Annotated in this window: 57 protein-coding genes, 1 tRNA gene and 1 other RNA gene (2 of these 59 cut by a window edge); 25 read left to right on the plus strand and 34 right to left on the minus strand. The window is 62.3% G+C overall.

Annotated features, from left to right (window positions below):
• Positions 1 to 1,655 carry the 3' portion of a M16 family metallopeptidase gene (locus ACXYL9_RS12230; protein ID WP_459039767.1) on the plus strand. It extends 1,258 nt beyond the left edge of the window, so the window shows 1,655 of its 2,913 coding nt (coding positions 1,259-2,913); its start codon lies beyond the left edge, outside the window; it ends in the stop codon at positions 1,653 to 1,655.
• Between the two features lie 69 nt (positions 1,656 to 1,724).
• On the plus strand, positions 1,725 to 2,030 hold the full coding sequence (locus ACXYL9_RS12235; RefSeq protein ID WP_459039768.1) for a hypothetical protein: 306 nt from the start codon (positions 1,725 to 1,727) through the stop codon (positions 2,028 to 2,030).
• Between the two features lie 103 nt (positions 2,031 to 2,133).
• Here ACXYL9_RS12235 and ACXYL9_RS12240 read toward each other — a convergent pair whose 3' ends face one another.
• The 7 genes from ACXYL9_RS12240 to rpsU all read right to left on the minus strand — a co-directional run bounded on the left by ACXYL9_RS12240 (position 2,134) and on the right by rpsU (position 8,826).
• Positions 2,134 to 3,111, minus strand: coding sequence for an HWE histidine kinase domain-containing protein (locus ACXYL9_RS12240; RefSeq protein WP_459039769.1), 978 nt, complete (start codon positions 3,109 to 3,111; stop codon positions 2,134 to 2,136).
• A gap of 112 nt (positions 3,112 to 3,223) precedes the next feature.
• Positions 3,224 to 4,726 (minus strand): Asp-tRNA(Asn)/Glu-tRNA(Gln) amidotransferase subunit GatB, encoded by a 1,503-nt coding sequence (gene gatB / locus ACXYL9_RS12245; protein ID WP_459039902.1) that lies wholly within the window; start codon positions 4,724 to 4,726, stop codon positions 3,224 to 3,226.
• A complete protein-coding gene (locus tag ACXYL9_RS12250; protein WP_459039770.1) occupies positions 4,719 to 5,984 on the minus strand; it encodes a lipopolysaccharide biosynthesis protein in 1,266 nt (421 codons plus the stop codon). Before ACXYL9_RS12250 ends, gatB begins: the two co-directional genes overlap by 8 nt.
• A gap of 73 nt (positions 5,985 to 6,057) precedes the next feature.
• Complete coding sequence (gatA, locus tag ACXYL9_RS12255; RefSeq protein WP_459039771.1) at positions 6,058 to 7,542, minus strand: Asp-tRNA(Asn)/Glu-tRNA(Gln) amidotransferase subunit GatA; 1,485 nt, start codon at positions 7,540 to 7,542, stop codon at positions 6,058 to 6,060.
• On the minus strand, positions 7,542 to 7,844 hold the full coding sequence (gene gatC, locus ACXYL9_RS12260; protein WP_459039772.1) for an Asp-tRNA(Asn)/Glu-tRNA(Gln) amidotransferase subunit GatC: 303 nt from the start codon (positions 7,842 to 7,844) through the stop codon (positions 7,542 to 7,544). Before gatC ends, gatA begins: the two co-directional genes overlap by 1 nt.
• Positions 7,845 to 7,874: 30 nt before the next feature.
• On the minus strand, positions 7,875 to 8,492 hold the full coding sequence (locus tag ACXYL9_RS12265) for an FKBP-type peptidyl-prolyl cis-trans isomerase (RefSeq protein ID WP_459039773.1): 618 nt from the start codon (positions 8,490 to 8,492) through the stop codon (positions 7,875 to 7,877).
• A 127-nt stretch (positions 8,493 to 8,619) separates the two neighbouring features.
• Positions 8,620 to 8,826 carry a 30S ribosomal protein S21 gene (rpsU, locus tag ACXYL9_RS12270; RefSeq protein ID WP_011413239.1) on the minus strand — a complete coding sequence of 69 codons (207 nt, stop codon included), beginning with the start codon at positions 8,824 to 8,826 and terminating at the stop codon, positions 8,620 to 8,622.
• A 232-nt stretch (positions 8,827 to 9,058) separates the two neighbouring features.
• Here rpsU and crcB point away from each other — a divergent pair, with 232 nt between their 5' ends.
• Genes crcB through ACXYL9_RS12295 form a run of 5 tightly spaced genes read left to right on the plus strand, consistent with a single transcriptional unit; the run spans position 9,059 to position 12,239 of the window.
• The gene (gene crcB / locus ACXYL9_RS12275; RefSeq protein WP_459039774.1) at positions 9,059 to 9,469 is read left to right on the plus strand and encodes a fluoride efflux transporter CrcB; all 411 of its coding nucleotides are present in this window, start codon (positions 9,059 to 9,061) and stop codon (positions 9,467 to 9,469) included.
• Positions 9,466 to 10,683 (plus strand): RluA family pseudouridine synthase, encoded by a 1,218-nt coding sequence (locus ACXYL9_RS12280; protein ID WP_459039775.1) that lies wholly within the window; start codon positions 9,466 to 9,468, stop codon positions 10,681 to 10,683. Before crcB ends, ACXYL9_RS12280 begins: the two co-directional genes overlap by 4 nt.
• Complete coding sequence (locus ACXYL9_RS12285; RefSeq protein WP_459039776.1) at positions 10,683 to 11,339, plus strand: HAD-IA family hydrolase; 657 nt, start codon at positions 10,683 to 10,685, stop codon at positions 11,337 to 11,339. The genes ACXYL9_RS12280 and ACXYL9_RS12285 overlap by 1 nt, the downstream gene beginning before the upstream one ends.
• On the plus strand, positions 11,332 to 11,547 hold the full coding sequence (locus ACXYL9_RS12290; protein WP_459039777.1) for a hypothetical protein: 216 nt from the start codon (positions 11,332 to 11,334) through the stop codon (positions 11,545 to 11,547). The genes ACXYL9_RS12285 and ACXYL9_RS12290 overlap by 8 nt, the downstream gene beginning before the upstream one ends.
• Positions 11,544 to 12,239, plus strand: coding sequence for an ATP12 family chaperone protein (locus tag ACXYL9_RS12295; RefSeq protein WP_459039778.1), 696 nt, complete (start codon positions 11,544 to 11,546; stop codon positions 12,237 to 12,239). The genes ACXYL9_RS12290 and ACXYL9_RS12295 overlap by 4 nt, the downstream gene beginning before the upstream one ends.
• 27 nt (positions 12,240 to 12,266) lie before the next feature.
• Here ACXYL9_RS12295 and ACXYL9_RS12300 read toward each other — a convergent pair whose 3' ends face one another.
• From ACXYL9_RS12300 to ACXYL9_RS12315, 4 genes are read right to left on the minus strand one after another with little or no spacing between them, the layout of a single operon-like run.
• Complete coding sequence (locus ACXYL9_RS12300; protein ID WP_459039779.1) at positions 12,267 to 12,872, minus strand: ABC-type transport auxiliary lipoprotein family protein; 606 nt, start codon at positions 12,870 to 12,872, stop codon at positions 12,267 to 12,269.
• Complete coding sequence (locus ACXYL9_RS12305) at positions 12,869 to 13,816, minus strand: MlaD family protein (RefSeq protein ID WP_459039780.1); 948 nt, start codon at positions 13,814 to 13,816, stop codon at positions 12,869 to 12,871. Before ACXYL9_RS12305 ends, ACXYL9_RS12300 begins: the two co-directional genes overlap by 4 nt.
• A 9-nt stretch (positions 13,817 to 13,825) precedes the next feature.
• Positions 13,826 to 14,686: an ABC transporter ATP-binding protein gene (locus ACXYL9_RS12310; RefSeq protein WP_459039781.1), complete on the minus strand. Its 861-nt coding sequence runs from the start codon at positions 14,684 to 14,686 to the stop codon at positions 13,826 to 13,828.
• Positions 14,683 to 15,795 carry an MlaE family ABC transporter permease gene (locus tag ACXYL9_RS12315; RefSeq protein WP_459039782.1) on the minus strand — a complete coding sequence of 371 codons (1,113 nt, stop codon included), beginning with the start codon at positions 15,793 to 15,795 and terminating at the stop codon, positions 14,683 to 14,685. Before ACXYL9_RS12315 ends, ACXYL9_RS12310 begins: the two co-directional genes overlap by 4 nt.
• Before the next feature lie 92 nt (positions 15,796 to 15,887).
• On the opposite strand from ACXYL9_RS12315, the gene ACXYL9_RS12320 reads away from it, so the two are divergent.
• A complete protein-coding gene (locus ACXYL9_RS12320) occupies positions 15,888 to 18,614 on the plus strand; it encodes a valine--tRNA ligase (RefSeq protein WP_459039783.1) in 2,727 nt (908 codons plus the stop codon).
• Position 18,615: 1 nt separating this feature from the next.
• A complete protein-coding gene (locus ACXYL9_RS12325) occupies positions 18,616 to 19,350 on the plus strand; it encodes a 7-carboxy-7-deazaguanine synthase QueE (RefSeq protein WP_459039784.1) in 735 nt (244 codons plus the stop codon).
• An 8-nt stretch (positions 19,351 to 19,358) separates the two neighbouring features.
• Here the strand turns inward: ACXYL9_RS12325 and ACXYL9_RS12330 are convergent, their stop codons facing one another.
• The 5 genes from ACXYL9_RS12330 to ACXYL9_RS12350 all read right to left on the minus strand — a co-directional run bounded on the left by ACXYL9_RS12330 (position 19,359) and on the right by ACXYL9_RS12350 (position 25,351).
• Complete coding sequence (locus tag ACXYL9_RS12330) at positions 19,359 to 21,032, minus strand: ATP-binding protein (protein ID WP_459039785.1); 1,674 nt, start codon at positions 21,030 to 21,032, stop codon at positions 19,359 to 19,361.
• Between the two features lie 84 nt (positions 21,033 to 21,116).
• Positions 21,117 to 21,872, minus strand: a complete 756-nt coding sequence (locus ACXYL9_RS12335) for a TIGR02186 family protein (RefSeq protein WP_459039786.1) — start codon at positions 21,870 to 21,872, stop codon at positions 21,117 to 21,119.
• Positions 21,869 to 22,783 (minus strand): sulfite exporter TauE/SafE family protein, encoded by a 915-nt coding sequence (locus ACXYL9_RS12340; RefSeq protein ID WP_459039787.1) that lies wholly within the window; start codon positions 22,781 to 22,783, stop codon positions 21,869 to 21,871. Before ACXYL9_RS12340 ends, ACXYL9_RS12335 begins: the two co-directional genes overlap by 4 nt.
• 52 nt (positions 22,784 to 22,835) lie before the next feature.
• On the minus strand, positions 22,836 to 23,936 hold the full coding sequence (locus ACXYL9_RS12345) for a hypothetical protein (protein ID WP_459039788.1): 1,101 nt from the start codon (positions 23,934 to 23,936) through the stop codon (positions 22,836 to 22,838).
• Positions 23,936 to 25,351, minus strand: a complete 1,416-nt coding sequence (locus ACXYL9_RS12350) for a glycosyl transferase family protein (protein ID WP_459039789.1) — start codon at positions 25,349 to 25,351, stop codon at positions 23,936 to 23,938. The genes ACXYL9_RS12345 and ACXYL9_RS12350 overlap by 1 nt, the downstream gene beginning before the upstream one ends.
• A 90-nt stretch (positions 25,352 to 25,441) precedes the next feature.
• On the opposite strand from ACXYL9_RS12350, the gene nhaA reads away from it, so the two are divergent.
• The gene (gene nhaA / locus ACXYL9_RS12355; RefSeq protein WP_459039790.1) at positions 25,442 to 26,659 is read left to right on the plus strand and encodes a Na+/H+ antiporter NhaA; all 1,218 of its coding nucleotides are present in this window, start codon (positions 25,442 to 25,444) and stop codon (positions 26,657 to 26,659) included.
• A gap of 27 nt (positions 26,660 to 26,686) precedes the next feature.
• Here nhaA and ACXYL9_RS12360 read toward each other — a convergent pair whose 3' ends face one another.
• Both ACXYL9_RS12360 and ACXYL9_RS12365 read right to left on the minus strand, forming a co-directional pair.
• Entirely contained in the window at positions 26,687 to 27,124 is a 438-nt protein-coding gene (locus tag ACXYL9_RS12360) for a VOC family protein (protein ID WP_459039791.1), read from the minus strand.
• A gap of 177 nt (positions 27,125 to 27,301) precedes the next feature.
• Entirely contained in the window at positions 27,302 to 28,171 is an 870-nt protein-coding gene (locus ACXYL9_RS12365) for a TorF family putative porin (RefSeq protein ID WP_459039792.1), read from the minus strand.
• Positions 28,172 to 28,442: 271 nt separating this feature from the next.
• Between ACXYL9_RS12365 and ACXYL9_RS12370 the strand changes: the two genes are divergently transcribed.
• Entirely contained in the window at positions 28,443 to 29,240 is a 798-nt protein-coding gene (locus ACXYL9_RS12370) for a metallophosphoesterase family protein (RefSeq protein WP_459039793.1), read from the plus strand.
• Between the two features lie 4 nt (positions 29,241 to 29,244).
• Positions 29,245 to 30,555 (plus strand): UDP-glucose dehydrogenase family protein, encoded by a 1,311-nt coding sequence (locus ACXYL9_RS12375; protein WP_459039794.1) that lies wholly within the window; start codon positions 29,245 to 29,247, stop codon positions 30,553 to 30,555.
• Positions 30,556 to 30,561: 6 nt separating this feature from the next.
• Here the strand turns inward: ACXYL9_RS12375 and ACXYL9_RS12380 are convergent, their stop codons facing one another.
• The 5 genes from ACXYL9_RS12380 to ACXYL9_RS12400 all read right to left on the minus strand — a co-directional run bounded on the left by ACXYL9_RS12380 (position 30,562) and on the right by ACXYL9_RS12400 (position 33,706).
• Positions 30,562 to 31,344: a hypothetical protein gene (locus ACXYL9_RS12380; RefSeq protein WP_459039795.1), complete on the minus strand. Its 783-nt coding sequence runs from the start codon at positions 31,342 to 31,344 to the stop codon at positions 30,562 to 30,564.
• A gap of 45 nt (positions 31,345 to 31,389) precedes the next feature.
• Positions 31,390 to 31,764, minus strand: an RNA gene (gene rnpB, locus ACXYL9_RS12385) — RNase P RNA component class A.
• Positions 31,765 to 31,802: 38 nt separating this feature from the next.
• On the minus strand, positions 31,803 to 32,507 hold the full coding sequence (locus ACXYL9_RS12390; protein WP_459039796.1) for an N-acetylmuramoyl-L-alanine amidase: 705 nt from the start codon (positions 32,505 to 32,507) through the stop codon (positions 31,803 to 31,805).
• Positions 32,504 to 33,148, minus strand: coding sequence for a histidine phosphotransferase family protein (locus tag ACXYL9_RS12395; protein ID WP_459039797.1), 645 nt, complete (start codon positions 33,146 to 33,148; stop codon positions 32,504 to 32,506). Before ACXYL9_RS12395 ends, ACXYL9_RS12390 begins: the two co-directional genes overlap by 4 nt.
• 126 nt (positions 33,149 to 33,274) lie before the next feature.
• Positions 33,275 to 33,706, minus strand: coding sequence for a M67 family metallopeptidase (locus tag ACXYL9_RS12400; protein ID WP_459039798.1), 432 nt, complete (start codon positions 33,704 to 33,706; stop codon positions 33,275 to 33,277).
• Between ACXYL9_RS12400 and ACXYL9_RS12405 the strand changes: the two genes are divergently transcribed.
• The 4 genes from ACXYL9_RS12405 to ACXYL9_RS12420 all read left to right on the plus strand — a co-directional run bounded on the left by ACXYL9_RS12405 (position 33,687) and on the right by ACXYL9_RS12420 (position 37,350).
• On the plus strand, positions 33,687 to 34,631 hold the full coding sequence (locus tag ACXYL9_RS12405) for an RluA family pseudouridine synthase (RefSeq protein WP_459039799.1): 945 nt from the start codon (positions 33,687 to 33,689) through the stop codon (positions 34,629 to 34,631). The two genes, ACXYL9_RS12400 and ACXYL9_RS12405, sit on opposite strands and share 20 nt — an antisense overlap.
• Before the next feature lie 124 nt (positions 34,632 to 34,755).
• Complete coding sequence (gene rpoH / locus ACXYL9_RS12410) at positions 34,756 to 35,661, plus strand: RNA polymerase sigma factor RpoH (protein ID WP_459039800.1); 906 nt, start codon at positions 34,756 to 34,758, stop codon at positions 35,659 to 35,661.
• An 89-nt stretch (positions 35,662 to 35,750) separates the two neighbouring features.
• Positions 35,751 to 36,419, plus strand: a complete 669-nt coding sequence (gene mtgA, locus ACXYL9_RS12415) for a monofunctional biosynthetic peptidoglycan transglycosylase (protein WP_459039801.1) — start codon at positions 35,751 to 35,753, stop codon at positions 36,417 to 36,419.
• Positions 36,420 to 36,423: 4 nt separating this feature from the next.
• The gene (locus tag ACXYL9_RS12420) at positions 36,424 to 37,350 is read left to right on the plus strand and encodes a cation diffusion facilitator family transporter (RefSeq protein ID WP_459039802.1); all 927 of its coding nucleotides are present in this window, start codon (positions 36,424 to 36,426) and stop codon (positions 37,348 to 37,350) included.
• A 3-nt stretch (positions 37,351 to 37,353) separates the two neighbouring features.
• Here the strand turns inward: ACXYL9_RS12420 and ACXYL9_RS12425 are convergent, their stop codons facing one another.
• The 3 genes from ACXYL9_RS12425 to ACXYL9_RS12435 form a co-directional block, all read right to left on the minus strand.
• Entirely contained in the window at positions 37,354 to 37,704 is a 351-nt protein-coding gene (locus tag ACXYL9_RS12425; RefSeq protein ID WP_459039803.1) for a DUF1648 domain-containing protein, read from the minus strand.
• Positions 37,705 to 37,707: 3 nt separating this feature from the next.
• On the minus strand, positions 37,708 to 38,979 hold the full coding sequence (gene clpX, locus ACXYL9_RS12430) for an ATP-dependent Clp protease ATP-binding subunit ClpX (RefSeq protein WP_459039804.1): 1,272 nt from the start codon (positions 38,977 to 38,979) through the stop codon (positions 37,708 to 37,710).
• A 192-nt stretch (positions 38,980 to 39,171) separates the two neighbouring features.
• Positions 39,172 to 39,873 carry an ATP-dependent Clp protease proteolytic subunit gene (locus ACXYL9_RS12435; RefSeq protein WP_459039805.1) on the minus strand — a complete coding sequence of 234 codons (702 nt, stop codon included), beginning with the start codon at positions 39,871 to 39,873 and terminating at the stop codon, positions 39,172 to 39,174.
• Between the two features lie 252 nt (positions 39,874 to 40,125).
• On the opposite strand from ACXYL9_RS12435, the gene ACXYL9_RS12440 reads away from it, so the two are divergent.
• Positions 40,126 to 42,225: a TonB-dependent receptor plug domain-containing protein gene (locus tag ACXYL9_RS12440; protein WP_459039806.1), complete on the plus strand. Its 2,100-nt coding sequence runs from the start codon at positions 40,126 to 40,128 to the stop codon at positions 42,223 to 42,225.
• A gap of 75 nt (positions 42,226 to 42,300) precedes the next feature.
• Here ACXYL9_RS12440 and tig read toward each other — a convergent pair whose 3' ends face one another.
• Positions 42,301 to 43,875 (minus strand): trigger factor, encoded by a 1,575-nt coding sequence (tig, locus tag ACXYL9_RS12445; RefSeq protein WP_459039807.1) that lies wholly within the window; start codon positions 43,873 to 43,875, stop codon positions 42,301 to 42,303.
• Positions 43,876 to 43,935: 60 nt separating this feature from the next.
• Positions 43,936 to 44,020 (minus strand) — tRNA-Leu (locus tag ACXYL9_RS12450).
• Between the two features lie 185 nt (positions 44,021 to 44,205).
• On the opposite strand from ACXYL9_RS12450, the gene ACXYL9_RS12455 reads away from it, so the two are divergent.
• From ACXYL9_RS12455 to ACXYL9_RS12465, 3 genes are all read left to right on the plus strand, one after another.
• A complete protein-coding gene (locus ACXYL9_RS12455; protein ID WP_459039808.1) occupies positions 44,206 to 44,451 on the plus strand; it encodes a hypothetical protein in 246 nt (81 codons plus the stop codon).
• Between the two features lie 24 nt (positions 44,452 to 44,475).
• Positions 44,476 to 44,664, plus strand: a complete 189-nt coding sequence (locus ACXYL9_RS12460) for a hypothetical protein (protein WP_459039809.1) — start codon at positions 44,476 to 44,478, stop codon at positions 44,662 to 44,664.
• A gap of 73 nt (positions 44,665 to 44,737) precedes the next feature.
• A complete protein-coding gene (locus ACXYL9_RS12465) occupies positions 44,738 to 45,049 on the plus strand; it encodes a DUF3297 family protein (protein ID WP_459039810.1) in 312 nt (103 codons plus the stop codon).
• A 12-nt stretch (positions 45,050 to 45,061) separates the two neighbouring features.
• Here ACXYL9_RS12465 and ACXYL9_RS12470 read toward each other — a convergent pair whose 3' ends face one another.
• The gene (locus ACXYL9_RS12470) at positions 45,062 to 45,793 is read right to left on the minus strand and encodes a CHAP domain-containing protein (RefSeq protein ID WP_459039811.1); all 732 of its coding nucleotides are present in this window, start codon (positions 45,791 to 45,793) and stop codon (positions 45,062 to 45,064) included.
• A 137-nt stretch (positions 45,794 to 45,930) separates the two neighbouring features.
• On the opposite strand from ACXYL9_RS12470, the gene der reads away from it, so the two are divergent.
• Both der and ACXYL9_RS12480 read left to right on the plus strand, forming a co-directional pair.
• Positions 45,931 to 47,403 (plus strand): ribosome biogenesis GTPase Der, encoded by a 1,473-nt coding sequence (gene der / locus ACXYL9_RS12475; protein ID WP_459039812.1) that lies wholly within the window; start codon positions 45,931 to 45,933, stop codon positions 47,401 to 47,403.
• The gene (locus ACXYL9_RS12480; protein ID WP_459039813.1) at positions 47,403 to 47,897 is read left to right on the plus strand and encodes a DUF2721 domain-containing protein; all 495 of its coding nucleotides are present in this window, start codon (positions 47,403 to 47,405) and stop codon (positions 47,895 to 47,897) included. Before der ends, ACXYL9_RS12480 begins: the two co-directional genes overlap by 1 nt.
• A gap of 11 nt (positions 47,898 to 47,908) precedes the next feature.
• On the opposite strand, the gene bfr is transcribed toward ACXYL9_RS12480, so the two are convergent.
• The 4 genes from bfr to ACXYL9_RS12500 form a co-directional block, all read right to left on the minus strand.
• Positions 47,909 to 48,400, minus strand: coding sequence for a bacterioferritin (gene bfr, locus ACXYL9_RS12485; protein WP_459039814.1), 492 nt, complete (start codon positions 48,398 to 48,400; stop codon positions 47,909 to 47,911).
• Between the two features lie 131 nt (positions 48,401 to 48,531).
• The gene (locus ACXYL9_RS12490) at positions 48,532 to 48,720 is read right to left on the minus strand and encodes a (2Fe-2S)-binding protein (protein ID WP_459039815.1); all 189 of its coding nucleotides are present in this window, start codon (positions 48,718 to 48,720) and stop codon (positions 48,532 to 48,534) included.
• A gap of 67 nt (positions 48,721 to 48,787) precedes the next feature.
• Positions 48,788 to 50,098, minus strand: coding sequence for a DUF418 domain-containing protein (locus tag ACXYL9_RS12495; protein ID WP_459039816.1), 1,311 nt, complete (start codon positions 50,096 to 50,098; stop codon positions 48,788 to 48,790).
• Between the two features lie 72 nt (positions 50,099 to 50,170).
• Positions 50,171 to 51,364, minus strand: a complete 1,194-nt coding sequence (locus ACXYL9_RS12500; RefSeq protein WP_459039817.1) for an SPOR domain-containing protein — start codon at positions 51,362 to 51,364, stop codon at positions 50,171 to 50,173.
• Between the two features lie 246 nt (positions 51,365 to 51,610).
• Here ACXYL9_RS12500 and ACXYL9_RS12505 point away from each other — a divergent pair, with 246 nt between their 5' ends.
• The 3 genes from ACXYL9_RS12505 to ACXYL9_RS12515 are packed head-to-tail and all read left to right on the plus strand — an operon-like array spanning position 51,611 to position 54,316.
• Positions 51,611 to 52,327 (plus strand): AAA family ATPase, encoded by a 717-nt coding sequence (locus ACXYL9_RS12505; protein ID WP_459039818.1) that lies wholly within the window; start codon positions 51,611 to 51,613, stop codon positions 52,325 to 52,327.
• 22 nt (positions 52,328 to 52,349) lie between these two features.
• Entirely contained in the window at positions 52,350 to 52,913 is a 564-nt protein-coding gene (locus tag ACXYL9_RS12510; RefSeq protein ID WP_459039819.1) for a hypothetical protein, read from the plus strand.
• Positions 52,914 to 52,939: 26 nt separating this feature from the next.
• Positions 52,940 to 54,316 (plus strand): SPOR domain-containing protein, encoded by a 1,377-nt coding sequence (locus tag ACXYL9_RS12515; RefSeq protein ID WP_459039820.1) that lies wholly within the window; start codon positions 52,940 to 52,942, stop codon positions 54,314 to 54,316.
• 82 nt (positions 54,317 to 54,398) lie between these two features.
• On the opposite strand, the gene ACXYL9_RS12520 is transcribed toward ACXYL9_RS12515, so the two are convergent.
• A protein-coding gene (locus ACXYL9_RS12520) for a PilZ domain-containing protein (RefSeq protein WP_459039821.1) crosses the window boundary here: on the minus strand, positions 54,399 to 54,613 show its 3' portion. It continues 124 nt past the right edge of the window; 215 of the gene's 339 nt are visible here — the last part of the coding sequence; the start codon falls outside the window, past its right edge — the gene reads right to left on this strand; it ends in the stop codon at positions 54,399 to 54,401.

Consider the following 54,613-nt stretch of genomic DNA (forward strand, 5'->3'; position numbering starts at 1 on the left):
TTCGCGGGCTCGAACAGGCTGGCGGTTTCGGCGGCAAAGCGGTGACGCTCGCCAGCGGCGAGGTCTATGTCGGTGATCCCGATTTCTACGCCAAGCAGCTCGAAATCCTGGCCACGCTGACCCCGGGCGAAGTCCAGTCAGCGATGCAGAAATGGATGACCCGTCCGGCGATGACGCTGGTGCTCGAACCGGGTGAACGCGAGGAAGTATACGAAGAAGCGGCCTCGGTTGCGACCGATGGTGAGACCGAAGCGGCTAAGGCCGATGACACGATCAGGGTTTCGGTAGCACGGCCCAAGCCCGAGATTGCCGACCTGTCCGAGCTCGATTTCCCCGATGTCAGCGAAGTCACGTTGTCCAACGGAATGACGGTCTATTACGCACAGCGCGATGCCGTGCCGGTGACACGGGTGGCCATTTCCTTCAATGCCGGCTCGGCCGCCGATCCGGTCGCCAAGCGCGGCCTTGAAAGCCTCGCCATGAGCCTGTTTGACGAGGGAACGAAGTCGCGCAGTTCGAAAGAAATCGCCGAGGAACGCGAGCGGCTGGGCGCAGTCATTTCGACAGGTGGCGGGGCTGATCGATCGACCTTCACGTTGACGGCGCTGTCGGCCAATCTCGCACCTTCGCTCGACCTGCTGACCGATATCGTGCGCAACCCGGCCTTCGCCGAACCCGAGCTCGAACGGGTACGGACACAGGTCATTACCGGTATCAAGCAGCAGATGCGAACCCCGCAGGGTATCGCCGCGATGACGCTGACGCCGCTGATCTACGGTAGCGAAAGCCCCTACGGCGACAGTGGCCAGGGAACGGTGGAAACAGTGAGCGGGATAACTCGCGCCGATCTGGTGACATTCAAGGACAGCTGGATCCGGCCTGACAATGGCGCGCTGTTCGTTGTGTCGGACATGTCGCTGGCCGAACTGACCCCGTCGCTCGAGAAATCCTTCGGCAAATGGAAAGCACCTGCCAGACCAAAGGGCCGCAAGGACTTCTCGACCACCGTCGATGCTCCCGAAGGTGCGCGGATCGTGCTGGTCAACCGGCCCAACTCGCCGCAGAGCTTCATCTATGGCGGGCTGCTGACCGATGCGCGAGCGCAGGACGCCAATATCGTCGACCTGCTCAATGCCAACAATGCGCTAGGCGGTAACTTCCTCGCCCGGCTCAACATGAACCTGCGCGAGACCAAGGGCTGGAGCTACGGAGTACGCGGCGGCGTTGCCCAGCGCGAGGAATCGGTCGCTTATCTGGTGTCGGCCCCGGTCCAGGCCGACCGGACCGGCGATTCGCTGGCCGAGGTGATCCGCGAGATCGGCGAATTCACCAGCTCCAACGGCGTGTCCGAAGAAGAGCTGGTGCGGATCGTCAACAACGAGGTGTTCGAGCTGCCGGGCCAGTTCGAGACTTCGGGGGCGGTGTTGAATGCGATGCAGAACAACGTGCTTTATGGTCGCCCGATGGACTATTACGAGAGCTTGGCCGAGACCTATCGCGGCCAGACCCGCGAGAGCCTCGATGCCGCCGCCCGGGGGGCGATCGACATCGACCGCTTCACCTGGGTAGTGGTTGGCGATGCCTCGAAGGTCCGCCCGCAGCTGGAAAAGATCGGTCTGCCAATCGAGCAGGTGGAACTGCCGACCGCCAATTGACATTCGTGTAAGTAACAGCGAAGAGCGTCGCGTAAAATTCACGCGACCCGATACAAAGGAGAGAATATTATGTCCGTAGCAGGAACCTACGATACCGTCGTCAAGAGCCCGATGGGCGACCAGAAGGGCACCTTCACCGTCGTTCCGGGCGATGATGGCAACACATTCACCGGCAGCATGGCTGGCGGCATGGGCTCGATGGATGTCGAGAACGGCAAGATCGACGGCGACAAGCTGACCTGGGACATGAACATGACGGTCCCGATGCCGATGAAGCTTGAATGCGAAGCCACCGTCAATGGCGACCAGCTGACTGGCAACGTCAATGCCGGCGCTTTCGGCGCAATGCCGATTACCGGCGAACGCCAGGGCTGATCCGGCTCCATAACAGACACCAAGGAGAGGGCCGTCGGAGAAATCCGGCGGCCTTTTTCGTATCCTGACCATACAGCAACTGGCGGCGCTCAGCCCCAAAGGTTCAGGCGAGTTTGTCTATCTCGATCATGCAGACGAGACCGGTGCGGGCATAATCAAATTCGACTCTGCCCGCGCTGCCAAGTACGCTTTTCATCATTCGGGTACCGAAACCGACCTGATCGGGCTTGTTCGTCGGTGGTCCGCCGTGCTCGCGCCAACATATCCGCAAGCCACCTTCGTTGCCGGGATCAATCGTCAATTTAACCCGCCCATCGCGGTGCGAGAAGGCGCCGTATTTGATGGCGTTGGTCATCAATTCGTGGATCACTAACGAGAAAGCCTGACATTCGGATGCGCCCAGCGGGGCATGAACATTGGCTATCACGTCCATGCGGTCGTTGAATTCAGGAAAGGCTTTTACTTCCTTGCCGACAATTTCGGTCGCGGTGCATTGCCGTGTTTCATCCAGTCGAAACAGGTCATGCGTTCGCGCCAAGGCGGCGACACGGCCCTCCAGCGCCTTTGCAAAGCTGGACACGTCCTTTGCTTTCCTCGACGACAGGCTGATCATCGCGCGCATGATCGCCAGCATGTTGCGAACCCGGTGGTTCAATTCCTGGGTCAGGATCTTGAGCCGGTCTTCCCGCATCCGGTTGTCGGTGATGTCGACCACTCGTCCGATCAACTTGATGATCGTGCCATCCTCATCGCGCAAGGGTGCCCCGGCCACACTTATCCAGCGTTGCTGGCCATCAGCGCGCTCGATCCGGCACTCGAAAATCCATTCTTCGCCATTGGCGATCGCCTTGCTTTGCAACGCGTCGACTTCGGCTCGATCCTCCTCAACAACATGCTCGAGGAACTGCTCGTAAGTCCATTCGGGCAACATCTCGTCATAGCCGAAAATCTCGTCGTGGCGCCGGCTCCGCCAGGCCTGCCCGCTGCGCAGATCGAGTTCCCAGACCCCGATCTCCCCGACGTCCAGCACCAATCGCAAGTGATCGATGCTGGTATCGGCCAGATGTCGTAATTCCGGCATGGGAACGTCCCTCCGTTTACCCTGACAAACTCACAAGGACTATCGCCGAGTCGCAAACTCGGCAAGCCGGCTCAGCCAGATAAGTCATTGATTATTCTGGTAGGTTCTTCCGTTAGCCCAGTTTTTGCTTGAGCAACTGGTTGACCACTGCGGGGTTTGCCTTGCCCTGCATGGCCTTCATCGTCTGACCGACGAAGAAGCCGAACAACTTGTCCTTGCCGCCACGGTATTGCTCGACCTTGTCGGCATTGGCGGCGAGAATATCATCGATGGCCGCTTCGATCGCGCCGGTATCGCTGACTTGCTTCAGCCCCTCGGCCTCGGCGATTTCCGCGGGGTCGCGACCAGTCTTGAGGACAATCTCGAAAATCTCTTTTGCCTGGCCGCCGCTGATCTCGCCATCGGCCTGCATCTTGAGGATTTTCGCCTGCGCTTCAGCCGTCGCATGGGCCGGGTCGCCCTCGTCGCCAAGCGACTTCATCACCCCCGGCGCGACCGAGAGCGCCCAGTTGGCGACCTGGGTGGCGACCGTCTTGTCGTCCTTGCCGATGGCTGCCGCAGTCGCGCCCAGCAGCGTCTCGAACCGGGCGAAGGTTTCCACCTCGGCCGTCAGTTCGCGCGCGTTGTAGGGCGTCAGACCGAGCTCGTTTTCATACCGCTGGCGCTTGGCATCGGGCAGTTCGGGCAGGCTGGCGCGGCACTCCTCGAGAAATGCGTCTTCCAGTTCGAGCGGTAGAAGGTCCGGGTCGGGGAAGTAGCGGTAATCATGCGCGTCTTCCTTGCTGCGCATGGTCCGGGTGGTGCCGGTACCGGGATCGAACAGGCGTGTCTCCTGCTCGACCTTGCCACCGCTTTCGATCAGATCGACCTGGCGATTGGCCTCGAATTCGATCACCTGCATCACGAAGCGCACCGAGTTGACGTTCTTGGTTTCGGTCCGCGTCCCCAGCTCGTCGCCGACGCGGCGCACCGAAACATTGACGTCGGCCCGCATCGAACCTTCTTCCATGTTGCCGTCACAGCTTCCGACATAACGCAGGATCGAGCGCAGCTTGCGGACATAGGCCCCGGCTTCGGCCGGCGAGCTCATGTCGGGCCGGCTGACGATTTCCATCAGCGCCACGCCGCAGCGGTTGAGATCGACATAACTCATGGTCGGATGCTGATCGTGCATCAGCTTGCCGGCGTCCTGCTCGACGTGGATGCGCTCGATGCCGATCACCTTGTCTTCAGGAATCCCGGCTTTCTCGTCGGCTTCGATCAGCAACTGTCCCTCACCCACCAGCGGGTGGTAAAGCTGGCTGATCTGATAGCCTTGCGGAAGATCGGCGTAGAAGTAGTTCTTGCGATCGAACCGGCTCCATCTGTTGATCTCGGCCTCGATCGCCATCCCGGTGCGCACAGCCTGCCGGATGCATTCACGGTTGGGCACGGGCAGCATGCCAGGCATGGCGGCATCGACCAGGCTGACATTGCTGTTTGGCTCTGACCCGAAGGCTGTCGAGGCCCCGGAAAACAGCTTGGCATTGCTGGTGACCTGGGCGTGGACTTCGAGGCCGATCACGACCTCCCATTCACCGGTTGCGCCTTGGATGCGGTAGCTCACGTCAATAATCTCTCTTCTGCTCGTCCTGCCGAGGTAAAATACGCCGAGCGGCGATATAGGCCCCTCCTTCGCGGATCGCCACGCCCAAGGCAACCGAGATTGCCGCCCCCAGCATCCCGAAACGCGGGATCAGGAAAGCGATACACAAGGCCGACACGACCACGCTGGCGATGGTGAGGCGGCGGAACACATCCTCGCGGTGTGCCATGTTGAGCATCGTGCTCGCGGTGGCAGTGGCCATGTTGAACAACGCTGTGGCGGCGAGGATAATCAGGGGCCATCGTCCTGGCCGGAATTCGTCCCCGAGCAAGCCCAGCAGCGGCTCGGCAAAAACGATCAGCAGCACGCACACCGGCATGCCGAAAGCCAGAAGCAGGCGGCGATCGGCGCGATGACGATGCCAGGCCGCAGCGTATTCTCCCCGCGCCAGGAGCTGCGCATACCCCGGCCCGACCGATATCACATAGGCCAGGTAGACCAGGTTCAGCGGGAGCGCGATCTGGACGCAGACGCGAAAGATGCCCATCGAAGCAGCATCCATCCAGTAGCCGAGCACGGCGACTTCGGCCCATCCTGTGGCACTGATGAGGATCCCCGACAATCCAATGGAATAGGCATCGGGCGCACGAGAAACGAAACGTGCTCTTGCCTGGCCAGCCCAGCTCCCGATCAACCGCGCCAGCAGGATGCAGGCGACCAAGGTGGCGAAGATGATTGACGCCAGATAAGCGGTGCCGACAGGAGCAAAGCTCGTGATATCGTCGAAAAACACGAACCCGAGCAGCGCGAAGACGAGCGCAACGCGCTGCAAGGCGAGGGTCGCCTGCGACATGCGCAACGAGAGCGCACCCCGCAATGCGGCGCTGGCAAACCTCAACAGTGTGAAGACCAGCACGGTTGCGGGCAGGTACCAGAGGGGCAGAGCCGGAAAGCCGAACTGTCCGAAGTGATCCGACACCAGCAGCAGGATTGCGCCAACCATCACCATGCCGCCCGCGATCCACTGACCGTAGTGACGCAGCGCTGCGTAGGCGCTATTCGGCTGATCGACCGCCAATTCCGCGGAAATCGCCCGCGCCACCATCTGGTCGGAGCCGAACAAAGCGAGGGTCGAGGCGAACAGAACCGTGTGGCTCACAACCGCGTAGTGGCCGGCCATGGTGGCGCCGAAACCGCGTGCCAGGATCAGGATGGTGAGGACGGAAAAGCCGGCCCCGACAAGCTGGATAGCGGCCGCCTGCCGTTCTGGTCGAGCAACTGCGCCCATCACGTGTCGAACGAGATTTATGCTCGCCATGCGCCAGCGCCAGCTGCGTCGAGAGGCATGGCCGCGCGGTCGGTCAGGCCCACCATTGTTCCGGCTGGGCATCGAACCCGTTGCGCTGCTCGATCGCAAGTCCGGCATCGAGCACACCCTGCTCGTCGAACGGCTTGCCGATCAGTTGCAGGCCAAGCGGCAATCCGTCGGAATTGAGCCCGCCGGGCACGCTCATCGCTGGCAGCCCTGCCAGCGATGCCGGCACTGCAAACACATCATTGAGATACATCGCCAGCGGATCGGCCTGCATTTCGCCCAGTGCGAACGCGGAGTTCGGGGTGGTTGGCGCCAGGATCAGGTCACACTGGCTCCACGCCTGTTCGAAATCGCGCGCGACCAGCGTGCGGATTTTCTGTGCCTGGTTGTAATAGGCGTCGTAGAAGCCTGCGCTCAGCACATAGGTGCCAATCAGGATGCGGCGTTTGACCTCGTCACCAAAGCCGGCTGCACGGGTGGCTGCATACATGTCCTGCAGACCCGAGCCATCGGGAAGATCGCGCAGGCCATAGCGCACGCCATCATAGCGGGCGAGGTTGGAGGAGGCTTCTGCGGGAGCGATGATGTAGTAGGCGGGCAGCGCATACTTGGTGTGCGGCAAGCTGATATCGACGATCTTCGCCCCGGCGTCGCGCAGCCATTCCTTGCCGCGCTCCCAGCTGTCGAGGATATCCTGCGGGGTGCCGTCCATGCGGTACTCGCGCGGAATGCCGATGGTCTTGCCCGACAGGTCGCCATTGAGATGCGCCTCCCATGCGGGAACCTCCATGTCGAGGCTGGTAGCATCCTTGGGATCGAACCCGGCCATCGCTTCGAGCATGATGGCGCAATCCTTGACGCTGCGCGCCATCGGACCGGCCTGGTCGAGGCTGCTGGCAAAGGCAACGACGCCCCAGCGGCTACAACGGCCATAGGTGGGCTTGATTCCGGTGATGCCGGTGATCGCCGCAGGCTGGCGGATCGAGCCGCCGGTATCGGTGCCGGTCGCCGCCGGACATAGCCGTGCCGCAACCGCAGCCGAACTGCCGCCCGACGATCCGCCCGGTGTCAGCGCGGCATTGCTGCCATCCTTGCGCCACGGGCTTTTAACCGGTCCGAAATGGCTCGTCTCGTTCGACGAGCCCATGGCGAACTGGTCCATGTTGAGCTTACCCAGCATCCCTGCGCCGGCCGCCCACAGATTGGCGCTGACGGTGGATTCATAGGGCGGCACGAATCCTTCGAGGATGTGGCTGGCGGCCGTGGTCTGCACGCCCTTGGTGGCGAACAAATCCTTCATGCCGATTGGCACACCGGCCATCTTGCCCAGCGTCTCGCCCTTGGCCCGCGCGGCATCGACCGCATCGGCAGCTTCGAGCGCCCTGTCGGGCGTGGTGACAATGAATGCGCCGAGCTGCGCTGCCGCAGCGACCTGCGCGTTGAAGCTTTCCGCCACTTCGCGGGCCGTAAAATCGCCCGCGGCGACACCGTCGCGAATGTCCGCGACTCCCATTTGCGTAAATTCGGTCATTATTCGATCACCTTGGGCACGCCGAAAAAGCCGTGTTCGGCGGCAGGCGCATTGGCCAACACATCCTCGCGCCGGTCGCCGGCAGTCTTGGCATCGGCATTCACCACGTCGTCGCGCAGGCGCAGGGTGTTGGGAATGACCGCGGTCATCGGTTCGACTTCGCTGGTGTCGACCTCGCCCAATTGCTCGACCCAATCGAGGATCTGCGAAAGTTCGGGTGCCATGCGTTCGAGTTCTGCGTCATCCATCCGGATGCGCGCGAGCGACGCGATCTTGGCAACGGTTTGCTTGTCGACGGACATAAGCGTCTGCGCCTCTCGAGCTTGCTGTTGTCAGTTTTGCGGAACGGGAACGGGAACTGGCGCCGCTTGCGGACCTTGCCCCGGCGTACTGCCATCGCCTTCAGCGCCCTGCTGTGCGGCCATCGCCTGCTCGAGCGCCTGAACCCGCATCATGGCATCGTCGAGCGAGAGGAAATCGACCAGCTCGATCTCGAAAATGATGTCGCTGCCGGCGGGGATCGGGGAGCCAGCGGGTGGCGTATCGCCATAGGCCAGCTTGGCCGGAATACGGACGCGATACTTACCGCCCTTTTCCATCTGCTTAAGCGCCTGGTACATGCCGGTCACGACGCCAGATCCCTCGGCACTACTGTCCTTCACTTCGAGCGGGACGCCATCAGGCAGGAACCCGGGAGGGAACGGCGATTCCTCGGCCCGCTGGAATTCCTCACCATCGGGCAGCGAGCCGATATATTTCACAAAAGCGATGTCACCGTCATTGGGCGATCCGCCGGTGCCTTCGACGAGAGTCTCGAATTCGAGGCCCTTCGGTACGGCAGCCCAGGCGACGCCAGCTCCGATCAATACCGCGACGATCACGCCGAGCCACAGCTTGGCGAGCGATCCCTTGGCAATCGGCTGGAGGGGTACGCGTGTAACTTCGGTCATGGCGGGTCCTGCAATGAATGCGCGCTGCTGAAATGCGAAGGGCGCGGAAGAACTAACTCCCGCGCCCTTTGGCTTATGCCTGCCGCCACTTCAAGCGGGGCGAGGCAAAGAATCGACGCTGTCGGCCTTACTTGATGCCGTCGCGTTCCATCCGCTTGCGCTCCATCTTGCGGGCGCGGCGAACAGCAGCAGCCTTTTCACGGGCACGCTTCTCGCTCGGCTTTTCATAGTGGCGACGCAGCTTCATTTCGCGATACACACCTTCGCGCTGCAGCTTTTTCTTGAGCGCGCGGAGAGCCTGATCGACATTGTTATCGCGAACCATGATCTGCATAAAGAACGTCACCTCACGTAATGGGGAGAGCCCGCAAAATTGCGCGGGATTCACCGCAAATTTCAAATTAGAAAGGGCCGAATCCGCACGCGCGGTCGGCCACACACCCCCTCTACATACGCAAATCCGCCGGTCAAGGCAAGGCCAAGGTAACCCGCGCGAACTGTCACAGTGTGGCCAACACGCAACTTGCCGCTTGGCGAGCAGGGGCACTAGCGGCTAAGGGGCGCGCGTGAGCACCATGCCCCCCCTCTATGCCAGTCTTAACGTTGCCCTTGGCGGAGCGATTGGTGCCGTGCTGCGCTATCAGGTCGGTCGCTGGATGACCGGCTGGCTGGGCGCGCCGGCGATGCAGATCTTTCCATGGGCAACGCTGGCCGTCAACGCCGCCGGCAGCCTGTTGATGGGCCTGCTGGCTGGTTGGCTGTTCAAGATGGCGCCGGGCACCACCGACCAGTGGCGGCTGCTGATCGGCACCGGCATTCTCGGCGGGTTTACCACTTTCAGTGCCTTCAGCCTTGAAGTCTGGGTGATGATTGAACGCGGCCAGCTGGGCTTTGCCGCACTCTATGTTGTCTTGTCGGTCTCGCTGGCGATCAGTGCGCTGGTTTTCGGCCTCACCTTCATGCGGCTGGTCGGATGAGCGAGCGCGGCAATCCCGATACGGTCCGTCAGTTCACCGTTGGTGAAGACGACGAGGGCATCCGCCTCGACCGCTGGTTCAAGCGAAATTTGCCGCAGATCGGCTTTGGCACGATCTCGCGCTGGGCCCGCACCGGGCAATTGCGCGTCGACGGCAAGCGCGCTCGCCCTGACGCGCGCCTGGAGCCAGGCCAGGTCCTGCGCATCCCGCCCGGCGGCGAAGATGCTGCCCGCGCCCCGCGCGAGGCCCGCTCCTTGTCGCCCGAACAGATCGAAGAAGCGCAGGCCATGGTCATCATGGAGACCAAGAGCGCGATCGTGCTCAACAAGCCTCCCGGCCTCGCCACGCAAGGTGGCACCAAGACCACCAAGCATGTCGACGGGCTGCTCGATGCCTTTATCGACGGCGAAAATCCCGACACCCCGCGCCCGCGCCTTGTTCATCGGCTCGACAAGGATACCAGCGGTGTGCTGCTGATCGCCCGCACGCCCGGCAGCGCCGCCGCCTATTCGAAACGCTTTGCCGGACGTTCGGCCAAGAAGGTTTACTGGGCGCTGCTGGTCGGCGTGCCTGACGTGCATGAAGGCGAGATCGACGCTCCGCTGGCCAAGCAGCCCGGCACCGGCGGCGAGAAGATGCATGTCGACAAGGAAGCAGGCCAGCCGGCCAAGACCCGCTACCGCGTGGTTGAACGCGCCGGCAACCGGGCCTGCTGGGTCGAACTCGAGCCGATGACGGGGCGCACCCACCAGTTGCGCGTGCACATGGCCGCGATGGGGCATCCGATCGTCGGCGACGGCAAATACGGCGGTCAGGATGCCTTCCTGACCGGCAGCGTCAGCCGCAAGATGCACCTGCATGCCCGCCGGTTGATCATTGCCCAGCCCGGTGGCGGCAAGCTCGATGTTACCGCCGAATTACCCGAACACTTCGCCGCCTCGATGGAGCAGCTTGGCTTCGACATGTCGCTCAGCGATGCCAAACCGCTGCGCGAGGATATCAACGAGCGCACCCCGGCGGCAAAGAAGCAGGCGGCACGCCGTCATGCCAAGGAATATCGCAAGTCCCGCCGCGGCGAGCGCAAGACGCGCGGCGGCGAACCGCAGCGCAAGCTGGGCAAGAAGTCGGGCGGCGCCTCGGTCAAACCCGGCCAGAAAAAGGGCAAGGGCAAGCCTGCCGGCAAGGCACCGGGCAAACCCAAGGGCAGGAGCTGATGGCCGAAAGGCTGGCGGTGTTCGACTGTGACGGAACTCTGGTCGATGGCCAGGCCCCCGTATGCAACGCGATGGAGGCGGCCTTCGCTTCGGTCGACCTGGAAGCGCCTGACCGCCAGTCCATCCGCCACATCGTCGGCCTCAGCCTGCCGGCGGCGATCCGTCATCTCGCCCCTGCTGCCAGTGACAGCCAGGTCGCCCATGCCGTCGACGCATACAAGCAAAGCTTCATCGAGGCGCGCGAGCGCGGCGAGGTGCACGAACCGCTGTTCGACGGCATCCTGCCCCTGCTCGATCGGCTGTCCGGTAACGGCTGGTCGCTGGCGGTCGCTACGGGCAAGTCCAATCGCGGCCTCAACCATGTTCTCGGCAACCATGGCCTGCTCGACCGCTTCGTCAGCCTGCAGGGCGCCGACCATCACCCTTCCAAGCCCGATCCGGCGATGCTGCACCTCGCGATGGAAGAGGCCCTCGCCGAGCCGGCAACCACAGTGATGATCGGCGACACCACTTACGATATCGAAATGGGCCTTGCCGCCGGCACCCGCGCAATCGGCGTGGCCTGGGGGTATCACGCGCCCGCCAATTTGCTCGCTATCGGAGCCGAGGCAGTGGCCGAGACGCCGACGCATCTGGGAGACTTGCTCGATGGATGATCGCGACGCCCTCGCCCGCCAGCGATTCTTCATGCTCCAGGCATTGCGGCTGGGCGGCGCGGTCATGGCCATGATCGGGGCGGTCATCATCTCGGGCCGGTTCGTCGACATGCCTGTGCTCGGCTATGTCCTGCTGGTTCTCGGCGCGGTCGAATTCTTCGTGCTGCCGAACATGGTGGCTCGCAAATGGCGCTCGCCCGACAAATGAAACGGTTCTGGAAGGCGGTATCGGTCGAGCCGGTGGATGGCGGTTGGCAGGTCATGCTGGATGGCCGCGGCGTTAGGACGCAAGGTCGGCGCGCGCAGATCGTTTCGCAACGGGCGCTGGCCGAACTGCTGGCGTCGGAATGGGAATGCCAGGGCGAGAAGATCGACCCGGCGACATTCCCCCATCGCGACATGGCCGATTACGCTATCGACATGATCGCCACCGGCGAGGAAGACATCGTCGCCAAACTGCTCGTGTTCCTCGAAACCGACACGCTTTGCTATCGCGCCGATCCCGATGAGCCGCTCTACAAGCGACAGTGGGAAATCTGGGAGCCGATCGTCGCCCGGTTCGAAGCGCGCGAGAACCTGTCGATCGAGCGGGCCAGTGGCATCGTCCACCGTGCACAGCCCGAATCGACCCTGGCCACCATGCGGACCCGTGTCGCTGCGCTCGAGCCGATGGCGCAGGCCGCGTTGTTCGCGCTTACCTCGCTCTCGGCGTCGCTTATCATCGGGCTCGAAGCGCTGGTGAGCGAAAGCGCGGATGACACGTTGTGGGATGCCGCCAACTTGGAGGAGGATTGGCAGGTAGAGCTCTGGGGCGAGGATACCGAGGCTGCTGCGCGCCGTGCAAAGCGGCATGCGGAATTCAGACGCGCCCTCGTCTTTGCCAAGGCTGCGCGCGGCTGATCCTGTTACGAAATTGCGGGCTCGCGCCTATTGCGCGATCCACTCCGCCACCTGCCCAGCCACATCGTTGGCGGCACGGTTGAGGGCATCGCCGACCGGGCCTGCTTCGGCTGCGATACCGGGGATCGTGCTGCGGAAACGACGGCTGACTATCCGGTTGCCTTCGGCATCGCGCATAGCGTCGAACACCACCACGACCGAGCTGCTGCGCGCATCGTAGCCGAATTCGACCAGGCTGCCGCGCAACTGGTCCTCGGTCGCGATGGTGGCATCGAAACCGTCGATCACCACCCGCCCTGTGCGTGCGCGCACGGTTTCCGACAACAGTCTGCGGAACAGCCTGGTCGGCTTTTCAACCCACACTGCGTCCTTGAGATAAGCGATATTGGAATCGTCGATCTGCACCGGCACCCGGGTAATCGCCAACCGCTGCGGAGCGCTTGGCTCAAGCACGGTCAGTGCGGTCCGCTCGGTACCGATGGTGGCATTGCCCTCTGCAGGAGCGGCCGTAGCGGTCAGCGTCAACAGCGTCGGCGGCGGTTCATTGCCGAGGCTGACGCAGCCCGCGAGCATCGCCAGCGCGGCGACTGGCAGAAAGGTCTTCAACAGGCGCGGGGCCAGGGCATGGGTCATTCTTTGTACTCCGGCACCTTGGGCGAGCCGACCAGTCCGGCCGCCCCTTCATTCTCCAGCCGTTCGGTCACGGCGCGCAAGGCGCGGCTGGTTTCGCGCAAATCCTGCAGTGTGGCATTGGCTGCCGGCAAGGTCTGCTGATTGATCTGACGGGCAGCGGGTTGGGCCTCGTCGAGCGTGGCCGACAGCGAATTCAGCGCCGTGCCTGCCGATGCGAGCGTCTTGCGCAACTCGGTCGCCAGTGCCTCGCCCTCTTGGTTGATAACCTTGTCAGTGGAGCGGGTGACCTGCTCGAACGCTTCGAGAGCCTGCCCCGCTTCGCGCAGGGTCAATTGCAACTCGCCCATCGCGCCTTCGATCATCGGCGTAGCGCGGGCCAGGTCCTGCGACATCGCATTTGTATTGCGCAGGATGCCTGCGAGCGAGGCCTGGTTGTCGTCCGAAAGCACCTCGGTCAGCCGTTCAGTCAATGTTGCCAGCCGCTCAAGCAGCAGCGGCGCGTTCGCGAGGATTTCGCCGAAGCCGCCGGCCTTGGGCGGGATTACCGGAACGCCTTCGACGCAGGTCGTGGTCTCGCAGGTGATTGGTGGCCGGCCCTTGCGCGCACCGTCGAGCAGGATGGTCGAGACGCCGGTGAAGGAGCTTTGCACGGTAGCCGTCGTCCCTACCAGAACCGGCACGTCCTCAGCCACGCGGATGCGCACGCGGACGAATTCAGGATCGGTCTTCCACAGGACAATGTTGTTGACCTGGCCCACTGGAACGCCGGCGAAGGAGACCTGGCTTCCCTTGGCCAGTCCTTCGACCGACTGCTTGAAGAAGATGTCGTATTCCTTCTGCGATCCCTCGCCGAAACGGGCCAGCCAGATGATGAAGACCGCAAGGGCCGCCAGCAGCGCCAGCGTCACCGCGCCGACCCAGAGATGATTTGCCCGTGTTTCCATGCGCTTCCTCTATGCGCCCGCAGGCGCGTTCTTGTCCATGCTCTTGGCACGCTTCTGGCTGTCCTGCGCGGCGCGCCCGCGCGTCCCATTGAAATATTCCTGGATCCAGGGATGATCGGTTTCGAGGAGCTCGGGAATCGTGCCGACGGCGATGACCTGCTTGTCGGCCAGCACCGCCACGCGGTCGCAGATTTCATAAAGCGTATCGAGGTCGTGGGTGATCAGGAATACCGTCAGCCCCAGCGTCGCTTTCAATTCGCGTGTCAACCGGTCGAAGGCAGCGGCGCCGATCGGATCAAGTCCCGCCGTCGGCTCGTCGAGGAACAGCAATTCCGGATCCAGCGCGAGCGCACGGGCGAGGCCGGCACGCTTCTTCATCCCGCCGGAAAGTTCACTGGGATACTTGTTGACCGCTTCTTCGGGCAGCCCGCTCATCATCACCTTGAAGCGAGCGATTTCATTCATCACCTCGGGCTCGATATCGGGGAAGAACTGTTTAAGCGGGACCTGCACGTTTTCGCCCACCGTCAGGGTGGAGAACAGCGCGCCGCCCTGGAAGAGGACACCCCAGCGGCTACGCACTCCCAGGAATTCGTCGGGTTCAGCATCGGTCATCGATTTGCCGAACACGTGGATGTCTCCCTCGGCGGGAATTTGCAGGCCAATGATGGACCGCATCAGAACCGACTTACCCGTGCCCGAGCCGCCGACGACGCCGATGATTTCACCGCGATTGACTGTCAGGTCGAGTCCTTCGTGAACGGCGAAATCGCCGAACCTGTTGGTGAGGCCTTCGACCACGATCGGGTGTTCGCCGCGATAGCGCTTGTAGGAGGCAGCTGCTTCCTCGGGGGTCAGTTCTTCGCTCATCCCCAGCCCAGTTCGGTGAAGAAAACTGCGAAGAAGGCATCGAGGACGATTACCGTGAAGATGCCGGTGACCACCGCCATTGTCGTGCGCAGGCCGACCTCCTCGGAATTCCCTTTCACCTGCATCCCGTGATAGCAGCCGGCAATCGCGACAATCAGGCCGAAGACCGGTGCCTTGATCAGTCCGACCCACAGATCGTGCACCGGGACAACATCCTGTATACGCTCGAGAAAATTGGTGAATGGAATGCCCAGCATCAGGTCACCAACGACGGCGCCGCCGATGATGCCAACGACCGAGCTGTAGAAGCCGAGCAGCACCATCATGAAGGTGCAAGCCAGCACGCGCGGGATCACCAGCGCCTCTATCGGCGAGATGCCGATGGTGCGCATGGCGTCGATTTCCTCGGTCAGTTTCATGGTGCCGAGCTGCGCAGCAAACGCGCTGCCCGAACGGCCAGCGACCATGATCGCGGTCATCAGCACGCCCAGTTCGCGCAAGGTGATACGCCCGACCAGGTTGACCGTCAGTGTCTCGGCCCCGAACTGCGCCAGCTGGACCGCGCCCTGCTGGGCAATGACGATGCCGATAAGAAAGCTCATCAGGCCAACGATCGGCAAGGCCGACACACCGACCAGTTCCATCTGGTGCACCAGCGCTTTGACGCGAAAACGCGACGGGTGACGAATGATAGAGCCAAGGCCGAGCAGTATCTGACCAAGAAAGCCGATCACGCCCAAGGTCCCGCCCCAGAAGGTGGCGACGAGTTCGCCGACACGTTTGGGCACGCGTTCGAACAACGGGGCACGCGGGGCCGCTACCTGCACTTCGGTTTCGGTATTCTCGATCGCTTTGAGCAGGCGCAGGGCGCGATCGCTGGCCCCCGTTATCTCGGCATCCTTGGAAGACGCTGCATCGCAGGCGATATAAGCGCCGACGGTATCGATCTCGTCCACTTCGCTCAGATCGACGAAGCTATATTCGGTCTCGATGGCGCGCAAATCCTGGTCGATCGGGCCAATTGTCGAGACGAGATAGGGGCCGGCGAGCCGCAGCACCATGCTACCATCGTCCTGCTGATGCAGAGAAAAGCTGGCCCGTTGAGACATTGTCCGTTTCTATGCGGATAAACCTGCCGATTGCCAAGCGCGCAAATCACCATGTTGCACCGCAGCGCGCCCACTGGCATTGGCGGGTCAGGATGACAGACCAGCTAGCAACGACTTTCGACCCCGCCGCGATCGAGGCGCGATGGTACCAGCATTGGGAGGCCAACGGCCTGTTCCGGCCCGAGCGGCCCGATGCCGAGCCTTTCACCATCGTCAATCCGCCGCCCAATGTGACCGGCAGCCTGCATATCGGCCATGCGCTCGATAACACCTTGCAGGACATCGTCATCCGCTATGAACGCCTGCGCGGCAAAGACGCTTTGTGGGTGGTTGGCACCGACCACGCGGGCATCGCTACGCAGATGGTGGTCGAGCGCCAGCTCGAAGGACGGCAGGACAAGCGCACCAATTATTCGCGCGAGGATTTCGTCGACAAGGTCTGGCAGTGGAAAGAGGAATCGGGCGGCACGATCACCACGCAATTGCGCCGCCTCGGCTGCTCGATGGACTGGTCACGCGAACAGTTCACCATGGACGAGCACTTCACCAAGGCCGTGCTCAAGGTCTTCGTCGATCTCTATAATGACGGGCTGATCTACCGCGACAAGCGGCTGGTGAACTGGGATCCCAAGCTCAAGACCGCGATTTCCGATCTCGAGGTCGAGCAGCAGACGATCGCGGGCCATTTCTGGCACTTCAGATACCCGCTCGAAGACGGCGTAACGCTGGACGACGGGAGCGACCATATCGTGGTGGCCACAACCCGCCCGGAAACCATGCTGGCCGACATGGCGGTTGCGGTCCATCCCGATGACGAGCGATACAAAAGCGTGATCGGCAAGCACGTCGTGTTGCCGATCACCGGCCGGCGCGTGCCAATCGTGGCCGACGAGCACGCCGATCCGGAACTGGGGAGCGGCGCGGTCAAGATCACCCCGGGCCACGATTTCAACGATTTCGAGGTCGGAAAGCGTGCCGGAATCGTGCCTGCCGACATGCTGAACATGTTCGATGTCGAGGCCAATGTCTGCCAGGTCAGCGACGGGCTGATCCCCGACGAGTTTCTCGGGCTTCACCGCTTCCGGCGTGACGGCACGGACGGCGCGCGTGAACTGGTGGTGCAGCGGCTCAAGGAACAGGGTTTCCTGATCCCGCATATCGCCAAGACCAAGAAGGGCGAAGAGGTCGAGAACGACGCCGAGCCGCGCCAGATCGCGACCCCATTTGGCGACCGCGGCGGCGTGGTGATCGAGCCGTGGCTGACCGACCAGTGGTACGTCAACGCCGAGGAACTGGCGAAGAAGCCGATCGCGGCGGTCAAGTCAGGCGAGATCGAGATCGTCCCCAAGACCTGGGAAAAGACCTTCTTCAACTGGATGGAAAACATCCAGCCGTGGTGCGTCAGCCGCCAGCTGTGGTGGGGCCACCGTATCCCGGCGTGGTACGACGACCAAGGTCGCGTATTCGTCGCCGAAACCGAGGCCGACGCCCAGGCCAAGGCCGGTGACGGCGTCGCCCTCACGCGCGATGATGACGTCCTCGACACTTGGTTCTCATCCGCGCTGTGGCCGTTTGCCACGCTCGGCTGGCCCGACGACACGGCGCTGCTCGAAAAGCATTATCCCAATAACCTTCTGGTGAGCGGGTTCGACATCCTGTTCTTCTGGGACGCGCGGATGATGATGGCCGGCTATTATAACACCGGCCAGGCGCCGTGGCCGAAGCTCTATCTTCACGGCCTTGTTCGCGCCGCCGATGGCGCGAAAATGTCCAAGTCCAAGGGCAATGTCGTCGATCCGCTCGGTCTGATCGACCAGTACGGCGCCGATGCGCTGCGGTTCTTCATGGCGGCGATGGAGAGCCAGGGCCGCGATATCAAGATGGATGAACGCCGGGTCGAGGGATATCGCAATTTCGCCACCAAGCTGTGGAATGCCACCCGGTTCTGCCAGTCCAACGGCATTGGCGCGAGCGACACCATCGCCGCGCCAGAGGCGAAGCTGGCGGTCAACCAGTGGATTATCGGCGAAGTCCAGCAGACGGTCGAGACGCTCGATGCGGCGATGGCCGATCTGCGTTTCGATGCTGCGGCCAATACCATCTACCACTTCGTGTGGGACCGGTTTTGCGACTGGTACCTGGAACTGATCAAGCCGGTGTTCGGCGGCGAGGACAGCGCTGCCGCGCAGGAAACCCGCGCGGTTGCCGGGTGGACGCTCGACCAGATCCTGGTCATGCTCCACCCCTTCATGCCCTTCATCACCGAGGAACTGTGGCATGCGCAGGGCTCGCGTCCCTACGAGCTGATCTGCGCCGAATGGCCGCGCCCGCGTGCCAAGGTGGCGAAAGACGCCACTGACGCGATCGACTGGGTCATCGAGCTGACCACCGCCACCCGCAGCGCTCGTAATGAGCTGGGAATCGCACCGGGCGAAAAGCTGGCCGCGTTCTGCCCCAACCCTTCCGACCTTGCGATCCGCACGATCGAGCGCAGTGCGGCGGCGATTGAGCGGCTTGCACGGCTGACGCCTGTCACTCTGGGAGATGCGCCGGCGGGCGCGGCCATGCAGGTTAGTGCCGGCGATGACGTGTTCATCGTCCCGCTTGAAGGCGTTATCGATATCGGCGCGGAAAAATCCCGTCTCGAAAAGGCGCTCGCGGCGAGTGAGAAGGAAGTGAAAACGCTCGAAGGCAGGCTCGGCAATGCCAATTTCGTCGAGCGCGCCAAGCCAGAAGCTGTCGAGAAAGCCAAGGCCGATCATGCCCATCACAGCGCTGAGGTCGAGCGTCTGAGGTCGGCGCTGGCGCGGCTGGGCTGAAATGCCACTGGTCCTCGCCACTGATGATACTGGGGGACCGGAGATTTTCGCCTCGGTCCAGGGTGAAGGGCCAAGCGCCGGGATGCCGGTCGCCTTCCTGCGCCTGAGCCGCTGCAACCTCGCCTGCGTCTGGTGTGACACCGCCTATACATGGCATTTCGAAGGCGACAATCGACCGCATCGGTCTGACGAAACCTATGACCGCAAGGCCAACCAGGTGACGCTGGAGGTGGCCGACGTAGCCGAGCGGATCACCGCGCTGGGGCAGAAACGGCTGGTCATCACTGGCGGCGAACCGCTGATGCAGGCAGGGCCGCTCGCCGACCTGCTTGAAGCATTGCCCGATATGCGGATTGAGATCGAGACCAACGGCACAACCAGGGCGCCGCCCCGGCTCGATATCCGTATCGATCAATTCAATGTCAGCCCCAAGCTGGCCCATTCGGGCAATTCTGCCGAGCTGGCACTGATCCCTGAGCGGCTCGATTTCTACGCGCTCGATGCCCGCGCCTGCTTTAAATTCGTGATCGCCGAGCAGGGCGATGTCGTCCAGGTTCTCGAACTGCAACGCCGACATGCGATCCCGCCCCAGCGCATCTTCCTGATGCCCGAAGGGACAGACAGCGTATCCTTGCGCGCCCGAATGGAATGGCTCGTGCCGCTATGCCTCGAGCACGGCTATCGCCTGAGCGACCGGCTCCACATTCACCTGTTTGGGGATACCCGCGGAACCTAGCGCAAAGCTTAGCCTTGAGCACGCCAGCGCTGGACGACGCGATGGACCGATTCCTCTTCGCCGCCGCTCTGGTTCCACAGCTCGACGAAACTCGGATCTTCCGATGCCGGACGCTTCGCTTCCTCGAGATTGTCGAAGCTAACACGGATCGGGATAGCCACGCCCTCGCCGCAGACGATACATTCGCGGTTGCGTAGGGCAGGTATCGAATCGAGAAAGCCGCGCGCGCCCTCGGGCATGGCGGCCTTGACGAATGCCTGGTCGCGTTCGTTGTTGAGGCGCATCGAGATGATCGTGCCGCATTGCGACAGCACGCCCTCGGCAAGGTCGGACGGGCGCTGTGTGATAAGGCCCAGCGAGATGCCGTATTTACGGCCTTCCTTGGCGATGCGGCTGAGGATGTCTCCGACCGACGAGCCATCGGCATTGGCCTCGCTCGGCACGTAGCGGTGAGCCTCCTCGCAGACCAGTAGGATCGGCCGGGTCCGCTCTTCGCGGGCCCAGATGGCATAGTCGAACACCAGCCGGCTTAACACCGCGACCACCGTGCTAGTGATGTCGGACGGAACTCCGGAGACGTCGATTATGGCGATCGGCTTGCCATCCGATGGCATGCGGAAGATCTTGGAGATGAAGTCGGCCATGGTATCGCCGACCAGCATGCCCGAGAACATGAACTGGTAGCGCGGGTCGCCTTTGAGCTCCTCCAGCTTGTTCTTGATGCGCATATAGGGCGCAGATGTATTGGACTTGTCGAGTTTGCCCATCTCGTCGGCGACGGCACCCGTCAGGTCGGACAACAGGTAGGGTATCGGCGAATCAACGGTGATCTTGCCGAGTTGCTCGGCCAGCCGGTTCTTGCCTCGCGCCTTCAACAGGCACTTGGCGAGGATATCCTCTTCTACCTGCCGGTCATTGCCCGAACTGTTCAGCAGGACCTCGCAATGTTCCTGGAAGTTCATCAGCCAGTAGGGCATCTGCAGATTGGACACGTCGAGGATCATGCCGGTGTTCTTGAACGCCGCGGAATACTCGCCATGCGGGTCGATCATCAGGATGTGGCCCGCAGGTGCGGCTTCGCAGATCCGGTGCAGGATCAAGGCGGCACTGGTCGATTTACCGGTACCGGTCGAACCGAGCAGCGCGAAATGCTTGCCCAGCATGGCATCCACATACAGCCCGGCGCGGATATCCTTGGTCGGATAGACTGTGCCGATCTGGATGTTGGAACGGCCGTCGCTGGCATAGACCATCTTGAGGTCGGCGGTGCTGGCCGGATAGACATAAGCGCCCGGCACCGGATAGCGGGTGACGCCGCGCTTGAAGCTGTGGATGCGGCCGGTCAGTTTTTCTTCCTGCCCCTCGCCGAGGAAGTCGATATTGGCGATGACCCCACCGTTCTGGCGGCGGTCCTGGCGCTGGTTGCGCACGCTGGCGAGCAGCCAGTTGTTGCCCACGCGAATCTTGATCTGGCTACCGACCTGGCCTGCGAGCCCGATCGACGGGTCCTCGTCGGCCATACATTCGTTGAGTCGCTGTAGGTCGAGCGCGATCTGCGAACCCGAACCGGCAATTTCGAGGACTACGCCAATCGGCTGAGCGCAGTTGTCTGGCGACGCTTTTTCCGCTGCCTTGCCCTCCGATCCCGTGGCGTTGAATTCCTGCTTGCCCATGTCAGTCATGCGTATGAACCTTCTATCGCGTGCAATTGCGCGAGCAGAATGGCCGGACAGGGTTAAAATCGCGTCAACTGTGGATTAAGCCATTCAAATCAGTGCAAAAAGACGACCCGCCAGCCACCCCATGCCAACTGAAAGGAAAATGGCAACCAGGCCGTAGAGCCACCCCCAGTAAAGCGCGGCGGTTTCCACAAACCGCTCGAAACCGACTTTCTCCACCTCGACCTCGGCGATGGCGGAGGCGACAACGCGTCCGCGACTGAGCGCGAAGGTCTCTGCGGTGTAGGTCCCGGCCTGGACACTGGAAGGCAGGTTGAGACGTGCCTGGTAGAGCACTCCTTCGCGCAGTTCGACGCCCGAGAAATTCTCTTCGTAAAGACCTTGCCGCAGCTTCAAATCGACCAAGCCGTCACGAAACCGGGCGACCTCGTCAGGATCGCTCGTTCCGCTCGGTGAAAGCTGGATGAAGCCAGTTCCGAATTCGAAGATCGCGGCCGTCCGATCGTCAACGATCTGGCCGATTGGTCGGTTTGATGCGACGGCGAAATAGGACGGTGCGGAACGGAAATCCATCGCATCGGCATTCATCCATATGCCACCGATCTGGTCCTTTTCGCGCAGGCGGATCGCTTGCGTCGGCCCTTTGAGGACAACAACGATATCGTACTCTTCGCCAACACCTTGGCCCCGCGGCGGGAGCACGGCGCCAAACAATAGCAGTTCGGTGCCGGTAAAGCCTTGGCGCAGTTCGACCTTGTGCTGCGAAACTTCGGGCACCAGTACCGGATCGCGTTGGCCCGAAAGGGCAAACAGAGCCAGAAGGACGAGCAATACGCGCCTCATAGCGCAGTTGCCGAATAGATCTCGTCTGGCTGAACGCCGAGGCCGAACAGCATCCTCAACGCGACAAGGATGACGACCACGGCAAGGACCAGCCGCAAGATATCGGGCCGCGCTTTCAGTGCAATCTTGGTGCCGAACTGCGCACCCATTACCGAACCGACCAGCAACAACGCGGCGAGGATCAAATCAACTGCCTTGGTGGTGAGCGCATGGGTCATGGTGGTCGCCATGGTCACGAACAGGATGTTGAACAGCGAAGTCCCGACCACCACCCGTCCGCTCATGCCAAGCAGGTAAAGCATGGCGGGGACCAGCATAAAACCGCCGCCAACGCCCATCAGCATGGTCAGGATACCGACGAAAAAGCCGAGGATCAGTGGTGCCAGCGGCGAAATATAGAGGCCGGAACCATAAAAACGCCAGCGATAGGGCAGTGCCGCGACCAGCGGGTGGTGCCGGCGCCGCGCCGCCGGGGGCGTGGCGCCGCCGCGCCGCGACAGGATCGTCTCCAGCGATTCTCGCAGCATCAGCGATCCGATGGTCCCGAGCATGAGGACGTAGAGGACGTTAATGACGACATCGATCTGGCCCAGCGCCTGGAACAGGCGAAAAAGCAAGGCGCCGACCAGCGCCCCCAGTATGCCGCCGGCGACGAGCACCCAGCCCATTCGGTAATCGACCCCGCCCTGGCGCTGGTGCGCGAGCACTCCCGATACGCTGGCGCCGGTCACCTGCGAGGCAGCCGACGCGGCGGCCACGGTGGGTGGAATGCCATAGAAGATCAGCAGCGGAGTGGTCAGGAATCCCCCGCCCACGCCGAACAGTCCGGACAATATTCCCGTCAGCGCGCCGAGCGCGATGATCACCAATCCGTCAACGGATAAGTTGGCTATGGGAAGATAGACGTCCATGGGCGCGTTCAGCCGTAGCCGAGGCGCGAGCGGGTTGGAAGCGGTGGCGCGACTAGAATCCGCTGCTGAGAGTCAGCGCGAAGCCCGAACTGGGTTCGGCGTTGCCTGCCGTGCGCAGGCGATAGTCGGCACTCAGTCGAACGGGCATCTTGCCAAGGTCGAAATGAAGGCTGGCAGTGGGGCCGAGATCAAAGCGGGCAGCTCCTTCTTGCGCCCCGCCCCATGCCCCGGCTCCAACCCGCAACTTGGCTCCGCTAAAATCCCCCAGCCTTCGCTCGACGCGCAACTGCCCGTCGGCAAATGGGGTAGGAAAATCACCGCCCACATATCCGGCTTGGACATATGCTTCGAGGTTTACTTTTTCGGAGATCGAGAGTGGTGGTAGCTCGGTCACAAGTGTCACTGCAGGTCGCAAGTGCCAGTTCCCTTGCCGATGGGTTGCCCGCAGTTCGGTCAATGCGACAACAGGCACGGACGAGATCGGCCGGGTCCCGCCACCAAGTGCCCAGTCAGTCTCTCCACCGGTATCAAGCGCCTTGGAAGCGCGGGCGAACAGGAAAGTCGAGCGCGACTGTCCGACGAAATATCGCGCCACAAGGCCCGCCTGGCTCGCGCCATAGCTGGCGGGACGGTCGGCACTCGCAGGCACCAGGCTTCCCCCGCCTTCACGCCAGAATAGCCACCCGTCGACGCCCCAGCGCGGTGCCGCAGTTTGCGCAACGGAATCCCGCAAAACGCTTTCCTTGGCCCTGCCGACTGCGGGTTCGGGATCGGTGGTTGGGGGCCCGGCACGAAGTAGCTGGCTAGTCCCCTCGGAAATCTTCTGTACTACGGCAGCGCGCTGTGCGGGACGTGGATATCGCACGGCTCCCTCACTTCGCAAAGCATTCCCAAGCGCGTTCAAACTATCGACCCACAACACGTCTGGCGACGCTGTCCCTTGCGACGGCAACTCTTGTGATTGCCCGGCCATTTCGACCGGATAAGAAAGCGAGGCTGCCTCCGCCGCGGGTCGAGACATCACAGTCTGCGCGGCTTGGACGCTCTCTTCCTGGAATGGAGAGGTCCAATTGAGAGCGCGCAGCAGGGCCCATCCGCCGATGACCAGTATCAGAGCCACTAGTGGTTGGCCCTTGCGGCCGGTCGGTGCCATCAGGCGAATGTCTCCGTGGTCCGCAACTTTACCGGATGATGGACATGGTCTGTCTTCTCCCAGGTGACCTCACGGTCCGAGAATGAGCGCAGATAGGCTGTGAATGCCCGGCGTCCGGCCATGATGGCGATGATATTGGCTATCGGGATCCTCAAAACAGCGCGCAGGCCTTCGCCCGCACCGTATTCGCGCGCCGTGAAAGCGAAACGAAACACGGCGCGCCAGACTACGTTGGCCAGGTTGAATGCGAGTAGTGACCACAGCAGCGGGGTCAGTTCGATCCTTGGAACCATGCCCAGCGCGCTGGCAATCGCGGATATCCCGGCAATGACAACAAGTAGGTAGGCAAGCGCGAGGATGAAAGCGGCGAACGGCCCCCGGCGATCGCGCATCCACATCCAGCTCTCGACCGGCGATGCGCTCCAGCCCAGACGGTCCCAGCCCTGGAAAGCTATGCCGTGCAGCCAGCGGGTTTTCTGCTTCACCGCTGAGACGAGCGTGTCGGGGAAACAGGCCCTGGTAGCGACCAATGCGCCATCGGGCCTGCGTACCCGCACAAACCGCATCTGCCCCCCGTTGCGCGCCACCGCCATGCCGAGTTGGTAATCTTCGGTCAGGCTGGATGCTTCGAATGGGACCCCCTCGCGGCGAGTCCTTGCAAGATGGGCCAATTGTCCGCGCGCAACCGCGCAGCCTACGCCGGCCGATGGTAGCCCGGCCCCAAGTGCGCCGCGGACCACCATGCCCTTGCCATGCGCCTCGGCGAACTCCTCGCAATAATGGCTGGCGATCCAGCGCGAATGCAGCGGTGCGCTGGGCAGAACCGGAAGCTGGGCAAAATCCGCCGTATCGATTGCCCGGTCGAGCAGGTCGAGCGCGTAGGGATCGACCATGTCCTCGGCGTCGTGCAGCACGACCATGCGGAAAGGCTCACCGGAGCGTTTTTCGTCTTCCTCGATCGCCCGGTACAGGCGGTTGAGACAATCGGCTTTTGTGGTCGGGCCAGGTATATCGTGCACCACAATTCGTAGCCGGGAATCGTCCAGATCCTCGTCCAAGATGGCCGCGATGGTCGCACCGTCGTTGCAATAACAACCAACATACAGTGTTAGATTGGCGTGCGGCCAGACACCCAACATGTGCCGAACGGTCGTCGGTAGAACCGCAGCTTCCTGCCATGCGGGGATGACGATCGCTGCCCGCCCCTTGAGCGGATGAACGCCTGGGTCGGGCGCCGCTTCATCGTCCGGCAATCGCGGCGTCGCGGCACGGCCGCTGAACCGCAGCCAGAGCCACAGGCCATCGACTGCCAGTTCATCGACCGCGCCAAGGCAGAAGAACAGACCGGCAAACAGCAAGAGTTCGTATTGGACGAGCAGCAGCCATTCGCTCGCAGAAAAACCTGCGAACTCCACAATTCCCCCTGACTCTGTCCTCGAATGCAGGCTAGCTGCTCCAATCCACCCTTGCAACGCGGGAAATAACCATCAAAAGGGCCACCAACCATGGTCCAGAACAAACGTAATCCGCTCGTCCGCGCAATTGCCCCCGTGCGCGCCCTATTCGTCAGCGATGCCTCGGCGGGTGTCCTGCTCATATTGGTGGCGGCCGCTGCCATGGTGGTCGCTAACTCCACCCTGGCGGGTGCTTATGAGGAACTGTTTTACGGCGAGCTTTCGTGGACACCGATCCCTAAGCTCGACGATCTGCACCTCTGGATAAACGACGGCCTCATGGCGGTGTTCTTCTTCGTCGTCGGGCTGGAAGTTAAGCGCGAGGTGATCGCTGGACAATTGTCCAGTCCCGAACAGCGCCGTTTGCCAGTTCTTGCGGCGATTGCAGGGATGGCAGTGCCGGCGGGGATCTATGTGCTGGTGGTCGGTCCGGACAGCGCCCTGGTGCGTGGCTGGGCCATCCCGGCGGCGACCGACATTGCCTTTGCAATGGGCGTGCTGGGCCTGCTCGGCAGCCGCGTGCCAGCCTCGCTGCGACTATTCCTGCTGACCGTGGCAATTGTCGACGATATCGGTGCCGTTTTGGTCATTGCCGCCTTCTATACGGCTAATCTCAAATTGATGTGGCTGGGCATTGCGGGCGTCATTTTCGCTGTCATGGTGTTGATGAATCGTTTCGGCGTCGATCGGATCTGGCCCTACTTAATCGTTGCTCTGGCGCTTTGGGGCGCGGTTCTTTTTTCCGGCATTCACGCCACCATCGCGGGGGTCCTCGCCGCCCTGACTATTCCCATGAAAAGGCAGGACGGTCACTCGCTGCTCGAAAAGCTGGAGCATGGGCTGGCCCCTTGGAGCGCTTACCTGGTCGTGCCGATCTTCGGCTTTGCCAACGCCGGCGTGAACCTCAGCGGGATGGGCACGGAAGAAGTCCTCGCTCCGCTGCCGTTGGCGATCGCCGCTGGTCTTGTCGTCGGCAAGCAGCTCGGCATTTTCGGTATCATCGTGACCGCGGTGAAGCTGGGTATCGCCAAGGCGCCGGAAGATGCCAACTGGATGGAGATCTGGGGCGTATCCATTCTCACCGGCATAGGCTTCACCATGTCGCTGTTCATCAGCGGACTGGCCTTTACCGATACCCGATTGCTGATCGACGAGGCCAAGATCGGCATCCTCGGTGGCTCGCTGATTTCAGCGGTGCTGGGCTATGCGGTGCTGCGAATGACCACCACTCACCCGGAGGATCCGTCGCTGACGCCGCCGACCCCGTAGGGCGGCGGTCGCCAGTCCGGCGGTCCGCTACCAGCTGCCTGTGTTTTCCATGCTGGCCCAGGGTTCGCGCGGAGGCAGATTGCCTTCCTGCAGCAATTCCACCGAAATCCCGTCGGGCGAGCGGACAAAGGCCATGTGCCCGTCGCGCGGTGGCCGATTGATCGTGACTCCGGCATCCATCAGTCGCTGACAGGTCTCGTAGATATCGTCGACGCGGTAGGCGAGGTGACCAAAATTTCGTCCGCCATCATACTGTTCGGGCGCGCTGCCGTCTTCCGGCGGCCAGTTATAGGTCAGTTCGACCTCGGCCACCCCCTCCTGCCCTGGTGCGGCCAGGAAGATCAGGGTGAAGCGACCGTTCTCATTGTCGAACCGGCGCACTTCCTCCAACCCGATCAGCTTGAAAAAGGCGATGGTAGCGTCCGGGTCGCTCACGCGGATCATGGTGTGGAGGTATTTGGGCATTCCATAGGTCCTTTGATTCGCATCGGGGGTTGTGTGTCACCACCCGCCCGCATTTACATATAGGGTGGGCAATGCCTTGTCCGACTGCAAGCATCCAATGAACAACTGGTGGAAATGCAAAAGCCCGCGCCGAAACATCGGTGCGGGCCTTCACAATTGGTCATCGCCTAAGCGCAATTACATCGAGTAGGTGATCGAAGCGAAAAAGCCGGCGTCAGTGAAATCCTCGATCGACGGACCTTGGGTGTCGACATAGTTGAGGCCGAGGCTGAGGTTTCCGGTGATCGCATACGATGCGCCGATCCCCCAATCGAATGAGTCGCCGTCGAGCGCAGTCGCAAATACGCCATCGGTGTAGCCCAGATGCGCGGTCAGTGTGATCGGCGTTTGCGGGATCCCGAGTTCGAAGTCGGTATATAGGTAAAGGTTATCACCTCCGCCGAGCGAATCCTGCTCCCAGGCATAGGCCACGCCGACGGTTGCACCAACAGGACCAAGCGTGGTGCCGATCGAAGCGTAGGGTTCGAAATAATCGGTGTCGACACCGGGCGCATCGCCGGTCGGGTAGATGTAATACAACAGGCCCACGTCGAGCGTGACACCATCGCTGACGTCGCCGCTCCAGCCGGCGTAGATGTCGAGCTCAAGCTCGCCGAAGTCGCTTCCGCCCGAAATCGAGGAAGCCCATGTGCCGGCATACAGGCCGCTCGAATGGCCGAGATCAATCCCACCCTGTAATGCGATGTCGCCATCCGATAACGATACGCCGCGAAAGCGATAGTCGCTAACCACAGCGACATTGCCTGAAAGCTCGAGGCCGCTTTCGCCGCCCACATCGCTGGTGCCACCGGCCGTGGGAATGAAGCTTTCGCGCCTGATGTCTACCAGCACCGGAATCGGTACGGCTTCTTCATCGATTGAGGGTTGGGATGCCGGGATGCCCGGCGTGTTGGGTTCGGCAGCGGTTTCTGCTGCCAGTGTCGGGCTAGCGACGAGCACCGTTCCGACGAGGAGAGTCGCGGCAAGACCGCGAAAGGACGTAAGCATGACAAGTTTCCTTGGCGTTAGGGTTTGCTTCGTCCCACCTGCGCATCGACCGGCTGGCGTTTTAGGCATCCAATCTCGTGTCGATGTGATATAAAGATGCACGTTCTTGCTGCGCTGCACAAGAAAATTGTCAAAGTGTCGGAAACCTCCTTTTCGGCGTTGCCAAATGGCACCAGTGCGCGGAGCCAATCCGTAGTGTTGCGCGTTGCGATGCTGCCCAGGAGTGCCTATGTCGCGCTCCGCAGGACCCAACTAGGCATCGCTGCAGATCATGATCAGTGCACTCAAGAAACTTGTCCGGGCCAAGCCCACTATTTCCGGCCCCTCGGTCCCCGAGGGCACGCGCTATTATGCCATCGGCGACATTCACGGCTGCAACACTCATTTCGAGGCCTTGATCGAAGCCATCGAGGAGGACGCGGAGTCCGCGTCGGAGCTTGAAACACGTATCGTGTTGCTCGGCGACCTTGTCGATCGCGGCCCTGATAGCGCCAAGGTCATCGCCAATGCCCGCGAGTGGCAGAAGCGGCACAATGTGCAGATCCTTGCCGGAAACCACGAGGAGATGTTTCTCCAGTCCTTTCAGGACACAAAGGTCCTGCGCCATTTCATTCGGCACGGCGGTCGCGAAACGATCCTCAGCTACGGCGTGCCGCAGAAGAAATACAACAAGGCCTCGCTCGACGAGTTGCAGGCATTGATCCACGAATATGTGCCCGAGAATGATCGGGAATTCATTGCCGGTTTTTCGGAAATGATCGTCGCCGGGGATTACGTTTTCGTCCATGCCGGGATCAAGCCAGGGGTGGAACTGGAAAAACAGGCGCGTGAAGACCTCTTGTGGATCCGCGAAAGGTTTCTCGATTACGACGAAGCCCACCCGCAGTTCGTGGTCCACGGCCACACGATAGTGGAGAAGATTGATCGCCGGACCAATCGCATCGGCATCGACACCGGCGCGTTCCGTTACGGCAAGTTAACGGCACTTGTGCTTGAGGGATCGTCGCGTCGCGTCATCCAGGCGTTAGGCGACGGTGAGACAATCGAAATCAGGAAGAAGGACCTCTAGCAGTATGAAAATCGCGATGGTCGGCTCGGGCTATGTTGGTCTGGTTTCGGGGGCGTGTTTTGCCGATTTCGGGCACGAAGTGGTGTGCATCGACAAGGACCAGTCGAAGATCGACCGCCTGCACGATGGTATCATGCCGATTTACGAGCCCGGCCTCGATGCGCTGGTGGCGGGCAATGTCGAGGCCGGCCGCTTGAGCTTTACGACCTCGCTGGCCGAGGGGATCAAGGGTGCCTCGGCGATCTTCATCGCGGTCGGCACGCCGAGCCGGCGCGGCGATGGCCATGCCGATCTGACCTTCGTCCACCAGGTCGCCCGCGAGATCGGCCAGAACCTTGCCAATGACGCGGTCGTGGTGACCAAGTCGACCGTGCCGGTCGGCACCGGCGACGAGGTCGAGAGGATCATTGCCGACACCAGCAGACGCCATCGCTTCGCAGTCGTCTCCAACCCCGAGTTCCTGCGCGAAGGCGCGGCGATCGGCGATTTCAAGCGGCCCGACCGGATCGTGATCGGGGCCGAGGACGATTTCGGCCGCGAGGTGATGAGCGAAGTCTATCGCCCGCTGTTCCTCAACGAATCGCCGATCCTGTTCACCAGCCGCCGTACCAGCGAGCTGATCAAATATGCCGCCAACGCCTTCCTCGCGACCAAGATCACCTTCATCAACGAGATGGCCGATCTGTGCGAGAAGGTCGGCGCCGATGTCCAGGACTTGGCCCGCGGAATCGGCATGGACGGACGCATCGGGCCCAAGTTCCTGCATGCCGGACCCGGTTATGGCGGATCGTGCTTTCCCAAGGATACGCTGGCGCTGCTCAAGACGGCCGAGGATTACGACAGCCCGGTGCGGATCGTCGAGGCGGTGGTCAAGGTCAACGACAGCCGCAAGCGGGCGATGGGCCGCAAGGTGCTCGACGCGCTGGGCGGAATGGAAGCAGGGCGCGGCAAGAAGGTCGCGCTGCTCGGACTGACGTTCAAGCCCAATACCGACGACATGCGCGACAGCCCGGCCATCGCCGTTGCCCAGATGCTGACCGATGCCGGGGTCGAGGTAGCAGCCTATGATCCCGAAGGGATGGAGCAGGCTGGCCCCCTGATGCCTAAAGTAGCGATGCAGGACGACCCGTATGCCGCCATCGATGGCGCCGATGCCGTGGTGATCGTGACCGAGTGGGATGCGTTCCGCGCGCTCGACTTCGAGAGGATCAAGACCCTCGCCAAGGCCCCCGTGCTCGTCGACCTGCGCAATATCTACCAGCCCGAAGACATGAAGACCCGCGGCTTCGAATATATCAGCATCGGCCGAGCCTGAGCGGACTTAGCCGAACCAGCGCCGACGGTTCGTCCCTTCGCGCAGGCCGCCACTCATCGCCGCAAGGACGAGTAAGGCTGACACACTGCAGGCAATGGCAATGCTTGCCGCCTGCTGCCCGCCCTTGAAATAGATCGCCAGCAGCGCCCAGCAGAAGACCAGCGCATACCAGGGGTTGCCGCGGCTTTGGTAAACAGCCGCAGCGGCGATAGCGCCGCCGACCAACACCATCAGCGCGGCGATGGCGGGGTATTCGTTCCCGCCAGCAACCCCGTAATAGACCAGCGTCGCCGAAATGTTGACGATAGTGGCCGCAGTCAGCCAGGCTGCCAAAGCGCTGAAGGTCAGCGCGACAATGAATCGCTCTGCCAGAGTAAAATCGCGTTCAAACTTCACCATGATGCGCAGGATCGCCAGCAATCCGATCAGCGAGATGGCGATGATGATGGCGCTCAGAGCGGTGAGGTTGGCGAACTGGGTATAGGTCGCCCAAGCCCCCTGCGCGGCTAGCGCGATCGCCGCCCACCAGCCGATCCGGCGCAGCAGAGCGTTGTCGGCTTGTGCCGGCAGAGATTGCCAGATCGCGAAAATCGCGGAGCCAAGAAATAGCGGACCCCAGATGGCGAATGCCCAGCCCGATGGCGTGATCAGCGTCCGCACACTGTCAGAACGGTCACCAATCGGTTCGCCGAGGCCTAGTTGCGGCAGGAAGGTCGCGCCGATCTGCCACGCAACTGCCAGGATGATGGCGATACGCTGGGCGGTGGAACGGTGGATCGTGTCGGGCATGGGCTTGGATCGCCGCTTCGGTGCCTGCCGTCAAGAACGCGATGTAATGCCAGGGGGCCTGTAAGCCGGGTTCTGTCCCGCCGAAGCGGGGGCAGCCATTCATCTGGGCGGAGGATTGCTCCCCTGCTCAAGCAGCCAACCCGGACTTCTCGGAACGAAGCGTTCCTGCCCCCGCGAAGGGGCGCGAAGTCCCTATTTGGCCTTGCTCCGGGTGGGGTTTGCCATGCGGAGACTGTCGCCAGCCTCCCGGTGCGCTCTTACCGCACCCTTTCACCCTTGCCCCGACCAGCGGGGCGGTCTGCTCTCTGTGGCACTGTCCCTATGGTTTCCCACGGCGGGCGTTACCCGCCACCCTTACTTCGTGGAGCCCGGACTTTCCTCGCGTCCCTTGCGGAAACACGCGGCTGCCCAGCCCCCTGGCACGGCCGCATATAGGCACGAAATTCGGCGCAGGGAAGCTAGCGTGTGACCCCGCGATCCCGGTCGAGCAGGAGCTGGAAAAGGATGGCGCAGATCTGTCCGTCGATATTGCCGTCGATCTTCTCCGGCCGCCAGCGGCGCTGGAACGCCTCGATCGCCTTGTGGCCGTCGGTCACGTCATAGCCGAAACGTTCAAGCGCCAGGTAAAAAGCCCCGTCATTGTCGAATGGATTGCCCAACTCGAGCTTGCGCGGCTTGGGCAGGCACAAGTCGTATTCGGCCAAGCGGTCCCACGGAAACAGCTCGCCCGGATCGGTCTTGCGCGCCGGGGCGACATCGGAATGCGCGACCACATTGGTGCGGGGGATGTCATGCCGCTGGATGATGTCGTGCAAAAGTGGGATCAATGCGTCAATCTGCGCCTCGGCGAAATCGCGATAGCCCAATGCATGGCCGGGATGGTCGAGCTCAATCCCGATGCTGGCCGAATTGACATCCTTGTGGCCGCGCCAGAAAGCAACGCCCGAGTGCCAGGCGCGCTTGTCCTCCGCCACCATTTGCGTGACCTCGCCATCCTCGCTGATGAGATAATGTGCGCTCACCCCGGATTCGGGATCGCATAACTTGTCCAGCGCAGTCTCGACCGGCTTCATCTCGGTATAGTGCAGCACCACCATGGTGATCGGCAATCGCCGGTCGTTGAAGTTGGGCGAAGGCCGCTCGTGATGGACCAATTCGTTCATCCGCCCGGCAGGACCGCGCCCAGAACCAGCGCCTCGTCACTGAGGTGATACTGCAATTCGCCCTCCGCACTCTCGGCCAGCAGCGCGAGCATATGTGCAGGGGCAGTCCGGCCGGACAGGCCATCGGCTGGCAGCTCGCCTTGCAGTGCGCGACCGATGGTTTCGTCGAAAGCGATTTTTGGGCCGGCAGCGCGGACGACGATTTCGCTCGCCCCATCGCGACGTTCGGCCCCGACATCGAGCGTGCCGCCGCGTACCAGGGCCTCGAGACCCATCTGGGCGAAGTTGAGCATCACCTTGATGGCCGGCTTGGGCAGGCTGTCGGCTGCCAGCGCCCAGTTGATCTCGACCTTGCGAGAATCGGCGGCCAGAGCCTCGATCACCGCCTTGGGTTCGGACACATCGACCCGGTCGGCAAAACCACCGGCCGCGCCATAGGCGAGCCGGAAAAACTTCAGCTTGTTGGCGCTGGTGCGGGCACTCGTCTCGAGCAGTTCGAGACAGCGCTGGCGCATTTCGGGATCTTCCTCCTCGGCCAAAAGCTCAAGCCCATTGCTGAGCGCGCCGACGGGCGAAAGCAGGTCATGGCAAAGCCGTGAACATAGCTGGCTGGCAAGGGTAACGGCATCGATATCGTTCATAGTCGCGGGCCAAATCCTACAGGATGGAACACATGGAACACTGTCCTAGCGAAATTTCCGCCCCCTGCCAGCGGGCGTGAGCGAGGGATGCGAAAAATAGGTCCAGGCATTCGACATAAAGCACGTCTATCGTTCGATGGCCTGGTAGGAAACCGAGGCGAACCCGTCTGGCCGATCTTCCCATATCGTGACGACACTCCCAGCGATCACCAGCCACAGCTTGCCATCGCTTGCTCCATTGCGCCGGTCCTGCGCCGATAGACCGGATCTGCCATTGGGGTGTGAATGATAATAACCAGCAATTGCAGGTCCGCCGGCTCGCTCGCCGCGATGGGCGTCAATCAGCGCCTGGGGATCGATCTCGAAATGAGTTTCTGGCGCTGGGTGGACGTTGCGGGCCGGGATAATCCCGGCAACCCGGTCACCTGCCCACAGCAGGATGCCGCAGCATTCCTGCGGGTGCGCCTGTTCCGCCTCAGCGCGGATCGCCGTCAACACGTCCCTTGTCACCTCGATATGCATCGCGCATGGCCCTAGCATGAGCGCGCCCGAAGTCATCACCGGAACCCTGCACACCGGCGGTCGTCTCGACAAGGCACTGGCCGAAGCGTCGGGCCTGTCACGCGAGCGGGTCAAGAGCCTGATGGCAGACAAGGCTATCACCGTCGCCGGCGCACTAGCCACCAACCCTTCGGCCAAGTGCGCTGCAGGCGCTGACTTCAACATCACCCTTCCAGCCACGATCGAGCCCAAGGCAGCACCGCAGGACATCCCGGTGGACGTCGTCCACGAGGACGAGCACCTGCTGGTGGTGAACAAGCGGGCCGGGATGGTCGTCCACCCGGCAGCGGGGAACCAGGACGGAACGCTGGTCAACGCTCTGCTGCACCATTGCCGCGGCCAATTGTCGGGCATCAACGGTGTTGCGCGCCCGGGCATCGTCCACCGGATCGACAAGGACACATCGGGCTTGCTGGTGGTGGCCAAGACCGACGCCGCGCACGAGGGCTTGGCCGCGCAGTTCGCCGATCATTCGATCCATCGCCGTTACCTGGCGATCTGCGCGGGATATCCCAACCCGCGCGCCGGTACGATCGACGCGCGGCTCGGCCGCAGCGACCGTGATCGCAAGAAAATGGCGGTGCTGGCCAAGGATTCCTCGCGTGGCAAACACGCGGTTACCCATTATGCCACCTTGAGGACCCTGGCAGGCTGCGCCCTGATCGAATGTCGGCTCGAAACCGGTCGGACGCACCAGGTCCGCGTTCACTGCCAGTCAATCGGCCACCCGCTATTAGGAGACCCAACATACGGACGTGATCCCAAGCAGTTACGTCCGATTCTCCAGCGTATCGGGTTCGCCCGGCAGGCGTTGCATGCCAGCGAGCTTGGATTTGTTCATCCGGTCACAGGCCAGAAGGTGTCGTTTACCGCGGATTTACCCGCAGACATGCAGGAACTGATCGACGAAACCGAACGTTAAAATCGATGAATGACGGTGTAAACCAGTGGCCCGTCTGCTATATGCGAAAGTGTGGCCCACCCGCCGGATGCCCATCAGGGGTCCGCGCCAAACCGGGGTCGACGCAAGAAAGGTTAGGGATAGAGTGAGTAACAGCAAGGCAGTCGCCATTCCGGCGCTCGGCGGAGAGCAGAGTCTCAACCGCTACCTCTCGGAAATCAAGAAATATCCGATACTTACGGCTGAGCAGGAATATATGCTCGCCAAGCGGTACCAGGAACACGAGGATCCCGATGCTGCGGCGCAGCTGGTCACCTCGCACCTGCGGCTCGTGGCCAAGATCGCCATGGGTTATCGCGGCTACGGCCTGCCCGTTTCGGACCTGATTTCCGAAGGCAATGTCGGCCTCATGCAGGGCGTCAAGAAATTCGAACCCGATCGCGGCTTCCGCCTCGCCACCTATGCCATGTGGTGGATCAAGGCGAGCATGCAGGAATTCATCCTGCGTAGCTGGAGCCTGGTCAAGATGGGTACCACCGCCGCACAGAAGAAGCTGTTCTTCAACCTGCGACGGATGAAGAAACAGCTCGAGGCTTACGAGGACACCGACCTCAGCCCGGCCGATGTGACCAAGATTGCTACCGACCTCGGCGTGCCCGAGCAGGAAGTGATCAACATGAACCGCCGGATGATGATGGGTGGCGACGGGTCGCTCAACACGCCGATGCGCAATGGCGAGGACGGCTCGGGCGAATGGCAGGACTGGCTGACCGATGATCGTCCTCTTCAGGACGAAACCGTGGCTGATGCCGAAGAGGCGCAGGTTCGCCATTCCATGCTGCTCGAGGCGATGGACGCGCTCAACGAGCGTGAACAGCACATCCTGACCGAGCGACGCCTGACCGAGAACCCGCAGACGCTCGAAGAGCTGAGCCAGGTTTACGATGTGTCACGCGAGCGTATTCGCCAGATCGAAGTGCGCGCTTTTGAAAAGCTGCAAAAAGCAATGCAGCGGATCGCCGGTGAAAGGCTGATGCCCGCCGCCGCATAAGGCAAAAGCGATGAAAAACTACGAAGCCCCGTACCCTATGGTGCGGGGCTTCGTTGCATTTGCGCATTGCTGCACCTAATCGACTAGCCATGTTCTGGATCGCCAGGCTCGTAGCCAAAATCATCCTTGGATTCGTCGCCCTCAGTCTGGTGCTGGTGGTGCTCTACCGGTTCATGCCCGTCCCCTACACTGCCACGATGGCGATGGACGAACACGCGGTGACGAAAGACTGGGAATCGCTCGCTAATATCGACCGCGACCTGGTCCGTGCCGTCATTGCGGCCGAAGACGGCAAATTTTGCACTCACGGCGGCTTTGATGCCGATGCCATCGCCAAGGCCGCCGCCAGCAATGCCCAGGGCGGACGTATCCGCGGCGGATCGACGATCAGCCAGCAGACCGCCAAGAACGTGTTCCTGTGGCAGGGCGGGGGATATGTCCGCAAAGGCTTTGAAGCCTGGTTCACATTCCTGATCGAGAAGATCTGGGGCAAGCGCCGAATCATGGAAGTCTATCTCAATGTCGCTGAAACCGGCATCGGCACCTATGGCGCAGAAGCCGGGGCGCGGCGCTATTTCAACAAGTCGGCAGCGTCGCTTTCGGAAGTCGAAGCCGCCCGCATGGCCGCTGCCCTGCCGCTGCCCAAGCGGCGCGCCGTGAGCAATCCCTCGGGTTGGCTCCGCAGGCATGGCAACACCCTTGCCGCGCGAATCGGCGTGGTCCGGCGTGACGGCCTCGATACCTGTGTCTACGAGTAGGTCGATGGGCGCAGCGCATTCTCACTCCGGCGATGACGGGCACGCGCACGGCGCAAGCCACGCCCATGCCCACGCACCCAAGGATTTCGGGCGAGCCTTTGCCATCGGAGTCATTCTCAACACCGTCTTCGTCATCGTCGAGGCGACCTATGGCTACCTGTCGGGTTCGATGGCGCTGGTGGCGGATGCCGGGCACAATCTGTCGGACGTCATGGCGCTGTTGCTTGCATGGGCCGCCGCCGTGGCAGCGCGCAAACCCGCAACTGGGCGCTATACCTACGGCTTCAAGAGTTCGACCATCCTCGCCGCGATCGCCAATGCGGCGCTGCTCTTCATCGCCATCGGGGCGATCCTGTTCGAGACCGGGCAACGCCTGCTCGATCCGCAACCTGTCGAAGGCTGGACCATGATCGTGGTCGCCGGGATCGGGGTGGTGATCAACACTGCCACCGCACTGCTGTTCGTACGCGGGCAGGAGGACATCAATATTCGCGGCGCATTCCTGCACATGGCCGCCGATGCGCTGGTGTCGGTGGGCGTGGTCATCGCCGGGGCGGCGATCCTGCTGACGGGACGAACCTGGATCGATCCGGTCACCAGCCTGCTCATCATCGCGGTTATCGGCTGGGGCACCTGGGGCCTGGCCCGCGACAGCCTCAAGATGGGCCTCAACGCGGTACCAGCCGGGATCGACGAGAAGGAAGTCGAAGAGTTCCTGACCGGTCTGGATGGGGTCGAGCGGGTCCATGACCTGCATATCTGGCCCATGTCGACGACAGAGACAGCGCTGACCGCGCACCTCGTCATGCCGAACGGCAATGGCGAAGACGCGTTTCTTGCCTCGCTCTCACACGATCTGGAACACCGCTTTGGTATCCACCACATGACCGTCCAGATCGAACGCACGGCGCAATGCGGCGGCGGGTGTTAGGGCTTAGCCTGCGTCGTGCTTGCGCGCCCAACGTTCGTGCAGCCAAAGAACCAGTCCCTGCGCTCCGAGTATCGCCAGGCAGGCAACCACCAGGCTGGCGACCGGGTCTCCGTTCTGGAGTTCAGTTGGCGCCAACCGCGTCGCGAGCGCTGTCGCCACCAGCATTGTGACAAAGACGCCGGGCAAGAGCCAAGCCATCAACCTGCGCGACGCAAATCGCGTAGGCTGGCCACGAAAATCGTAATGCGCAGGTAGCTGCTCGAAGCGGCGATAGCGGCGGTCCGTCCAGACAGCCGAGAAGACGAGTGCGACGACGGTCAGCAGGACTAGGCCCCACTCACCGTCGATCGCCATCGATCAGGCCGCCTCTTCCTTCTTGCTGTCATCGTCATTAGCGACAACGCGAATCGGTTCCTTCTTGCCGGCAACAACGTCGGCATCGATCACGACTTCGCTGATGTCCTCGAGATCGGGCAGGTCGAACATGGTATCGAGCAGGATTCCCTCGACGATTGATCGCAGGCCGCGTGCACCGGTCTTGCGCTTGATCGCACGCTTGGCGATTGCAACCAGGGCATCATCTGTGAAGGTCAGCTCGACATCCTCGAGCTCGAACAGCTTGCGATACTGCTTGACCAGCGCATTCTTCGGCTCCTGCAGGATCGTCACCAGCGCATCGACATCGAGGTCATGCAGCGTGGCGATCACGGGCAGGCGGCCGACGAATTCGGGGATCAAGCCGAACTTGAGCAGATCTTCCGGCTCGCTCTTTTCGAGCAGTTCGCCGATCTTGCGCTTGTCGGGATCAGCGACATGCGCGCCGAAGCCTATCGAGCGCTTCTGCAGGCGGTCGGCAATGATCTTGTCCAGCCCGGCAAAAGCACCGCCGCAGATGAACAGGATGTTGGTGGTGTCGACCTGCAGGAATTCCTGCTGCGGATGCTTGCGGCCGCCCTGCGGCGGGACCGAAGCAGTGGTGCCTTCCATCAGCTTGAGCAGCGCCTGCTGGACGCCCTCGCCACTTACGTCGCGGGTAATGGAGGGATTCTCCGCCTTGCGGGTGATCTTGTCGATCTCATCGATATAGACGATGCCGTGCTGCGCCTTGTCGACGTTGTAGTCGCTCGACTGCAGCAGCTTGAGGATGATGTTCTCGACGTCCTCGCCCACATAACCGGCCTCGGTCAGGGTGGTGGCATCGGCCATGGTGAAGGGCACGTCCAGGGTGCGCGCCAGCGTCTGCGCCAGCAGCGTCTTGCCTGAACCGGTCGGACCGACCAGCAGGATGTTGGACTTGGCCAGCTCGACATCGCCGGACTTGCCGGAGTGCTTGAGCCGCTTGTAGTGGTTGTGCACCGCGACCGAGAGAACGCGCTTGGCGCGGTCCTGACCGATGACGTAGTCGTTGAGCGTGCCGCAGATCTCGGACGGCGAGGGTACGTCACCTTCCTTGCGACCGGTCAGACCAGCCTTGGTTTCCTCGCGGATAATGTCATTGCACAGCTCTACGCATTCATCGCAGATGAACACGGTCGGGCCGGCGATCAGCTTGCGCACTTCGTGCTGCGACTTGCCGCAGAAGCTGCAATACAGCGTGGATTTGCTATCTGTTCCGCTCAATTTCGTCATATCCCAAGGCTTTCGGGCCAATTCCCGCTGATTTGCGGGGATTCGGACGAGAGTATCGTCCGCAGCCCGATTTGCAACCATTGCAGTATAGCCGGAAGACCTTGCCCGTGGCTGAAGGGGCAAGGTTTCCCAATGATTTCGATGGTCTGTCCCACCAAGGGGCGGGTCGGACCGTGTTTATTGTCGGATCGGCTACTCGGGCGCGCCGCCAGAGCCGTCTTTTTCGCCGTCTTCATTCTCGGGCCGGGTCTCGAAAACCTTGTCGACGATGCCGAATTTCAGCGCTTCATCGGCTTCGAGGAAGGTATCGCGGTCCATCGCCTTCTCGATCTCGTCGAGCTTCTTGCCGGTATATTTGACGTAGAGATCGTTCATCCGCTTGCGGATGCGCAGGATTTCGCGGGCCTGGATCTCGATATCCGAGGCCATACCGCGGGCGCCGCCCGAAGGTTGATGGACCATGATCCGGGCATTGGGGAGTGCAATCCGCATTCCCGGTTCGCCGGCAGCGAGCAGGAAGCTGCCCATGCTGGCAGCCTGGCCCATGCACACGGTCGAAACGCGCGGCTTGATATACTGCATTGTGTCGTGGATCGCCATGCCGGCCGTGACCACGCCGCCCGGCGAGTTGATATACATGCTGATCGGCTTGGACGGGTTCTCGCTTTCGAGGAACAGCAACTGCGCGGTGATCAGCGAAGCCATGCCGTCTTCGACCTGGCCAGTCACGAACACGATGCGTTCGCGCAGCAGGCGGCTGAAGATGTCGAAGCTGCGCTCGCCACGGCTGGTCTGTTCGACCACCACGGGGACCAGGGCCCCGGTCACCGGATCGCGGGTAAACTGGCCCTGCGTTCCGTGGGTTTCGCCAAGCTGCGCGCTGAGATCGATCATGGGGGATGCTTTCCTTCGAATTTGCGTCGGTCGCCTATGTCGGCGGTGGACGGGCTTTGTTCAAGTCCTTTAACCCTCGCAGCTGTGAACGCAGTCCGCTTGTCTGGGAACGCGAACAGCGATGCCCCGTTTCAACCTGCAACCTTGATCGTCACTAGTCTGGCAAATTTGACTACCGGTCGATGTTTACTGTTGTAAACGAGCGCATGGGCGAAAGCAGCAGTCCCCCGGATCGCAAAATGAGACAGACCCTTGCTACTGCTGACCCCCACCCGCTCGCTCGCATTACTGCTTGCCCTTTCGGCCAGCGCGTCCCCCCTCGCCGCGCATGGGGAAACCGCTGACTCGGCCGAGGTCTCTCTCGAAGGATCGGTTGCCAACAGCGCAGCCGGACGCGTTTACGAGCCCGCCTATTTCGCCCAGTTCGCCCCACGCAACGCGCTCGACATGGTTCGCCGCATTCCCGGCTTCACCATCAATGATGGCCAGCGCGGCCAGCGGGGTCTCGGGCAGGCCAACCAAAACGTCATCGTCAACGGTGGGCGTTTCTCCAGCAAGTCCGATTCCCTCCGCGACCAGTTGCAGCGGGTTCCCGCTGCCAACATCATCCGCATCGAAATCGTCGATGGCACTGCACTCGATATTCCGGGACTGTCGGGCCAGGTCGCCAATATCGTCGTGCGCAGTGTCGGGACATCGGGCCAGTTCGTGTGGCGCACCGGCTTTCGCCCGCACAATGCCCAGGCCCAGCTCTACGGCGGCGAAGTCTCACTTAGCGGCAGCAGCGGCGAGCTAAGCTACACCGTCTCGCTCTCCAACGAGAATAACCGGTTCGGCGCGGACGGCCCGACGCTGGTGACCGATGCCAACGGAGCGCTGATCGAAGAACAATTCAGCAAGTTTTCCGGCAAGTTCGACAATCCAAAGCTCAGCACCAATTTCAGCTATGATTTCGGCGGCGACACAGTCGCCAACCTCAACCTCAGCTATGGTGAGGACTTCTTCTCGGCGCTTGAACCAGAAACGGGTCTCGATGCCGCCGGCGTACTACGGACGCGCGACCTATCACGCGACGAGGACGGTCCCGAATACGAGATCGGCGGCGACATCGAGTTTCCGTTCGGCCCCGGCAGGCTCAAACTGATCGGACTGGAACGGTTCGAGCGTGACAATTTCGGCAGCCAATTGGTCGATAGCTACAGCGATGGCCGCCAGTCTGAAGGTTTCATGTTCGAACAGGTCAATGAGACCGGCGAACGCATCGGCCGCGGAGAATATAGCTGGAATATGTGGCAGGCCGACTGGCAGGTTTCGGGCGAAGCGGCCTTTAACCGCCTGAACCGCGCCTCGCGCCTGTTCGTGCTCGATACCGGTGGTGAATTTGCCGAGCTGGACTTCCCCGCCGGGACTGGCGAAGTAACCGAGGATCGCTACGAAGGCCTTGTCAGCTTCAGCAAGTCGCTAACCAACAAGCTCTCGCTCCAGCTGACCGCCGGAGCGGAATATTCGAAGATCGAACAGACCGGCGCGGCAGCCAATTCGCGCAGCTTCCAGCGGCCCAAAGGTTCGGCATCTCTCAACTGGAAAGCCGCCGACGATCTCGATTTCGCGCTCGAAGTGCGGCGCCGGGTCGGTCAGCTTTCGTTCGGCGACTTCCTCGCCAGCGTCTCGCTCAACGACGAGAACCAGAACGGAGGCAACAACCAGTTGCAGCCCGACCAGAGCTGGAATGTGGAGATGGAGGTCAACAAGGGACTGGGTGCATGGGGATCGACCAAGCTTCGGATACGGCAGACCTGGTTCGAGGATTTCGTCGATTTCGTCCCCCTCCCCTCCGGAGGTGAAGCACGTGGCAATATCGGCAATGCGACCCGCTTCCACGTTGAATTCAACACCACGCTCAAGGGCGAGCCGATCAGCTTCGACGGCGCACAGCTGGAAGTGCGCGCGGTCAAGCGCTGGACGGATATCAGCGACCCCTTCACCGGACAGAAACGCGCCTTCTCGCGCGACCTCAAAGACCTGCTCGACATCGATTTCCGGCATGACGTCCCGACGACCGACTGGGCCTGGGGTGCCAGCCTGTTTACCGAGAACAAGGCGCCCTATTCGCGACGCTTCGAAACCGGGCGCGATTACGAAGGGCCAAGCTTCACATCGCTGTTCGTCGAGCACAAGGACGTGCTCGGGCTGACGGTCAATGCCAGCTACGGCAACGTGCTGGGCGCGCGCAACAAGTTCGAACGCACCGTCTTCACCGGTGACCGGCCTGACGCCCCGATCCTGTTCCGCGAAGTCCGCGACCGCCGCATCGGCCCGATATTCCGCCTCAGCATCAGCGGGAGTTTCTAGTGCGCGAACGAAAAGCGCCGCCCGGCCTGGTGGCCGGGCGGCGCATTCGATTTGCTCAAGCCGAGCGGCTGGAGGTCAGCTCTTGGCCTTGCTCTTGGCCGGGGCCTTCTTCGCTGCCGGCTTTTTCGCCGGAGCCTTCTTGGCGGCAGGCTTTTTCTCGCCCTCGTCCTTTTTGGCAGCGGCCTTTTTGGCGGGCGCCTTCTTGGCCGGGGCCTTTTCCTTGGCGGCGGGCTTGTCGGCCTCGTCCTTTTTCGCAGCCTTCTTGGCCGGGGCCTTCTTCTTGGGCGCAGCCTTCTTCTTGGCCGGCTTCTTGTCGTCCTCGGCCTCGGCTTCGATGGCCGCTTCGAGCTCTTCGCGGGTCACTTCACGGTCGGTGATCTCGGCCTTGTCGAACAGGAAGTCGACGACCTTGTCCTCGTAAAGAGGCGCGCGCAGCTGGGCGGCGGCCATCGGATCGTTGCGAATGAACTCCATGAAGCGCTCGCGGTCTTCTTCGCGATATTGCTGCGCAGCCTGGGTCATCAGCATGGTCATTTCCTGCTGGCTGATCTGCACGTCATTGGCCTGGCCGATTTCCGACAGCAGCAGGCCAAGGCGCACGCGGCGTTCGGCGATCGAACGGTAATCGTCCTTCTCGGCTTCGATTTCCTTCATCGCCTTGTCGGGATCTTCCTCGTTCGCAGCTTCCTGCTGCAACTGGTTCCAGATCTGTTCGAACTCGGCATCGACCATGCCCTGCGGCACGGGGAAATCGTGTCCCGAAGCGAGCTGGTCGAGCAGCGAGCGCTTCATCGCCGTACGGGTCAGGCCGCTGGTTTCCTGCTCGAGCTGGCCACGGAGCAGTTCCTTGAGCTTGTCGAGGTTCTCGAGGCCCAGATTGGCGGCGAAATCGTCGTCGATCTTGGTCTCGGTCTCGGTCTTGACCTGCTTGACGGTGACTTCGAATTGCGCCTCTTTCCCGGCTAGGTGATCCGCCTGGTATTCCTCGGGGAAGGTGACGGTGATGGTTTTCTTGTCGCCGGTCTTCACGCCGACCAGCTGGTCTTCGAAGCCGGGGATGAAGGTGTTCGAGCCGAGCACCAACGGTGCGTCTTCGGCCTTGCCGCCTTCGAACTCGACGCCGTCGACCGAGCCGACGAAATCGATGATGACCTGATCGCCTTCGGCGGCCTTCTTGGTCTTGGCGGCGTCCTTGTAGGTCTTGTTGTTGCCGGCAACGCGCTCGATCGTTTCCATCACGGCTTCTTCCGAAACCGGAACGGTCAGCCGTTCGAGCTTGAGGCCGTCAACGCTGGGCACTTCGACTTCGGGAAGGACTTCGAGTTCGACGGTGACGACGGCATCCTTGCCCTTCTCGTAATCGTCATTGAGGTTGATGGCGGGCTGCATCGCGGGACGCAGCTTGTTCTCGGCCATCAGCTTGTCGACCGATTCGCGGATCGTGTCGTTGAGCACCTGGGCGTGCAACTGCTCGCCATGCATCTTGCGGACCAGGTTCGCGGGCACCTTGCCAGGCCGGAAGCCGGGCATTTGCACCTGCGGCGCGATCTTGGTGACCTCGGCATCGATCTTGGCATCGATTTCCTTGGCGCCCAGCGTCAGCTCGTAGCCGCGCTTGAGGCCTTCATTGGTGGTCTCTTTGGTCTGCATGGGAGTGTCTTTTGCGCTTTCTGAGTAGGCTCTTTTGCGAAGGGTTGCCGGGCGGCGAACTGGTGCGGGCGAAGGGACTCGAACCCCCACATCTTGCGATACTGGTACCTAAAACCAGCGCGTCTACCAATTCCGCCACGCCCGCTGACCCGAACGATGCTGCGCGCTACACCGAGGGGTGCACCGCGTTGAAGGCGCGCCTCTAATGCCTCTGCCTGCAAAGGGCAAGGCTGTCGATGACAGGGGCCATGACAGGGCGGACCAAAGCGGCGACGAATAGTGGAACGAAAGGCTCCGGACAGACGTTTTGCCCGTGAAAGGATTTGCCAGATGTCGCGCTATGATACCCCCAAGGTCCCGCCTGCCACGCCGCCAGTGGTCAATCCCGATGCCGACCCCGAAGATACGCTCGACCGTGCGGATGCCGACGGCGATTCCGGCTGTGACGGCTCACGCGATTCGCGCCATGAGCGCGATATGAGCGAAATTGCCAAGGAGCGGGCCGGCACCCTGGCCGAGCGTGACAAGCGCGACGGCTTGGGCGAAGCCGCGCTCAACCAGCTTCCCCCCGACTGAGAGCCTCAGCAAAGGAATATGAGCATGGCCACCACCCCCGAACCGCCGCCGCCCGACACGATCGAACCCGTAGCTCCTCCCGAGCAACCCTCGATCACACCGCCTCCCGAACAGCCAGAGCCCCGCCCCGACGAAATCGAGCCGCCCGTCCCTGATTTCGACGACCCAGGCCGCAGCCCGGACGAAGCCCCGCCGGAAATTCAGCCATCATAGTCGGTGGGTCGCGACGGCGAGCCGCTGCTTATGATATTGTCAGCGGCAGGCCGTGCGACTATCGGACCGCGCTATGAACGACGAAACAACACCAGATAGCGCGCCTGCCAAGAGCGGCGCCGACACTCCGCCCGAGCACCTTTCGGTCCACCCTGGCAACCCCGCTTTCGATGCCGATGCGCTTCAACGCGGTGTCGGAATTCGCTTCAAGGGTAAGCAGCGCACCGACATCGAGGAATACTCGATTTCCGAAGGGTGGGTGCGTGTGCAGGCGGGCAAGACCGTCGATCGCAAGGGCCGGCCCCTGACTATCAAGCTTAGCGGACCGGTCGAAGCGTGGTTCGAAGATCTCGGCGAAGACGCCCCTGTCGCCAAGAAGGACTAAGCTCTCGCGCGCTCAATCGTAGCGCGATAGCACCGCGTCGAGCGGGTCGCGTTGGTGCGGCTGCGGCTTTACGGGACGAACGGCGGCAACCTGGTGCACCACTTGTTTGCGCGGCTGTGCCCGGCCCAGATCCGAGAAATTGTCGAGAAAGTCTCGCGAAGGCACCTTGCTCACCGCGACCTGGACCGGCGCGGGCGGAGCAGACTGGCGGCGGTCGGGAACGCGCTGCATTCCGCCGTCGCCATATATGAAACCATGAACCGGCCACGCAGTGGTGCCGATATCCTGCAGCGGGTGATACCACACCCGCACTTCGCTCCAGTCATTGCCGGGCGAAACGTCGATCGCCCGCACCCCACGCTCAATCTGGCCCCGTCGACCATTGATTGGCGACCAGTTGGCATGGTCGAGCAGCACGGTGCGCGAATCCAGCACCTGTGCCACTGCGGCGACATGACCCAGCGGCATCCGCTCGGTCGGCTCGAACGCCATCACCGCGCCCGGTTTGGGCGTATTTCCGCGTGAATAGCGTCCTTGCGCCTGGTCCCACCAGGTGTGTGCATCCCCGAAAATGCGAATACCGCTCGCTTCGCGGGCGAACGGAACGCACTGCAGGTACGCAGGCAATTCGTCCGCATCTGAAGCGCCCACGCTGTCACTGCGCGCCAAGGCGGGGGTGGAGGTGCAGAGGCAAGCAAGCGCGATGGCGGCCAAGCCGGAACGGGTGGGGAGCGACAAGATCATGGCGCTTTTATGATTTCGCCATGGTTTCGATCTGGCTGTCGACTTTGGTAAATGTGAATTAACCAGCGCGGTTTGACGCCCCCGCAAGACTGACCGCACTTGCCAAGCAAGTGTTTAAGCGCCACCTGCGCAGCGCCATGTCAAACGCGCCAAAACCTACCGTGATCATCATAGGTCGACCCAATGTCGGCAAGTCCACCCTGTTCAACCGGCTGGTGGGCAAGAAGCTGGCGCTGGTCGACGACCAGCCTGGCGTCACGCGGGACCGGCGGATGGGCGATGCCGAGCTCGCCGGGATGCAGTTTACCGTGGTTGATACCGCGGGCTGGGAAGATGATGACAAGGAAAGCCTGCCCGGGCGCATGCGGGCGCAGACCGAGGTCAGTCTCGAAGGTGCCGATGCCGCGCTGTTCGTGATCGACGCGCGCGCCGGAATCACTCCGCTGGACGAGGAAATCGCTCGCTGGTTGCGCACAGTCGAAGTGCCGGTGGTGCTGGTCGCCAACAAGGCCGAGGGCAAGGCTGGCGATGCCGGCATGTACGAATCCTTTGCTCTGGGGCTGGGCGATCCGGCCCCGATTTCCGCCGAACATGGCGAAGGCATTGCCGACTTGTTCGAAGGGCTGTGGCCACATATCGGCCATTTTGAGCAGGAGGCCGAACGCGCGGCCGAACTGGCCAAGGAAGCAAAGGAGGCTGGCGAGGGGGAGGACGAAGACGAGGACGCGCCCCTGGGCCCGCTCAAGCTCGCCATTGTCGGACGGCCCAATGCCGGCAAGTCGACGCTTATCAACCGGCTGCTTGGCGAAGACCGTCTGTTGACCGGCCCCGAGGCCGGGATCACGCGCGATTCCATTGCGGTCGACTGGGAATGGACCGATCCCAAGGATGGCGAGACACGGCCAATCCGGCTGATCGACACCGCAGGGATGCGCAAGCGCGCCAAGGTGACCGACAAGCTGGAGAAGCTCTCGGTCGCAGATGCCCGGCGCGCGGTCGATTTTGCCGAAGTGGTGGTGCTGTTGCTCGATGCCACCCAAGGCCTGGAACACCAGGATCTCAAGATTGCCAGCCACGCGCTCGAGGAAGGGCGCGCGCTCATGATCGCGATCAACAAGTGGGATATCGCCGGACAAGGCGGGTACGAGGATGCGAGTTCGCTGTTCAACGGCATTCGTGGCGCGCTCAATGACGGACTGTCGCAGGTACGCGGATTGCCGCTGTTCGCTGTCAGCGCACGGACCGGCAAGGGGCTCGACGACATGTTGCGGGCCGCCTTCGACATCCGCGAGGCCTGGTCCAAGCGCGTCTCCACTGCCGCGCTCAACCGCTGGTTCGATGACGCGCTGGAAGCCAACCCCCCACCCGCACCCGGCGGCCGGCGGATCAAGCTGCGCTACATCACCCAGGCCGGCACCCGCCCGCCCCGCTTCGTGGTGTTCGGCACCAGGCTGGATGACTTGCCCCAGAGCTACGAACGCTATCTCGTCAACTCGATCCGCGACAAGCTCGGCTTCGACGCGGTGCCGGTGCGCGTGGTGCTGAAGAGCCCCAAGAATCCTTACAATGCCAACAAGGGTGGCGGCGGCAATTACAGCGGAAGCCGCTGATGTTGGTCGACCTGCTAGCCTCCGACAGCGGCAATCTCGCCACCGAACTCGTCCAGCGAACCTCCAGCACGCTGCGGGTGCAGGAGATCGTCCGGCTGAGCCTGGCACCGGCGTTTCTGCTGGCGGCCATCGGCGCGGTCATGAACGTGATGATGGCGAGGCTGATCTGGGTCGCCAACCGGATCGAGCGGCTCGAAAGCCGGATGGAGGATGATCAGACCCGGCTCGAGCGGCGCGAACTTGCCCGCCTGCGGCGACGCCGCCGCCTGGCCCAGCGCGCGGTGATGTTCAGTACGGCGGCAGCTCTGACCATCTGCGTGGTCATCGCGCTGTTGTTCGTCAGCGCCTTCATCACCCCGCAGATCGGGACCATCACCGCCATCGCCTGGATCGCGACCATGCTGTTCCTGATTACCGGCCTGGTTTTCTTTGCAGGCGAGACGATCGCCGCGGCGAGCGGGCAAAAAACGGCCGGGCCTGATGAGGGCAGCTAGGCCCAGTTAAGTCAGTCCTCGCCGCCTTCTTCGGCCGGCTTGCTCTGCAACTGGACGTAATTGGGCAAGCCCATGCGTTCGATCATGTCGAACTGCGTTTCGAGGAAGTCGACATGTTCTTCCTCGCTGGCGAGAATAGCCTCGAAGATCTGGCCCGAGGTGAAATCGCGCACCGACTGGCAATATTCTGCCGCCTCCTTGAGCAGCGGAATCGCCTCCATTTCCATCGCCAGGTCGGCGCGGAGGATCTCCTCGACCGTTTCCCCGACCTTGAGCCGGTGAATGGCCTGGAAATTCGGAAGGCCATTGAGGAACAGGATGCGCTCGGCCAGCAGATCGGCGTGCTTCATCTCGTCGATCGATTCGTGACGTTCGTATTCGGCCAACTTGTGGATGCCCCAGTCGGCCAGCACCCGGTAATGCAGCCAGTACTGGTTGATCGCAGTCAGCTCGTTGGTGAGCGCCTTGTTGAGAAATTCGATGACTTTTTCGTCACCCTTCATGGCCGTCGCTCCCTCGCTTGTTGATATAGCGTAATCCCTACGCCCCGCCGGCCCGGGCAGGCAAGCGAAGAATGCGAGAAAACGGCGGAATTCCGCCATTTGCAAGCGATTATCAGTAGCGGTGCAAAGAGCTAGGCGGCGACCCGTTTGCAGGCGAGGTCCCGTTCCTCGAACAGGATGCCATCGGCATCGCACAGGCAGTGACCGCAATTGGGGACCTTACCCAGCGCCGCATATGCCTCTTCCGCATCGCCGCTGGTCCGGTGCGCGACCGCGCGCAGCTCGGCCTCCCGAATGGCATTGCAAATGCAGACATACATGTGCGTGCTTCTCCTGCGAGTGATTCGCAAGAAGCAAACATATGCGAATTATTCGCAATAGCAAGAGCTAGCGGCGCAGCGGGAAAACCTTGCCATAAGTGAGGCACCGCCACAGCCATTCGAACGGTCCAAACCGATATCGCTCGAGCCATGGCTTCGACCAGGCCAGCATGATCGCCCAGCTGACCAGCACCACGCCATACAGCGCCGGGCGGTTCAATTCGCCGAACAAGCCCAGCGCCCAGCCATGGAACACGAACAGCATCAGGATCGAGGTGCCGAGGTAGTTGGTGAAGGCCGCTCGCCCTGCCGCTGACACCCGCTGGCCGAGCCAGCCATTGGCCGTGGACGCTGCCAGCGTCAGCAAGGCGGCCAGGCCCAGCGTCATCATCAGGCGCGGTATCGGGCTGATCCCGATGAATGCAGCCAGCGTGCCGTAATAGGTGAACCCCCCCGCCTTCGCCCAAAGCGCAATGGCCAGGTGCAGCACTGCGCCGACCCCAAGCCCGGTCCATCCCCACGCCAGCATCTTGCGGCGATCGAGACCGCCACTGAACAGTCCCATCCGAAACAATGCCACGCCAAGCAGGATCAACGGCAAGGTCTCGAGCCCGAACAGCAGCAGATTGCTGAGCGGGTCCCACGCATGCTCTTCGAAGCGATGCCGTGTCAGGCCGATATAGTCGCCATCGATCTTGAGCTGCGAGTCGATGGCATCTTCGGCCAGCATGTCCTGCTTGCCGTTCTGCAAATCGACCCGCATCTCGGCATATTCCTCGGTGTCGCCCGTCGGTCCGCTCGCTACCATCGCCAGCGGAACTAGCATGGCGGCATAGGCCAGCGCCCCTACGGTATATCCAATCAGCCCGACCCAGAATTGCGTGCGCATGCTCCATTTCAGGCACAGCAGCGCGATCAGCCCGCATGCGGCATAGTAGAACAGGATATCGCCGCGCCAGATGAGGAAGAAGTGGACCATGCCGAACAGGCCCAGCCACAACAGCCGCCGCGCCTGAAGCCAGCGTGTCGCTCCGCGCGCCCAGGCTTTCTCCATGAACAGGTAGAGCCCGGCCCCGAACAGCAGTGTGAACAGACCGCGCATCTTTCCGTCGACCGCCACGAATTGGGCGATCCACAACCAGTTCGAGGCTTCACCATGCCCGGTCAGGAAGCTGTCGGGGTACATATAGGCCTGGAAGGGTTGGCCAAAGGCGACGATATTGGCCGCCAGGATACCCATCACCGCAAAGCCGCGGATGAAGTCCAGGCTCGCCAGCCGTCCGCCATTCGTCGCCGAAACCGGCGCCACCAAGCTTTCCGTATCAGGTGTTGCCGCGCTCGCCATGATCCCCCCCCCGTCTGCGGGCAGACCTATCACGCCGAGGCAAGGCTCCAAAGTACGTTAAACAAGTTTGTCGAGCGTATCTGTGCTAGCTACCGGCGCCGGTGGTCAGCGGGTGACGAGGCAGGCCTGTCCACTTTGTTTCAGCGTGTTGCAGGCATCCTGCGCTGCCTTCTGGCTGGCGAAGCCCCCGGCTTGCAACTTGGTCAGGCTTCCTGCGGGCACGAGCAACTTGGTCGCTCCGGCAAGCTCGCTGCGCCCGGCAAGGCGGCTCCAGAGCCCTTCGGCATTGGCACGGACTGAGAATGCTCCGAGTTGCACTTTCCATGGGCCGGCCGCACTGGCAGCTGACTGCGCTGCCCCTACCGGCGCAGCGGCGCTGGCGGCTGGAGCAGGCACTGCCGGCGTCGACGGGCGAGGCTTGGGCCGGACCACCGGTGCGCTGGCTTCCTTGGGAGCGACCGTTCGGGCGGCAAATGATGCACCGGCATCGGCGGGGCTTTGCGTCCCCGTTACGCGAGTAGCCTCAGAAATCGCAGCCTGCGCAGCCGCGATCGAGGGGCCAACGGTGGTCTGGGGAATGGATTGAGGGATGCGCGCGGCCGGCGGCGGCGGCATCCGCGCGGCCGAACGGACCGGCCTTGCGGGCCGGGCCGGAGCCTCGACAATTGCTGGTGCTGGCGCCGGAGTGCCAGTGCCAAGATCTGCCGCGGCGAACTGGCTGGTGCGGCGGGCATCCGCCTCGGCCTTTATCGTGGCGGCGAGGGGCTGCGCCTTCTGGCGCTGTTCGAGCGGTATGAAATCATCCATCTGGCGAATGGCAGGCCCCGCCTGCGGTAAGCTGGCAGCATTGGCCAGCGTCATTAACGCATAGGCACGGACCCAGTCCTTCTCGACCAGATCGCCATTGAAATGCGCGATCCCGAGCAGGTACTGCGCGCGCGGATCGCCGCGATCGGCTGCGGCGGTGACATAAGGCATGGCCTCTTCGCGCCGTCCGCCCTGGAACATCAGCAAGCCGAGATTGTCAGCCGCCTTGAGATGTCCCTTGGCTGCTGCCTTGGCGTAGAAAACCTCAGCCTGTTTGGCGTTCTGCTCGACCCCGCGCCCCAGACGATAGGCCTGGGCCATGTTGAACAATGCGTCGGGATCGCCCTTGGCTGCCGGATCGCGCCATTCGCGGACTGCCGCGACGTAATCGCCGGCGCTCCACGCATCGACCCCGGCCTTGACGTCCGCCAGCGCAGCGCTTGGCGCGGCCAGCAATGCTGCCGCCATCAATCCTCTGAATGCTCGCGCCATAGACATAGTGCCTTGTGTTTCCTCTCGACGAGCCAACCCCGTGCGCCGGTGGAATAGCCTGACATAGTAAATAGCCCGTTAGCAAAAGATTTCTCCCGGACTTGGCGAACCACCATACCAGCGCCGTCAATTTCCGTCCTTCACAGGCTGCGACCGTTAACCCAAAATTAGGGGTATCCTGCGATCCCAGCATTCGAAAGCCCGCGAAAGGCGTGGGTCATCGAAGTAATTCAGGGGGACCGACCTGTGCGAGTATTGGCACTGGCTTCGCAAAAAGGCGGATCGGGCAAGACAACGCTTTCGGGGCATCTGGCCGTCCAGGCACAGCGCGCAGGCGCTGGTCCGGTGGTTTTGATCGACATTGATCCGCAAGGATCGCTGGCCGATTGGTGGAACGAACGCGAGGCGGAGTATCCCGCTTTTGCCCAGACCACCGTGGCGCGTCTCGCCAACGACCTTCAGATCCTGCGCCAGCAGGGTTTCAAATTGGCCGTTATCGACACGCCGCCAGCAATCACCATGGCTATCCAGTCGGTTATCGGCGTGGCAGAGCTCATCGTCGTTCCTACCCGCCCCAGCCCGCACGACCTGCGCGCCGTGGGTGCCACGGTCGACTTGTGCGAACGCGCCGGCAAACCGCTGGTGTTCGTGGTCAACGCGGCGACCCCCAAGGCTAAGATTACCAGCGAAGCTGCGGTTGCATTGTCACAACACGGCACCGTCGCCCCCATCACGCTCCACCACCGGACCGATTTTGCCGCCTCAATGATCGACGGCCGCACGGTGATGGAAGTCGACCCCGACAGCCGCAGCGCTGCCGAGGTGACCGCGCTGTGGGGCTATATTGCCGACCGGCTCGAGAAGAATTTCCGCCGCACCGTTTTTGCTGCTCCGAATTCGGTTTCGCAGCTGCCGGGTGCTGGACGTCCGCAAGGCGGTTTCGGCCGCCGGGTCGCACAGTAAGCTAGAGGGCCTGGGCCGGACCATGAACGAATCTTCCTTCGCCTCTCTCAACCCGGCATTGCTCGCCCGCAAGGGCGGCGCCCGTCCGGCCATGCGTCCGCAGATCGCACCACTCGATACGACAGGCGCCAACGTCGCCTCGAACCTCGAGGACCTGGGTTGGAACGACATGGGCGAGGAAAGCGCGCATATTCACGGCGAAAGCGACGACAGTGCGCAAGTCCTGCACCTGACGCCAGAACCCAATAACGAGAAGACCGAAGCCGAGGCCCGCGCGCTCGACAAGGCAGCGCAGAACGTGCTCGGCACCACGCCTCAAAGCGAGGCCCGCCGTCAGCAGGAAGAACTTGCAGACCGCATCGGCAAGGTCGCACCGGCCCGACAGGTCACCCGTCGCTCGGCACTTTCTCGGGGCAAGCGCGCAGCCTTCACGCTGCGTCTCGACGAGGACCGTCATCTCAAACTGCGCCTGCTCAGCACCGTCAGGGGCCGCAGCGCACAACAAATCGTAACCGAAGCTCTCGATGCCATGCTGCAAGGCATGGACGACATCGAATCGCTCGCCGCTCAAGTCAATCGGCGCTGAAGATCATACCGTAAGGGGATAGTATCATGGCCCGCATCAATCGTTCCGCCGCACTGGCACTGACAAGCGCCCTTGGACTCGTCACCCTCGCCGGGTGCAGCGCGCAGGGCGCACCGCGCGCCGACGTTTCGGCCAGCAATGCCCAGACCGCACTGGCCCGCGGGGATACCGACAAAGCCGTCGCCAGCGCCGAAGCTGCCGTGCTCGCAGAGCCGCGTAACGCCAGCTATCGCGCCATGCTGGGTGCCGCCTATCTCGAGGCTGGACGCTTCGATTCGGCTGCCACCAGCTTCGATGATGCAATGAAATTGGGCGACCAGACGGCGCGGACCGCGCTCGGCTATGCCCTGGCCTCGATCGCCAGGGGCGACAGCCGCACCGCGGTTGCCGTTCTGGACGACTGGCGCGGTGAGATTCCTGCCGCCGACATGGGCCTCGCCCTGTCGCTGGCAGGCGAACCCGATCGCGGTGTCCATGTTCTCGGAAACGCCCTGCGTGCTGGCGAAAACACCGCCAAGGTGCGTCAGAACCTCGCCTATTCCTATGCCTTGCAAGGCAATTGGCGCGCCGCTCGCCTGATGGCGGCCGAGGACGTGTCGCCGGCCGAACTCGACAAGCGCATTGCCGAATGGGCCCGGATGGCCAAGCCCGAAGACTATCAAAAGCGCGTTGCCAGCCTGCTCGACGTTCCGATCAGTGCCGATGCCGGTCAACCGGCGCAGCTCGCGCTCAACACCGCACCTGCGGCGCAACAATTCGCGGCGCAGGCAGCGGCCGCGACTTCACCTTACGCCCAAGGTGGTGAATTGCCGGCGACGGGTTTTGTCGCGATGACACCGACCCCGCGCACTCTCGAGCCGCTTGAAGACGTGGCAGTGGGCGACGCTCCCTTCCAGCCGGCCCCGCAAGTGGCTGTGGTCGCGCCGGAACTGCGCTCGCCCGACAGCTTCAAATCGGCCTTCAATTCCGAAGCACCAGCGGGTGGTTCGGTTGCCGAGATTGCTTCCAACGCTCTCGCATTCGTCTCCAGCCCCGTCGTCCAGAGCGCACCGACTCGCGCAGGCGTGCCGCCGCGTGTGGCACCGGCACAGTCTCCTGCAGCCAACCCCACAGGATCGCAGCTGGTTCAGCTTGGCAGCTTTAGCTCCGAAGCAGGTGCGCGTCGGGCATGGGGCATCTATACCCAGCGCTTCCCCGAACTGAGCGACTATGAAATGGTGATCACGCAGGCCAAGGTACGCGGCAAGACCTACTTCCGCGTTTCCGCCGGTGGCTTCCAGGTCGCCTCGGCAAAGAGCATGTGCGGCAAGGTAAAGGCCCGCGGTGATGGCTGTATCGCCTGGGCCGATGGCAAGCCACTGCCCGGAGCGGTAGACAAGGGATACCGTCTCGCACGCCGTTGATGGTCCGCTGGCTCCAGCCTATTTCACAAAGATACCAGCCCCTCCCGGTTATCGTAACCGGGAGGGGTCTTCATTTTTGCGGTCAGGAGTTGGTTCGGAAGCGATCCGGGACCTGATCGCTCATGTTAGCAAGCAGGTGATTGTAGACCGACTCATGGAGCGGTTGCTCGAATTCCACGCCATTCACGTGATTATCCCACCACCGGACAACGGCCGGCAATGGCCCGATGCCGCCGACCCTGATGGTAATGGCCTTGCCCCGTTGCATTGTCCCGAAACGGTCGAAGAACCGGCACC

It is taken from the genome of Qipengyuania sp. CAU 1752 (assembly GCF_054482615.1).

Excerpts from the sequence above, each read along its gene's own strand:
- ACXYL9_RS12250 (WP_459039770.1), bottom strand. The coding sequence starts at position 5,984 with ATGGGCGCAGTTGCTCGACCAGAACGGCAGGCGGCCGCTATCCAGCTT.
- bfr (WP_459039814.1), bottom strand. The coding sequence starts at position 48,400 with ATGAAGGGTGACGAAAAAGTCATCGAATTTCTCAACAAGGCGCTCACC.
- ACXYL9_RS12315 (WP_459039782.1), bottom strand. The coding sequence starts at position 15,795 with ATGTCTCAACGGGCCAGCTTTTCTCTGCATCAGCAGGACGATGGTAGC.
- ACXYL9_RS12490 (WP_459039815.1), bottom strand. The coding sequence starts at position 48,720 with ATGTATGTCTGCATTTGCAATGCCATTCGGGAGGCCGAGCTGCGCGCG.
- ACXYL9_RS12375 (WP_459039794.1), top strand. The coding sequence starts at position 29,245 with ATGAAAATCGCGATGGTCGGCTCGGGCTATGTTGGTCTGGTTTCGGGG.
- ACXYL9_RS12320 (WP_459039783.1), top strand. The coding sequence starts at position 15,888 with ATGACAGACCAGCTAGCAACGACTTTCGACCCCGCCGCGATCGAGGCG.
- ACXYL9_RS12325 (WP_459039784.1), top strand. The coding sequence starts at position 18,616 with ATGCCACTGGTCCTCGCCACTGATGATACTGGGGGACCGGAGATTTTC.
- ACXYL9_RS12235 (WP_459039768.1), top strand. The coding sequence starts at position 1,725 with ATGTCCGTAGCAGGAACCTACGATACCGTCGTCAAGAGCCCGATGGGC.
- ACXYL9_RS12280 (WP_459039775.1), top strand. The coding sequence starts at position 9,466 with ATGAGCGAGCGCGGCAATCCCGATACGGTCCGTCAGTTCACCGTTGGT.
- ACXYL9_RS12465 (WP_459039810.1), top strand. The coding sequence starts at position 44,738 with ATGAACGACGAAACAACACCAGATAGCGCGCCTGCCAAGAGCGGCGCC.
- gatC (WP_459039772.1), bottom strand. The coding sequence starts at position 7,844 with ATGTCCGTCGACAAGCAAACCGTTGCCAAGATCGCGTCGCTCGCGCGC.
- der (WP_459039812.1), top strand. The coding sequence starts at position 45,931 with ATGTCAAACGCGCCAAAACCTACCGTGATCATCATAGGTCGACCCAAT.
- ACXYL9_RS12310 (WP_459039781.1), bottom strand. The coding sequence starts at position 14,686 with ATGAGCGAAGAACTGACCCCCGAGGAAGCAGCTGCCTCCTACAAGCGC.
- ACXYL9_RS12470 (WP_459039811.1), bottom strand. The coding sequence starts at position 45,793 with ATGATCTTGTCGCTCCCCACCCGTTCCGGCTTGGCCGCCATCGCGCTT.
- tig (WP_459039807.1), bottom strand. The coding sequence starts at position 43,875 with ATGCAGACCAAAGAGACCACCAATGAAGGCCTCAAGCGCGGCTACGAG.
- ACXYL9_RS12405 (WP_459039799.1), top strand. The coding sequence starts at position 33,687 with ATGAGCGCGCCCGAAGTCATCACCGGAACCCTGCACACCGGCGGTCGT.
- rpsU (WP_011413239.1), bottom strand. The coding sequence starts at position 8,826 with ATGCAGATCATGGTTCGCGATAACAATGTCGATCAGGCTCTCCGCGCG.
- ACXYL9_RS12360 (WP_459039791.1), bottom strand. The coding sequence starts at position 27,124 with ATGCCCAAATACCTCCACACCATGATCCGCGTGAGCGACCCGGACGCT.
- ACXYL9_RS12370 (WP_459039793.1), top strand. The coding sequence starts at position 28,443 with ATGATCAGTGCACTCAAGAAACTTGTCCGGGCCAAGCCCACTATTTCC.
- ACXYL9_RS12425 (WP_459039803.1), bottom strand. The coding sequence starts at position 37,704 with ATGGCGATCGACGGTGAGTGGGGCCTAGTCCTGCTGACCGTCGTCGCA.
- ACXYL9_RS12295 (WP_459039778.1), top strand. The coding sequence starts at position 11,544 with ATGAAACGGTTCTGGAAGGCGGTATCGGTCGAGCCGGTGGATGGCGGT.
- ACXYL9_RS12300 (WP_459039779.1), bottom strand. The coding sequence starts at position 12,872 with ATGACCCATGCCCTGGCCCCGCGCCTGTTGAAGACCTTTCTGCCAGTC.
- ACXYL9_RS12395 (WP_459039797.1), bottom strand. The coding sequence starts at position 33,148 with ATGAACGATATCGATGCCGTTACCCTTGCCAGCCAGCTATGTTCACGG.
- ACXYL9_RS12335 (WP_459039786.1), bottom strand. The coding sequence starts at position 21,872 with ATGAGGCGCGTATTGCTCGTCCTTCTGGCTCTGTTTGCCCTTTCGGGC.
- ACXYL9_RS12305 (WP_459039780.1), bottom strand. The coding sequence starts at position 13,816 with ATGGAAACACGGGCAAATCATCTCTGGGTCGGCGCGGTGACGCTGGCG.
- ACXYL9_RS12455 (WP_459039808.1), top strand. The coding sequence starts at position 44,206 with ATGTCGCGCTATGATACCCCCAAGGTCCCGCCTGCCACGCCGCCAGTG.
- clpX (WP_459039804.1), bottom strand. The coding sequence starts at position 38,979 with ATGACGAAATTGAGCGGAACAGATAGCAAATCCACGCTGTATTGCAGC.
- ACXYL9_RS12285 (WP_459039776.1), top strand. The coding sequence starts at position 10,683 with ATGGCCGAAAGGCTGGCGGTGTTCGACTGTGACGGAACTCTGGTCGAT.
- ACXYL9_RS12290 (WP_459039777.1), top strand. The coding sequence starts at position 11,332 with ATGGATGATCGCGACGCCCTCGCCCGCCAGCGATTCTTCATGCTCCAG.
- ACXYL9_RS12340 (WP_459039787.1), bottom strand. The coding sequence starts at position 22,783 with ATGGACGTCTATCTTCCCATAGCCAACTTATCCGTTGACGGATTGGTG.
- mtgA (WP_459039801.1), top strand. The coding sequence starts at position 35,751 with ATGTTCTGGATCGCCAGGCTCGTAGCCAAAATCATCCTTGGATTCGTC.
- ACXYL9_RS12365 (WP_459039792.1), bottom strand. The coding sequence starts at position 28,171 with ATGCTTACGTCCTTTCGCGGTCTTGCCGCGACTCTCCTCGTCGGAACG.
- ACXYL9_RS12480 (WP_459039813.1), top strand. The coding sequence starts at position 47,403 with ATGTTGGTCGACCTGCTAGCCTCCGACAGCGGCAATCTCGCCACCGAA.
- ACXYL9_RS12500 (WP_459039817.1), bottom strand. The coding sequence starts at position 51,364 with ATGGCGCGAGCATTCAGAGGATTGATGGCGGCAGCATTGCTGGCCGCG.
- ACXYL9_RS12265 (WP_459039773.1), bottom strand. The coding sequence starts at position 8,492 with ATGACCGAAGTTACACGCGTACCCCTCCAGCCGATTGCCAAGGGATCG.
- ACXYL9_RS12435 (WP_459039805.1), bottom strand. The coding sequence starts at position 39,873 with ATGATCGATCTCAGCGCGCAGCTTGGCGAAACCCACGGAACGCAGGGC.
- ACXYL9_RS12460 (WP_459039809.1), top strand. The coding sequence starts at position 44,476 with ATGGCCACCACCCCCGAACCGCCGCCGCCCGACACGATCGAACCCGTA.
- ACXYL9_RS12390 (WP_459039796.1), bottom strand. The coding sequence starts at position 32,507 with ATGAACGAATTGGTCCATCACGAGCGGCCTTCGCCCAACTTCAACGAC.
- ACXYL9_RS12240 (WP_459039769.1), bottom strand. The coding sequence starts at position 3,111 with ATGCCGGAATTACGACATCTGGCCGATACCAGCATCGATCACTTGCGA.
- ACXYL9_RS12400 (WP_459039798.1), bottom strand. The coding sequence starts at position 33,706 with ATGACTTCGGGCGCGCTCATGCTAGGGCCATGCGCGATGCATATCGAG.
- ACXYL9_RS12380 (WP_459039795.1), bottom strand. The coding sequence starts at position 31,344 with ATGCCCGACACGATCCACCGTTCCACCGCCCAGCGTATCGCCATCATC.
- ACXYL9_RS12510 (WP_459039819.1), top strand. The coding sequence starts at position 52,350 with ATGAACGAATCTTCCTTCGCCTCTCTCAACCCGGCATTGCTCGCCCGC.
- nhaA (WP_459039790.1), top strand. The coding sequence starts at position 25,442 with ATGGTCCAGAACAAACGTAATCCGCTCGTCCGCGCAATTGCCCCCGTG.
- ACXYL9_RS12330 (WP_459039785.1), bottom strand. The coding sequence starts at position 21,032 with ATGACTGACATGGGCAAGCAGGAATTCAACGCCACGGGATCGGAGGGC.
- gatA (WP_459039771.1), bottom strand. The coding sequence starts at position 7,542 with ATGACCGAATTTACGCAAATGGGAGTCGCGGACATTCGCGACGGTGTC.
- ACXYL9_RS12420 (WP_459039802.1), top strand. The coding sequence starts at position 36,424 with ATGGGCGCAGCGCATTCTCACTCCGGCGATGACGGGCACGCGCACGGC.
- ACXYL9_RS12515 (WP_459039820.1), top strand. The coding sequence starts at position 52,940 with ATGGCCCGCATCAATCGTTCCGCCGCACTGGCACTGACAAGCGCCCTT.
- ACXYL9_RS12345 (WP_459039788.1), bottom strand. The coding sequence starts at position 23,936 with ATGGCACCGACCGGCCGCAAGGGCCAACCACTAGTGGCTCTGATACTG.